At 67.8% G+C, this 54,040-nt stretch carries 47 protein-coding genes, 1 tRNA gene and 1 pseudogene; 41 read left to right on the top strand and 8 right to left on the bottom strand.

What is annotated here, in order from left to right; translation table 11 throughout:
• Positions 1-276: 276 nt before the first annotated feature.
• On the bottom strand, positions 277-1,920 hold the full coding sequence (gene ctaD, locus AX709_RS00405; protein ID WP_066480820.1) for a cytochrome c oxidase subunit I: 1,644 nt from the start codon (positions 1,918-1,920) through the stop codon (positions 277-279).
• Positions 1,921-1,922: 2 nt separating this feature from the next.
• Positions 1,923-3,056: a cytochrome c oxidase subunit II gene (gene coxB, locus AX709_RS00400; RefSeq protein ID WP_082731556.1), complete on the bottom strand. Its 1,134-nt coding sequence runs from the start codon at positions 3,054-3,056 to the stop codon at positions 1,923-1,925.
• A 198-nt stretch (positions 3,057-3,254) separates the two neighbouring features.
• Between coxB and pyrE the strand changes: the two genes are divergently transcribed.
• The 9 genes from pyrE (at position 3,255) to AX709_RS00355 (ending at position 11,080) form a co-directional block, all read left to right on the top strand.
• Positions 3,255-3,839 (top strand): orotate phosphoribosyltransferase, encoded by a 585-nt coding sequence (pyrE, locus tag AX709_RS00395; RefSeq protein WP_066545585.1) that lies wholly within the window; start codon positions 3,255-3,257, stop codon positions 3,837-3,839.
• Positions 3,836-4,567 (top strand): pyridoxine 5'-phosphate synthase, encoded by a 732-nt coding sequence (locus AX709_RS00390; protein ID WP_066480822.1) that lies wholly within the window; start codon positions 3,836-3,838, stop codon positions 4,565-4,567. The genes pyrE and AX709_RS00390 overlap by 4 nt, the downstream gene beginning before the upstream one ends.
• A 106-nt stretch (positions 4,568-4,673) precedes the next feature.
• Positions 4,674-5,090, top strand: coding sequence for a holo-ACP synthase (gene acpS, locus AX709_RS00385; protein ID WP_066545568.1), 417 nt, complete (start codon positions 4,674-4,676; stop codon positions 5,088-5,090).
• Complete coding sequence (lepB, locus tag AX709_RS00380) at positions 5,091-5,972, top strand: signal peptidase I (RefSeq protein WP_066545566.1); 882 nt, start codon at positions 5,091-5,093, stop codon at positions 5,970-5,972. It abuts the gene before it with no gap.
• 148 nt (positions 5,973-6,120) lie between these two features.
• Entirely contained in the window at positions 6,121-6,750 is a 630-nt protein-coding gene (maiA, locus tag AX709_RS00375) for a maleylacetoacetate isomerase (RefSeq protein WP_066545562.1), read from the top strand.
• Positions 6,751-6,769: 19 nt separating this feature from the next.
• Entirely contained in the window at positions 6,770-7,693 is a 924-nt protein-coding gene (locus AX709_RS00370) for a hypothetical protein (protein WP_066545561.1), read from the top strand.
• The gene (locus AX709_RS00365; protein WP_082731555.1) at positions 7,693-8,232 is read left to right on the top strand and encodes a DUF2141 domain-containing protein; all 540 of its coding nucleotides are present in this window, start codon (positions 7,693-7,695) and stop codon (positions 8,230-8,232) included. The genes AX709_RS00370 and AX709_RS00365 overlap by 1 nt, the downstream gene beginning before the upstream one ends.
• Positions 8,233-8,243: 11 nt before the next feature.
• The gene (locus AX709_RS00360) at positions 8,244-9,428 is read left to right on the top strand and encodes a glycosyltransferase (protein ID WP_066545580.1); all 1,185 of its coding nucleotides are present in this window, start codon (positions 8,244-8,246) and stop codon (positions 9,426-9,428) included.
• Between the two features lie 26 nt (positions 9,429-9,454).
• Positions 9,455-11,080 (top strand): alkaline phosphatase D family protein, encoded by a 1,626-nt coding sequence (locus AX709_RS00355; RefSeq protein ID WP_066545559.1) that lies wholly within the window; start codon positions 9,455-9,457, stop codon positions 11,078-11,080.
• A 24-nt stretch (positions 11,081-11,104) separates the two neighbouring features.
• Here AX709_RS00355 and AX709_RS00350 read toward each other — a convergent pair whose 3' ends face one another.
• Positions 11,105-12,229 carry a citrate synthase gene (locus tag AX709_RS00350; RefSeq protein WP_156454082.1) on the bottom strand — a complete coding sequence of 375 codons (1,125 nt, stop codon included), beginning with the start codon at positions 12,227-12,229 and terminating at the stop codon, positions 11,105-11,107.
• Positions 12,230-12,305: 76 nt separating this feature from the next.
• Here AX709_RS00350 and AX709_RS19285 point away from each other — a divergent pair, with 76 nt between their 5' ends.
• From AX709_RS19285 to fghA, 5 genes are all read left to right on the top strand, one after another.
• Positions 12,306-13,673, top strand: a complete 1,368-nt coding sequence (locus tag AX709_RS19285) for a CoA transferase (protein ID WP_066545578.1) — start codon at positions 12,306-12,308, stop codon at positions 13,671-13,673.
• Between the two features lie 143 nt (positions 13,674-13,816).
• Positions 13,817-14,929: an S-(hydroxymethyl)glutathione dehydrogenase/class III alcohol dehydrogenase gene (locus AX709_RS00340; protein WP_066545555.1), complete on the top strand. Its 1,113-nt coding sequence runs from the start codon at positions 13,817-13,819 to the stop codon at positions 14,927-14,929.
• Positions 14,930-14,984: 55 nt separating this feature from the next.
• Complete coding sequence (locus tag AX709_RS00335; protein WP_066545553.1) at positions 14,985-15,365, top strand: VOC family protein; 381 nt, start codon at positions 14,985-14,987, stop codon at positions 15,363-15,365.
• Positions 15,362-16,225, top strand: coding sequence for a formyltetrahydrofolate deformylase (purU, locus tag AX709_RS00330; RefSeq protein ID WP_066545552.1), 864 nt, complete (start codon positions 15,362-15,364; stop codon positions 16,223-16,225). Before AX709_RS00335 ends, purU begins: the two co-directional genes overlap by 4 nt.
• A complete protein-coding gene (gene fghA, locus AX709_RS00325) occupies positions 16,222-17,064 on the top strand; it encodes an S-formylglutathione hydrolase (RefSeq protein ID WP_066545550.1) in 843 nt (280 codons plus the stop codon). Before purU ends, fghA begins: the two co-directional genes overlap by 4 nt.
• Positions 17,065-17,077: 13 nt before the next feature.
• On the opposite strand, the gene AX709_RS00320 is transcribed toward fghA, so the two are convergent.
• The 4 genes from AX709_RS00320 to AX709_RS00305 form a co-directional block, all read right to left on the bottom strand.
• Entirely contained in the window at positions 17,078-17,899 is an 822-nt protein-coding gene (locus AX709_RS00320) for a protein phosphatase 2C domain-containing protein (RefSeq protein WP_066545549.1), read from the bottom strand.
• A 33-nt stretch (positions 17,900-17,932) separates the two neighbouring features.
• A complete protein-coding gene (locus AX709_RS00315) occupies positions 17,933-19,225 on the bottom strand; it encodes a dihydrolipoamide acetyltransferase family protein (protein ID WP_066545547.1) in 1,293 nt (430 codons plus the stop codon).
• Positions 19,226-19,227: 2 nt separating this feature from the next.
• Positions 19,228-20,232: an alpha-ketoacid dehydrogenase subunit beta gene (locus tag AX709_RS00310; RefSeq protein ID WP_066480868.1), complete on the bottom strand. Its 1,005-nt coding sequence runs from the start codon at positions 20,230-20,232 to the stop codon at positions 19,228-19,230.
• 153 nt (positions 20,233-20,385) lie between these two features.
• Positions 20,386-21,675, bottom strand: coding sequence for a 3-methyl-2-oxobutanoate dehydrogenase (2-methylpropanoyl-transferring) subunit alpha (locus AX709_RS00305; RefSeq protein ID WP_066545545.1), 1,290 nt, complete (start codon positions 21,673-21,675; stop codon positions 20,386-20,388).
• Between the two features lie 369 nt (positions 21,676-22,044).
• On the opposite strand from AX709_RS00305, the gene AX709_RS00300 reads away from it, so the two are divergent.
• From AX709_RS00300 to AX709_RS00215, 18 genes and pseudogenes are all read left to right on the top strand, one after another.
• Positions 22,045-24,291 (top strand): TonB-dependent receptor, encoded by a 2,247-nt coding sequence (locus AX709_RS00300; protein WP_066545543.1) that lies wholly within the window; start codon positions 22,045-22,047, stop codon positions 24,289-24,291.
• A gap of 19 nt (positions 24,292-24,310) precedes the next feature.
• Positions 24,311-24,859, top strand: coding sequence for a GNAT family N-acetyltransferase (locus AX709_RS00295; RefSeq protein WP_066545540.1), 549 nt, complete (start codon positions 24,311-24,313; stop codon positions 24,857-24,859).
• Between the two features lie 53 nt (positions 24,860-24,912).
• Positions 24,913-25,662, top strand: coding sequence for an ImuA family protein (locus AX709_RS00290; RefSeq protein WP_066545537.1), 750 nt, complete (start codon positions 24,913-24,915; stop codon positions 25,660-25,662).
• Positions 25,577-27,484, top strand: a complete 1,908-nt coding sequence (locus AX709_RS00285) for a DUF6504 family protein (RefSeq protein WP_066545535.1) — start codon at positions 25,577-25,579, stop codon at positions 27,482-27,484. Before AX709_RS00290 ends, AX709_RS00285 begins: the two co-directional genes overlap by 86 nt.
• 173 nt (positions 27,485-27,657) lie before the next feature.
• A pseudogene (locus AX709_RS00280) lies at positions 27,658-30,051 on the top strand (error-prone DNA polymerase); the annotation flags it as partial.
• An 88-nt stretch (positions 30,052-30,139) separates the two neighbouring features.
• Positions 30,140-32,422, top strand: a complete 2,283-nt coding sequence (gene scpA / locus AX709_RS00275; RefSeq protein WP_066545575.1) for a methylmalonyl-CoA mutase — start codon at positions 30,140-30,142, stop codon at positions 32,420-32,422.
• The gene (locus AX709_RS00270; protein WP_066545533.1) at positions 32,419-32,832 is read left to right on the top strand and encodes a hypothetical protein; all 414 of its coding nucleotides are present in this window, start codon (positions 32,419-32,421) and stop codon (positions 32,830-32,832) included. The genes scpA and AX709_RS00270 overlap by 4 nt, the downstream gene beginning before the upstream one ends.
• A gap of 3 nt (positions 32,833-32,835) precedes the next feature.
• Positions 32,836-33,846 carry a biotin synthase BioB gene (gene bioB / locus AX709_RS00265; RefSeq protein WP_066545530.1) on the top strand — a complete coding sequence of 337 codons (1,011 nt, stop codon included), beginning with the start codon at positions 32,836-32,838 and terminating at the stop codon, positions 33,844-33,846.
• Positions 33,834-34,067 (top strand): DUF4160 domain-containing protein, encoded by a 234-nt coding sequence (locus AX709_RS00260; protein WP_066545528.1) that lies wholly within the window; start codon positions 33,834-33,836, stop codon positions 34,065-34,067. Before bioB ends, AX709_RS00260 begins: the two co-directional genes overlap by 13 nt.
• Entirely contained in the window at positions 34,051-34,311 is a 261-nt protein-coding gene (locus AX709_RS00255) for a DUF2442 domain-containing protein (RefSeq protein ID WP_066545521.1), read from the top strand. The genes AX709_RS00260 and AX709_RS00255 overlap by 17 nt, the downstream gene beginning before the upstream one ends.
• A 262-nt stretch (positions 34,312-34,573) precedes the next feature.
• Positions 34,574-36,730, top strand: a complete 2,157-nt coding sequence (locus tag AX709_RS00250; RefSeq protein ID WP_066545518.1) for an acetyl-CoA carboxylase biotin carboxylase subunit — start codon at positions 34,574-34,576, stop codon at positions 36,728-36,730.
• Positions 36,731-36,931: 201 nt separating this feature from the next.
• Positions 36,932-39,001: a TonB-dependent receptor gene (locus AX709_RS00245; protein ID WP_066545517.1), complete on the top strand. Its 2,070-nt coding sequence runs from the start codon at positions 36,932-36,934 to the stop codon at positions 38,999-39,001.
• A gap of 410 nt (positions 39,002-39,411) precedes the next feature.
• Complete coding sequence (gene hisG / locus AX709_RS00240) at positions 39,412-40,080, top strand: ATP phosphoribosyltransferase (protein WP_066481847.1); 669 nt, start codon at positions 39,412-39,414, stop codon at positions 40,078-40,080.
• A complete protein-coding gene (gene hisD, locus AX709_RS00235; RefSeq protein WP_066545510.1) occupies positions 40,077-41,366 on the top strand; it encodes a histidinol dehydrogenase in 1,290 nt (429 codons plus the stop codon). The genes hisG and hisD overlap by 4 nt, the downstream gene beginning before the upstream one ends.
• 78 nt (positions 41,367-41,444) lie before the next feature.
• A complete protein-coding gene (gene nusB, locus AX709_RS00230) occupies positions 41,445-41,909 on the top strand; it encodes a transcription antitermination factor NusB (protein WP_066481892.1) in 465 nt (154 codons plus the stop codon).
• 16 nt (positions 41,910-41,925) lie between these two features.
• Entirely contained in the window at positions 41,926-42,819 is an 894-nt protein-coding gene (gene thiL / locus AX709_RS00225) for a thiamine-phosphate kinase (protein WP_066545572.1), read from the top strand.
• A gap of 136 nt (positions 42,820-42,955) precedes the next feature.
• Positions 42,956-45,124: a sodium-translocating pyrophosphatase gene (locus AX709_RS00220; RefSeq protein ID WP_066545506.1), complete on the top strand. Its 2,169-nt coding sequence runs from the start codon at positions 42,956-42,958 to the stop codon at positions 45,122-45,124.
• Between the two features lie 188 nt (positions 45,125-45,312).
• A complete protein-coding gene (locus AX709_RS00215) occupies positions 45,313-46,398 on the top strand; it encodes a type I restriction endonuclease (protein ID WP_066545502.1) in 1,086 nt (361 codons plus the stop codon).
• Here the strand turns inward: AX709_RS00215 and AX709_RS00210 are convergent.
• The gene (locus AX709_RS00210) at positions 46,395-47,288 is read right to left on the bottom strand and encodes a haloalkane dehalogenase (protein WP_066545500.1); all 894 of its coding nucleotides are present in this window, start codon (positions 47,286-47,288) and stop codon (positions 46,395-46,397) included. The two genes, AX709_RS00215 and AX709_RS00210, sit on opposite strands and share 4 nt — an antisense overlap.
• 73 nt (positions 47,289-47,361) lie before the next feature.
• On the opposite strand from AX709_RS00210, the gene AX709_RS00205 reads away from it, so the two are divergent.
• The 9 genes from AX709_RS00205 to AX709_RS00165 form a co-directional block, all read left to right on the top strand.
• Positions 47,362-47,979, top strand: coding sequence for a hypothetical protein (locus tag AX709_RS00205; RefSeq protein ID WP_156454081.1), 618 nt, complete (start codon positions 47,362-47,364; stop codon positions 47,977-47,979).
• Positions 47,980-48,094: 115 nt separating this feature from the next.
• Positions 48,095-48,313: a translation initiation factor IF-1 gene (infA, locus tag AX709_RS00200; RefSeq protein ID WP_010162480.1), complete on the top strand. Its 219-nt coding sequence runs from the start codon at positions 48,095-48,097 to the stop codon at positions 48,311-48,313.
• Between the two features lie 14 nt (positions 48,314-48,327).
• Positions 48,328-48,897 carry a Maf family protein gene (locus AX709_RS00195; protein WP_066481831.1) on the top strand — a complete coding sequence of 190 codons (570 nt, stop codon included), beginning with the start codon at positions 48,328-48,330 and terminating at the stop codon, positions 48,895-48,897.
• Entirely contained in the window at positions 48,881-49,870 is a 990-nt protein-coding gene (locus AX709_RS00190; protein ID WP_331709691.1) for a ribonuclease, read from the top strand. The genes AX709_RS00195 and AX709_RS00190 overlap by 17 nt, the downstream gene beginning before the upstream one ends.
• Positions 49,848-50,054 (top strand): DNA gyrase inhibitor YacG, encoded by a 207-nt coding sequence (locus AX709_RS00185; RefSeq protein ID WP_066476283.1) that lies wholly within the window; start codon positions 49,848-49,850, stop codon positions 50,052-50,054. The genes AX709_RS00190 and AX709_RS00185 overlap by 23 nt, the downstream gene beginning before the upstream one ends.
• A 32-nt stretch (positions 50,055-50,086) precedes the next feature.
• Positions 50,087-50,162: transfer RNA gene (locus AX709_RS00180), tRNA-Phe, on the top strand.
• A 175-nt stretch (positions 50,163-50,337) separates the two neighbouring features.
• Positions 50,338-50,976 (top strand): SRPBCC family protein, encoded by a 639-nt coding sequence (locus tag AX709_RS00175; RefSeq protein WP_066545496.1) that lies wholly within the window; start codon positions 50,338-50,340, stop codon positions 50,974-50,976.
• Complete coding sequence (locus AX709_RS00170) at positions 50,976-52,157, top strand: zinc-dependent alcohol dehydrogenase (RefSeq protein ID WP_066545493.1); 1,182 nt, start codon at positions 50,976-50,978, stop codon at positions 52,155-52,157. The genes AX709_RS00175 and AX709_RS00170 overlap by 1 nt, the downstream gene beginning before the upstream one ends.
• Before the next feature lie 141 nt (positions 52,158-52,298).
• Positions 52,299-54,040, top strand: a 1,742-nt coding sequence (locus tag AX709_RS00165; protein ID WP_156454080.1) for a CHASE3 domain-containing protein, incomplete at its 3' end; no start/stop codon positions are given.

Here is a 54,040-nt window from a genome sequence, read left to right as displayed (position 1 = left end):
ATCGGTGTCGATCCGCCCGGATCGACCCCGCCCGAGCAGGCGTTCAGCCACAGCAGCGTCATTACCGCGCCGGTCATCGTCCATCGCATCGGAACCCCCCGTCGAAGCCCCTGCCGTCCCCCCCGGCATGGTCACGGTCCGCCGCCGCGACGCCCTTTGGCAATCACCCGTGAACCCTGCGCCTTAGACATCGGGAATGTTGCGCGCATGTGAAACGACCCGGGTGACGGCGATCACCCGGGTCGTTCCTGTTTGCGAGGCGTTAGTGCCTGTCGATCAGTCGATCTTGGGCAGCGTTTCGAACTGGTGGAAGGGCGGCGGGCTGGGCAGCGTCCATTCGAGCGTGGTCGCGCCTTCGCCCCACGGATTGCCCTCCGCCTTCTTGCCCGCCAGCAGCGACTGGAGGACGTTCCAGAAGAAGAACACCATGCCGACGGCCATGATCGCGTAGCCGATGCTCGCGATCTCGTTCCAATAGCTATAGGCGTCGGGATAGTCGGGATAGCGGCGCGGCATGCCCTGGGTGCCGAGGAAGTGCATCGGGAAGAACAGCACGTTCACGCCGACGAAGAACACCCAGAAATGCAGCTGGCCCAGCAGCTCGCTGTACATCCGGCCCGACATTTTCGGGAACCAGTAGTAGAAGCCGGCGAACAGCGCGAACACCGCGCCGAGCGACAGCACATAGTGGAAGTGCGCCACGACGTAATAGGTGTCATGCATATAGTCGTCGACGCCGCCATTGGCGAGCACGACGCCGGTGACGCCGCCGACGGTGAACATGAAGATGAAGCCGATCGCCCACATCATCGGCGTCTTGAAGCTCAGCGAGCCGCCCCACATCGTCGCGATCCAGCTGAAGATCTTGATGCCGGTCGGCACCGCGATGATCATCGTTGCGGCGGTGAAGTACATCTTCGTGTTCACGCTCAGCCCGGTCGTGAACATGTGGTGCGCCCACACGACGAAGCCGACGACGCCGATCGCGACCATGGCATAGGCCATGCCGAGATAGCCGAACACCGGCTTGCGGCTGAACGTCGCGACGATGTGGCTGACGATGCCGAAGCCCGGCAGGATCATGATGTAGACTTCGGGGTGGCCGAAGAACCAGAACAGGTGCTGGTACAGCACCGGGTCGCCGCCGCCGGCCGGATCGAAGAAGGTCGTGCCGAAGTTGCGGTCGGTCAGCAGCATGGTGATGGCAGCCGCCAGCACGGGCAGCGCGAGCAGCAGCAGGAAGGCGGTGACCAGCACCGACCACACGAACAGCGGCATCTTGTGCAGCGTCATGCCCGGCGCGCGCATGTTGAAGATGGTCGTGATGAAGTTGATCGCGCCCAGGATCGAGCTCGCGCCCGCCAAGTGGAGCGACAGGATCGCCATGTCGACCGATGCGTCGGGCTGACCATAGGTCGACAGCGTTGGATAGACCGTCCAGCCGGTGCCCGCGCCGCCGAAGAAGGGCGAGGCGAGCAGCAGCGCGAAGGACGGGATGAGCAGCCAGAACGACACGTTGTTCATGCGCGGGAACGCCATGTCGGGCGCGCCGATCATGATCGGCACGAACCAGTTGCCGAAACCGCCGATCATTGCCGGCATCACCATGAAGAACACCATGATCAGCCCGTGGGCGGTGATCAGCACGTTCCAGAAATGGAGCGCGGCGTCGCCCTGCTGCCCCGACCAGGCTTCCAAGAACTGGATGCCGGGCTGGGCGAGCTCGGCGCGCATCATGCCCGAAATCGCGCCGCCGATAATGCCGGCGACGATCGCGAAGATCAGGTAGAGCGTGCCGATGTCCTTGTGGTTGGTCGACATGAACCAACGCGCGAAGAAGCCAGGCTTGTGGTCCGCATCATGGTGCGCGTGGTCGTCATGCGCGTGGAATGCGGAGGGGTTGAGTGCGGTGTCGGTCATGATCAGTTTTCCGTGTTCTCAATCGCCGCCGCTTCGGGAGCGATCGCATTGTCGGCCGGCGCGTCTTCGGTGGCGGCGGGCGTCGCCGCGGGGGCCGGTGTCGTGGCGGCGGCTGGCGCGGCCTCGCCCGGCATCTTGCCGCCCTTGGCGCGGACCCAGGCGGCGAACTGCGCGGCCGGCACCGCTTCGACTGCGATCGGCATATAGGCGTGACGCGCGCCGCAAAGTTCCGAACACTGGCCGAAATACAGGCCCGGCTTTTCGATGGTGAAGCTGGTTTCGTTGAGCCGGCCTGGAATGGCGTCCAGCTTGATCCAGAACGCCGGCATCGCCCAGCTGTGGATCACGTCGTTGGCGGTGGTGATCAGGCGAATGGGCGTGCCGACCGGCAGGACGATGCGATTGTCGACCGCCAGCAGGCGGGGCCCGTCGGCGTCGGTGCGGAACCGTTGGCCGGCCGCGACCTCGCCCTGTTCCTTCAGCAGGTTGGACGTGACCGAAAAGCCGCCATGGTCGGGATATTCATAGGTCCAGTACCACTGGTTGCCGATCGCCTTAAGCGTGACCGCATTGGCGGGGGCGGGCTTGAACTGGTTGGCGAGCAGCCGGATCGACGGCACCGCGATCACCACCAGGATGATCACCGGAACCAGCGTCCAGATGATCTCGATCATCGTGTTGTGCGACGTCTTGGACGGCGTCGGGTTGGCGGCGCGGCGATAGCGCACCATCACATAGAGCAGGAGCCCGAGCACCAGGATCGAGATGCCGGTGATGATCGGCATCAGCACCCAGTTGTGAAAGCCGAAGGCCTCGCGCCCGTTCGGCGTGACCTGGGTCTGCAGGCCCACCAGCCCGTCGGTCGGCTGGCCTTGGCCCGGAGTCGCGCGCAGGATCGGCGATCCGTCGGGATTGAGCGTGGGATCGGCAGGTTTGGCCGGCGTGGCCGCTGCCGTATCGGCCGGGGCCTGCGGCTGAGCGCCGGCGGTGACGACGGGGGTCGCCTGGGCAGGGGCGACGGGCGCCGCTTCCGCCGCGGCGGGCGGGGCTTCGGCCTGTTGCGCCGCAGCGCCGGTCGCGCCGGACAGGGCCAGCGCGGCGGCGATCAGGATCGGCTTCAATCCGGGTAGGTGCATGGGTTTGCTTCGTCCGTTTTCATCATGGCGCGGGTTGCGCAAGCGTGCCCGTAATTGCGCACGGGTCCTGTTTCACGTCGCGGCCTATATCGAGGGTTTACCGGCGTCTCAAGCATATGCAGCACGGTTTTTGGTCCAGCTTGCCCGGCCCGGGGGGCTGGCGTAGACATGAGCGCCGATGATCCCCGGAAATCCTGCATGACCGAAGACGAAGTTCTGGCCGAATTCCGCGCCGCCGACGCCTTGCTCGAGGGGCATTTCATTCTTTCCTCCGGTCTGCGCAGCAGCAGGTATCTGCAGTGCGCGCGCGTGCTGATGAACCCGATGCGCGGCGCGCGGCTGGCCGACTCGCTCGCCGCGCGGCTGCCCGATGCGGTGCGCGGCGCGATCCAGGCGGTGGTGTCGCCCGCGATGGGCGGGGTGATCGCGGGTCATGAAATGGGTCGGGCGCTCGGCGTCGACGCGATGTTCCTTGAACGGCCGACCGGCACGTTCGAACTGCGGCGCGGCTTCGCGCTCGCTCCCGGCACGCGCGTGCTGATGATGGAGGACGTCGTCACCACCGGGCTGTCCTCGCGCGAAGCGATCGCGGCGATCCGAACGGCGGGGGGCGAGGTAGTCGCAGCCGCCGCGCTGGTCGATCGATCGAACGGGACGGCGGATCTGGGCGTCCCGTTCTACCCGCTCATCCGGCTCGACGTGCCGACCTATGCCCCCGACGCACTCCCGCCCGAACTGGCGGCGATCCCCGCCGTCAAGCCCGGCAGCCGGGCGGTGGCATGAGCCCCCATCACCTGCGCCTGGGCGTCAATATCGACCATGTCGCCACCGTGCGGAATGCGCGCGGGTCGGGCTATCCCGATCCGGTGCGCGCGGCGTTGCTCGCGGCGGATGCGGGCGCGGACGGCATCACCGCGCATCTGCGCGAGGATCGCCGCCACATCACCGACGACGACATCGCGCGGCTGTCGGACGGGTTGCCGGTGCCGCTCAACCTGGAAATGGCGATGACGACGGAGATGCTCGACATCGCGCTGCGCCACCGCCCCCATGCCGCCTGCATCGTCCCGGAAAAGCGCGAGGAGCGCACGACCGAAGGGGGACTGGACGCGGCCGGCCTCCACAACCAGCTTGCGCCCTTCTGCTCCGCGCTGGGGGACGCGGGCGTGCGCGTCAGCCTGTTCATCGAACCCGATCCGCGCCAGATCGACGCGGCGCTGCGCCTGCGCGTGCCCGTCGTCGAACTGCACACCGGCCGCTATGCGGAGCTGGCGGGTGACGCGCAGGCCGACGAACTGCGCCGGATCGCCGATGCCGCCGCGCTGGCCGCCAAGAACGGGATCGAGGTCCATGCCGGCCACGGCCTGACCTTCGACAATGTCGTGCCGATCGCCGCGATCCCCCAGTTGCGCGAGTTGAATATCGGCCATTTCCTGATCGGCGAGGCGATTTTCGACGGGCTGGCCCCGGTGGTGAAGCGGATGCGCGACCTGATGGACAGCGCGCGGTGATGCGCACCCCTCGTCGCCCCGGCGCAGGCCGGGGCCGCTGGCCGGTGGGGCGCATCGTTCGGCTTGCGGCCCCGGCCTGCGCCGCGGCGGCGCTCGGGGGCGCGGCATGATCATCGGTATCGGTTCCGATCTGTGCAACATCGACCGCATCCAGAGTTCGATTGACCGTTTCGGCGACCGTTTCCTCCATCGCTGCTTCACCGATGTCGAGCGGGCGAAGGCGGCGCGGCGCCCGTTCACGATGGCGGGCACGCTGGCCAAGCGGTTCGCGGCCAAGGAGGCGTTCTCCAAGGCGGTGGGCACCGGGTTCCGGCGCGGCGTTTTCCTGCGCGACATCGGCGTGGTCAATGCACGGTCCGGCGCACCGACGCTGGCGCTGACCGGTGGCGCGCACGCGGCGCTTGACGCGATCACGCCGCCGGGTCACGTCGCGCGCATCCATTTGTCGCTGACCGACGATCACCCCTGGGCGCAGGCGTTCGTGGTGATCGAAGCGGTGCCGGCGATGCCAGGGGATAGGTGAATGACCTCGACTGACTCCGCCGCGACGATTCCCCTGCCGCGTGAGGATGCCGATACGCCGCCCGCGGCCCAGCGTCGCGGCGTCGACTGGAGCGCGGAGGCGCGCGGGCTGTTGTGGCTGGTGCTGGCCGTGCTCGGTTTTCACAGCTTCATCGCCAAGCCCTTCTATATCCCGTCCGAATCGATGGTGCCGGCGTTGCTGAAGGGCGACCGGCTGGTCGTCACCAAATACCCCTACGGCTTCTCGTTCGTGACCCCGACCTTTCACCTGCTGCCCTTTGTCGGCGGGCGGCTGTTCGGCCGCCTGCCCGCACGCGGCGACGTCGTCATCGTCACGCCGCGGGGGTCGCGGATCGATTACATCAAGCGCGTGATCGGCCTGCCCGGCGACCGGCTGGAGGTGCGCAACGGCGCTCTCATCCTGAACGGCGTGCCGGTCGAGCGCCGCATCGCCGCCCCCCGCGTGCTGCCGGTCGATCGCAATGCGCAGTGCGACGCCGCGCAATATCCCGGCGCGCGCTTCACCGGAACCGACGGGCGCGCCTATTGCCGGCTCCCGATCGTGCGCGAAACGCTGCCCAACGGCGTCAGCTACGACACCGTCGACATCGGTCTCAGCCTGGGCGACAATTATGGACCGATCACGGTGCCGCGCGATCATGTCTTCCTGATGGGCGACAATCGCGACAATTCCGCCGACAGCCGCTTTTCGATCGAGGATCGCGGTCTGGGCGGGCCGGTGCCGTGGGAGAATATCGGGGGCCGGGCGGAGTTCATCACCTTCTCGCTCAACGGCGAAATGACCATCGATCCGCGCAGCTGGCCGGGCGCGTTCCGGGCCGGCCGGGCGGGCAATTCGCTCCATCCCGACGCGGCGCGCTGAGCGTTTCCGCCGGCGCGTGCGGACAGGCCGGCCGATCGGCGGACGTCATGGTGCTGTCATTGCCGTGTCATAGGCATCGTCGCGAACCCACCGTCGCGGCCGGCCATTCGTGCGGGGCCGATCCGTCCGCGCGGCTCAAGGAACACCGATGCCGTCGATTCGACTGATGGACTATGCCCGCTCCTCCGCCGCCTATCGCGTGCGGATCGCGCTCAATCTGAAGGGCGTGGCGTGGGAACGCCATCCGGTGTCGCTGGTCGATGGCGATCAGCGCAGCGCCGCGTTTCTCGCCGCCAATCCCCAGGGCCTGGTTCCCGCGCTCGACATCGGCGACGGCACCATCCTGACACAGTCGCTGGCGATCATCGACTGGCTGGAGGCGACCTATCCCGAACCGCGGCTGATCCCGGCCGATCCGCTGGCCCGCGCCCGGGCGCTGTCGCTCGCGCTTGCCATCGCGTGCGACATCCATCCGCTCAACAACCTTCGCGTGCTCAAACGCCTGGAAACCCAGTTCGACGCCGACCGTGACGCCCGCATGGCTTGGTATGCGCACTGGATCGTCACCGGGCTGGCCGCAATCGAGGAAATGGCGGGCGACGGCCCGTATCTGGGTGGCGAGGCCCCCGACATCGCCGATGTCTTCCTGGTACCCCAGATCGCCAATGCCCGGCGCTTTTCGGTGCCGCTCGATGCGTTTCCCCGCCTGGTGGCGATCGACGCTGCCGCGACGGCATTGCCCGCATTCGCCGCGGCGCATCCCGATCATTTCGTCTGATCGGAGCCGCGATCACCCCGTGACTACGCCTGCCGCCACGCCCGAGTCCGAGGAGTTCGCCGCAATGGGCGGGCTGGAGCCGATCGAGCGGATCAAGCGGCGCTGGCCTGTGCTGCTGGGCGCGGCGCTGTCGGTGCTGATGGTCGTCGGACTGGCCCGCGAGCTCCTCGAGGCCGGGTTGACGGGCCTGTCGCGGACGGTTCCCGACAGCCCGCTCTTCTACCTCGCCTTCGCCGTCGCCTACCTTGCGTCGCCGGTCGGCGACTTCGTGATCTTCCGTCGGCTCTGGCAGCTGCCCGTCGCCGGGCTGGGCGCGCTGCTGCGCAAGCGGATCGCGAACGACGTGGTCATCGGCTATTCGGGCGACGTCTATTTCTACGTCTGGGCGCGCCAGCGCATGAAGATGGTCACGTCGCCATTCGGCGCGGTCAAGGACGTGACGATCCTGTCGGGGATCGCGGCCAATTCGCTGACGCTGCTGATGATCGCGCTGGTGCTGCCGATCGCGTCCGACCTGCTCAGCCGGTCCGACCTGCGCATGGTCGCGCTGTCGGCGGCGATCATCTTTGCCCTGTCCGCGCCGTTCGTGATCTTTTCCAAACGCGTCTTCTCGCTCGGCCGTCGTCAGCTTTGGCAGGTGTTCGGCATCCATGCGGTGCGCTTCGTCCTCGATTCCGCCGCGCTGGCGCTGGCGTGGCATTTCGCCATGCCCGACGTGTCGCTGGGCATGTGGTCGTTCCTGGTCGCGGGGCGGCTGCTGGTGTTCCGCATGCCGCTCATCCCCAACAAGGAACTGGTGTTCGCGACCTTCGCCATCCTGTTCATCGGCCAGAGCGAGGCGCTGGGCGATCTCGTTGCCTTCACCTCCGCGCTCAACCTGCTCTGCCATCTCGTCCTCATCGCACTGTTCGGCCTGTTCTCGCTCATCAAGACGAGGTTCTGATGCCAACGATCCTGAAAGTGTCGCGGGGCTTCGCGTTCGCGGCTGCCGCCGCCACCGGCGCCCCCGCAACGGCGCAGGCAATCCTGGGGGAGGACGCCGCGGTTTGCGCCGCGGATTCGGGGCCGGCCATCCGCGTCAACGTCACCGGGCTCAAGGACCGCGTCGGTCGCCTGAAGCTCGAGCTCTATCCCGCGAACGAACAGGATTTCCTGAAGGACGATCGCGACCTGCGCGCCGAGGGCAAGTTCTTCCGCCGCATCTGGGCGCCGATGCCGCCCAGCGGCCCCGTCGCCATCTGTATCAAGGCGCCGGCACCGGGCCGCTACGCGCTGTTGTTCACCCACGACCGCGACGGCAGGAACAAGTTCGATTTCTGGAAGGACGGCGCGGGGTTCCCGAGCAACGTCAAGCTGGGGCGCGCCCGGCCGAAGCTTCATCAAGCTGTCATCAACGTCGGCGATGGCGTCACGACCACCAACATCCGAGCCCAGTATCTGCGCGGCCTGTCCGGCTTCGGTCCGATCCGCGGCGGGAAGTGAAGGAGACGCCCGTGCGCGTCGTCGACGTCAACGAATATTATTCCCCCACCGGCGGCGGGGTGCGCACCTATCTCGATCGCAAGATGGAGATCATGGCCGAGCTGGGGCACGAGCTGATCGTGATCGCTCCCGGGCGCGCGGACGCGGTGGAGGAGCGGCCGGGCGGGGGCTGCATCCATTGGGTGAAGGCCCCGCGTCTGATCCTCGACACCAATTACGGCATCTTCGTCGATGGCGATCCGATCCGCCGGCTGCTCGACCGGCTGGATGCGGACGTGGTCGAAACCAGCTCGCCGTGGCGGCCGGGCTGGATCGTCGGCAACTGGCAGGGGGGCGCGCTCAAGGTCTTCTTCGCGCACAACGACAATGTCGCCGCCTATCCGATGCGCTGGTTCGAACGCTTTGCCGCGCCCGACCGCATCGAGCGCGCGTTCGGCTGGTACACGCGATACATGGCGCGTTTCCTGGCCAAGTTCGATGTCTTCGTGACCAATGGCCCCTCGCTGGCCAAGCGTCATGCACGGCGCGGGCTGACCGTTCACGCCGCGATGCCGCTGGGCATTCAGCGCGGGATCTTCTCGCCCGAACACCGCGACGAGGGCCTGCGCCGGGCGCTGCTGGCCCAGTGCGACCTGCCGCCCGACGCGCACCTGCTGCTCGGGATTGGCCGGCATCATCCCGAAAAGCGATGGCCGATGATCTTCGACGCCGTCGAGCGCGCGGGCGCGCAGATGCCGGTCGGCCTGATCCAGATCGGCGCGGGCGTCGACAGCCGCGTCGTGCAGCGCCGTGTCGCGGGCAGCCCGCACATCAAGCTGTTCCGCCCGGTCTATGACCGTCAGCGGCTGGCGCGGATCATGGCGAGTTGCGATGCGCTCATCCACGGTTCCGACGCCGAGCCGTTCGGGCTGGTCGGGCTGGAGGCGATCGCGTCGGGATTGCCGCTGATCGCGCCCGACGAGGGCGGCTTTGCCGAACTGGCGGATCCACTGTTCGCCGAGACCTATCGCGCCCGCGACGCGCGTTCGGCAGCCGCGGCGATCCGCCGCCTGTTCACGCGCGAACCGCGCATCCTGCGCGCCGCCGCGCGCCATGCCGCAGGCCAGGTGCGCACCGACCGCGATCATGCGATCGCGCTGATCGATTATTATCAGTCGCTGCTCGACGCGCGCCGCCGCCCGCGTCTGGCGGCGTGACGACGGGTACCAGGGGGAGACGCCACATGACCATCCGTATCGACCGCCGATCGTTCGTCGCCACCGGCGCACTGGGGCTCGGCGCGTTTGCCATCCCCGGTTTCGCCTGGGCGCAAAGCGTCGGCGCGGGTCGGGGTTTCACGCACAACGTCGCCAGCGGCGAGCCCGCCGCGACGTCGGTGCTGCTGTGGACGCGCTATGTCCCCGCGGACGGCGCGGCCGCGAAGCTGCGCGTCGAACTTTCCGAAAGCGCCGATTTCGCGCGCGTCGCGGGCGGTGGCGAAATGATCACCGGGCCGTGGCGCGATCACACGGTCAAGCTCACCGTCGACGGGTTGAAGCCCGACACGCGCTATCATTACCGCTTCATCGCGCCCGACGGCACCCTGTCGCCCGTGGGGCGTACGCGCACGCTGCCCGATGCGCTGGTCGACCGGTTCAACATCGCGGTCTTTTCCTGCTCGAACATCGGCTTCGGCTATTTCAACGCCTATGCCCATGCCGCCCGGCGCGGCGACATCGACCTGACGGTGCATCTGGGCGATTATATCTATGAATATGCGGCCGGAAACTATCCGTCGGCCGAGCAGGCAATCGCCGCCCGGGTGCCGCAGCCGCAGGGCGAGATCCTCGCGCTCGCCGATTACCGGCTGCGCTATGCCAGCTACCGGGCCGATCCCGATCTTCAGGCGCTGCACGCCGCCGCGCCGATGATCCTGTCATGGGACGACCACGAATCGGCCAATGACAGCTGGGAAGGCGGCGCGCAGAACCACGACAAGGACGAGGGCGACTGGTCGACACGCAAGATGGCTGCGATCCAGGCCTATCGCGAATGGATGCCGGTGTCGGACGAGCCGTGGAAGGCCTATCCGATCGGCGCGCTTGCGACGCTTTACCGCACCGACACGCGGCTGAGCGCACGCAGCGCGCCGCCGAGCCTCGCGCCGCTGTTCCTGTCCGCCGATCCGGCGCGTGCGCTCGTCGAATTTCGCGACGGCGCGTGGCGTGATCCCGCCGCGACGATGCTGGGGACGACGCAGGAAGCCTGGCTGGCGGATGCCATGCGCGCGTCGGTGCGCGCCGGGACGCGCTGGCAGGTCGTCGGCTTCGGCACGATCATGGGCGAAACGCGCGCACCGGCCAACGCGCTCGACTTCCTCGCACCCGATGCCGCCGATCGCGCCAAGGCGTTCGTGCGCGCCGGGGTGCTGGCGGGCAAGGTCGGGCTGCCGTCCAATCTCGACAATTGGGGCGGTTACCCGGCGGCGCGGGCGCGCTTCCTCAAATCGGTGCAGGCGATGGGCGCCGACACGATCGTCATCGCCGGCGACAGCCACAACGCCTGGGCCTATGACCTGGCGCAGGACGGGCGGCCGGCAGCGGTCGAGTTCGCCGGCCAGGGCGTGACCTCGCCCGGCTACGAAAGCGCGCTCGCCGCCGATCCCAAGGCGGTCGCCGCCGCGATGATCGCCGCCAATCCCGAACTCAAATGGTGCGACACGTCGCGACGGGGCTACATGATGCTCTCGCTCACCCCGGATCAGGCGGTCAACGAATGGGTGTTCGCCGATACCATCCGCGAACGCTCGACGCGCACCGGGCCGGGCCATCGCGCTACCGTGAAGCGTGGAGCGCACAGAATGGCGTGACGCGCCGCGGGGCCTGTCGTGTGGTCAATCGGGCAACGCGCCATCGAAGCGGCCGCGCGGCCGGATCAGCGTGCCATCGCGACTCTGTTCGATCACATGCGCGCACCAGCCGACGGCGCGGCCCAGCAGAAAGATCTTGAACGGCGCATCGGGGGGCAGGCGCAGCACGCGGGTGATCGCCGCGAGCGCATAGTCGCAATTGGGCAATGCCCCGGTCTGCTCGCGCACGTCGGCGGCCAATTCCGCCAGGTCTTCGGGCGGCGTGAGCCCCGCCAGCATCAGTGCCGCGCGCGGATCGCCCTGGGGATAGAGCGGGTGGCCGAAGCCGGGGAGCATCGCGTCGCGTTCGCGCCAGTGCCGCACGGCATGTTCTGCGCCCGATCGGCGCGCCTCCTCCACCAGCGCGGCCAGCGCCGCACCTGCGCCGCCATGGCGCGGGCCGGAAAGCGTGCACAGCGCGGCGAGCAGGCAGGCGGGCAGCGACGCGCCCGTCGACGCGGCGACCCGGGCGGCAAAGGTCGATGCGTTGAGATCATGGTCCGCCATCGCGACCAGCGCGCGGCGCAACCGGTCGGCGGTCCCGTCGTCGCCATTCCAGCCGCGCGCCAGCCGGTGGTGAAGCGGGCCGGGGACATCCGCCGCGCCGCAGATCGACGCCAGCCCGCCGATGATCTGCGCGGCTTCGCGGGCAAGGTGGTCGCCGCTGCGGCCGATGGTCGACGCGCCGGTCGATATCCGCGCCGCCAGGAACGAGAACGCATCGGCGTGAGGCCCGGCGGCGGCAGAGAAATCCGGTTGCCAGTCAACCGCCCAGAGATGCCGGGCGACCTCCTCCAGCATTGCGGTCGACGCCAGCGTCAGCGCATCGACGTCGCGGTAGTAGAGCTTGCCGCGATGGATCGTGGAGAGCCGGGTCGGGATTGACGGTTCGCCCCATGCCATCGAACTCGACGCGATCGCGGCGGGCTTGCGGCCGCGCGCCTTGCGCACCCCGGCCTCGGCGACATCGTCGACGCTGTACAGGCTGCGGCGGGCGTCCGCCGGGTCTGGCCGCATGCGGATGCGGCCCCGGCTGGCATAGGCATAAAGCGTCTGCGCCTTGATCCCCAGGCGCTTCAACGCGGTATCGCGGTCGATCCATTCGGTCATATTGATTATATGTATCAAGATTGATCGGCGCGGCAATCAGGCGCTAGCCCACATGCTCCGGATGAGGGAGCATGGGATGTCCGACACGATTTCGCACGCGTTGCTCGGCGCGATCCTGGATGCGCTGGCCGTGCCGCGCACGGCGTCGGGCCGGGTCACGTTTTCGGATGAAGATCGGCTGCCGTCGTGTTTCGCGGTATCGGAGCTGGCGGCGGCATCGATCGCGGCGGCGTGCCTGTCGGTGTCCGAGCTGGTCGGCGTGCATGATGTCGCGCCGCCGGTAGCCGTCTCGCACCGGCTCACGTCGCTGTGGTTCGGCTGGTCGATCCGGCCACTCGGCTGGGAGATGCCGACGCCGTGGGACGCGATCGCCGGCGACTATCAAGTGCGCGACGGGTGGATCAAGCTCCATACCAACGCGCCGCACCATCGGGCCGCGGCGCTCGGGGTGCTCGGCTGTGCGCCCGATCGCGCGGCCGTGGCCGCATGCGTGGCGCAATGGCAAGGCGACGCGCTGGAGTCCGCAATCATCGCCGCCGGCGGTTGCGCGGCGCGGCTACGGACCATCGAGCAATGGTCGGACCATCCCCAGGGCATCGCGGCGGCGCACGAGCCGCTGATCCTGTGGGATACACCGGCGGCGCCTGGCGATGGCGCCTGGCGGCCGACGCCCGGCCGTCCGCTTGCCGGGCTGCGGGTGCTCGACCTTACCCGGGTGCTGGCCGGCCCGGTCGCCACCCGCTTCCTTGCCGGGTTCGGTGCCGATGTCCTGCGGATCGACCCACCGGATTGGGACGAACCCGCGGTCGCGCCGGAAGTGACGCTGGGCAAACGCTGCGCACGGCTCGACCTCAGGACCGCTGCGGGTCGGGCATCCCTCGCGGCGTTGCTCGGCCGCGCCGACATCCTGGTCCATGGCTATCGCAGCGATGCGCTCGACCGGCTGGGGTTTGGCGCGGCCGAGCGTCAGGCCATCCGTCCGGGTCTGATCGACATCTCGCTCGACGCCTATGGGCACAGCGGCCCGTGGTCCCGGCGGCGGGGCTTTGACAGCCTGGTCCAGTTCTCCTGCGGCATCGCCGCGTCCGGCCAGGTCTGGCGCGGGGCCGACCGGCCCGTCTCGCTGCCCGTTCAGGCGCTCGATCATGCCACCGGATATCTGTTGGCGGCCGCGGCGGTGCGCGCGCTCATCGCGCGGACCACCGGTGCGGGCGCGACGGCCGCGCGCCTTTCGCTCGCGCGCACTGCAAAGCTGCTCGTCGATCACCCGGGGGAGCCAATGACCGGCGACATGCCGCCGCCCGACGATGCGGACTATGCGCCCGACGTCGAACCAACCGCCTGGGGGCCGGCGCAGCGGCTGCGGCCACCGGCCGTGATCGCAGGCCATCCGATGCGCTGGGACCGGCCGGCGGTGAGGCTCGGCTCCGATAGCGCCGAATGAAGGCGTCGATGGTCGCGGTGCGAGCGGTCCCGCCGGGCCGGACAGGATCGGTCGCAAAGCGCAACGTTTCGACACCAGGCACTTGCGCGCGCGTCGCGCCCGGCTAGGGGAGAAGGAGCGAGACCCGCCGAGGATATTTCCGCATGAAAACGCGCGCCGCCGTCGCCTTTGCGCCCAAGCAACCGCTCGAGATCGTCGAGCTCGACCTCGACGGTCCGCGCGCCGGCGAGGTGCTGGTCGAAATCATGGCGACGGGCATCTGCCACACCGACGCCTATACGCTTGACGGGCTGGACAGCGAGGGGCTGTTTCCCTCGGTGCTGGGCCATGAAGGCGCGGGCGTGGTGCGTGAGGTCGGCGCCGGCGTGACCAGCGTGGTGCCGGGCGACCACGTCATCCCGCTCTACACGCCCGAATGCCGCCAGTGTAAGTCGTGCCTGTCCGGCAAGACCAATTTGTGCACCGCGATCCGCGCGACGCAAGGCAAGGGGCTGATGCCCGACGGCACCACGCGCTTTTCGTACAAAGGCGAGCCGATCTTTCATTACATGGGCTGTTCGACCTTCGCGAACTTCACGGTGCTGCCCGAAATCGCGGTCGCGAAGATCCGCCCCGACGCGCCGTTTCAGACCAGCTGCTACATCGGTTGCGGCGTGACGACGGGCGTCGGCGCGGTGGTCAACACCGCCAAGGTGCAGGTCGGCGAGACGGTGGTCGTGTTCGGGCTGGGCGGTATCGGCCTCAATGTCATCCAGGGCGCACGGCTGGCGGGCGCGGGCATGATCGTCGGCATCGACATCAACCCCGACCGCGAGGAGTGGGGCCGGCGCTTCGGCATGACCCATTTCCTCAATACGCGCGGCATGAGCCGGGATGAGATCGTTGCAAAGGTGGTCGAGCTGACCGGCGGCGGCGCGGATTACAGCTTCGATTGCACCGGCAATACTGACGTCATGCGCACCGCGCTGGAATGCTGTCATCGCGGCTGGGGCACCAGCATCATCATCGGCGTGGCGGAGGCCGGCAAGGAAATCGCGACGCGCCCCTTCCAGCTCGTGACCGGGCGCAACTGGCGCGGCACCGCGTTCGGCGGCGCAAAGGGGCGCACCGACGTGCCGAAGATCGTCGACTGGTACATGAACGGCAAGATCGAGATCGACCCGATGATCACGCACGTGCTGAGCCTGGACGACATCAACAAGGGCTTCGACCTGATGCATGCGGGCGAATCGATCCGCAGCGTCGTCGTCTATTGAACCGTCTATCGAGACCCTGACCCCTTCAACCGATCAACCACCAAGGAGCCGTTCAATGTTCAGTCACATCATGCTGGGCGCCAATGACATGGATGCGTCCAAGGCCTTTTACGATTCGACGCTGGGTGCGCTGGGCGCGAAGCCTGGCATGACCGACGCGAGCGGCCGTGTGATCTATCTTCACAATGGCGGCCTGTTCCTGCTGACCAAGCCGCTGAACGGCGAACCCGCCTGTCACGCCAATGGCGGCACCGTCGGTTTCGCCGCCGCCTCCCCCGAACAGGCGGATGCGTGGCATGCGGCGGGCATCGCGGCGGGTGGCACGCCGTGCGAGGATCCGCCGGGCGTGCGTGAAGCCGCGTTTGGCAAGCTCTACCTCGCCTATCTGCGCGATCCGGCAGGCAACAAGATCTGCGCGATGCACCGTCTGGGATGACGCCGGCCCCACGCTGGATCCTGACGCTCGCCTGCACCGACCGCGTCGGCATCGTCGCCGCGGTCGCCGGCTTCCTGGCCGAGCGTGACGGGTTCATCGTCGACAGCCAGCAATATGCCGATCTGGACACCGGGCGCTTCTTCATGCGCGTGGTGTTCACCGGCGGCGGTGATCGCTTCATCGGCGACACCGCCGCACTTCGCGATGCGTTCGCGCCCGTGGCAGATCGGCTGGCGCTCGACTGGGCGCTGGCCGATGCCGACGATCGCCCGCGCGCGGTGATCGCGGTGTCGCGCGGGTCGCATTGCCTGAACGACCTGCTCCACCGTCGCCAGACCCGGTCGCTCGCGGTCGACATCGCCGCCATCGTGTCCAACCATGACAGCCTGCGCGACTTGGTCGAATGGCATGGCGTCCCCTTTCACCATCTGCCGGTGGGCGAGGATCGCGATGCTCAGGAGTGCGCGATCGAGGGCGTGATGGCGGAGGCGGGCGCGCCGTGGCTGATCCTGGCGCGCTACATGCAGGTGCTGTCAGCCGACTTTGCCGGGCGGCTGGCGGGGCAGTGCATCAACATCCATCATAGTTTCCTGCCCGGCTTCAAGGGCGCGAAGCCCTATCACCGGGCGCATGCGCGCGGCGTCAAGCTGATCGGCGCGACCGCGCATTTCGTCACCGCCGACCTGGACGAAGGGCCGATCATCGAACAGGCGGTCGAGCGCGTCGATCATCGCGCGACCGTCGACGACCTGGTCCGTATCGGCCGCGATATCGAGGCGCAGGTGCTGGCGCGCGCGGTCAACGCGGTCGGCGAACGGCGCGTGTTCCTGAACGGCGGCAAGACGGTGGTGTTTCGATGAGCATCGAGCGGGTTTCGGCCAACCGCGCGCATGGCGGGATGCAGGAGGTGCATCGCCATGCGTCGACCGCGACCGGCACCGACATGGTGTTCTCCATCTATATCCCGCCGCACGCCGCGGGGGCGCGGCTGCCGGTGTTGTGGTATCTCTCCGGCCTGACCTGCACCCACGCCAATGTCACTGACAAGGGCGAGTATCGCCGGGCGTGCGCCGAACACAGCATCATCCTGATCGCGCCCGACACCAGCCCGCGCGGCGACGGCGTGCCCGACGATCCGGCCTATGATTTCGGCCAGGGCGCGGGCTTCTACGTCGATGCGACCCAGGCCCCCTGGGCGACGCATTTCCGGATGCGAAGCTATGTCGAGGACGAGCTGCCCGCGCTGGTCGCCGCCGCGTTTCCGATGGCCGACATGACGCGCCAGGGCATTACCGGGCACAGCATGGGCGGGCACGGCGCGCTCACGGTCGCGCTGCGCGATCCCGCTCGGTTCCGCAGCGTGTCCGCCTTTGCCCCGATCAGTTCGCCGCTGGCCTGCCCGTGGGGGGAAAAGGCGCTGGGCGGCTATCTCGGCCCAGACCGGGCGGCGTGGCGTGCCTATGACGCCTGCGCGCTGATCGATGACGGCGCGGTCGTGCCCGAAATCCTGGTCGATCAGGGCGCGGCGGACGATTTCCTGAGCGAACAGCTGAAGCCCGAACTGCTCGAACAGGCATGCGCACGGGCCGGCATCGACCTTACGCTGCGGCTCCAGCCGGGCTATGATCACAGCTACTATTTCATCTCGACCTTCATGGCGGATCACGTCGCCTGGCATGCCGCGCGGTTGAAGGCCTGATCGCCGGACGCGTTCAGTCGGCGACGCGCAGCCAGATCGCGGTTGCGTCGTCCGAGCGTTTGAAGCGCGGATAACGCGTGCACGCGGCATCCTCCGCCTCGATCGTGCGCAGGCGTGCGGCGATGGCGAGCAGGCCGCCCTGGTCGAGCAGCGTCATCATCGCCGCCGCGTCGAGCGCGGCATAGGCGTCGGTCAGCACGCTGACGCCATCTGTCATCAGCAGCAGGTCGTCGCCCGCCACCGCCGTGACCGATCCGGTGCGCACCGCGTGCGCCGCCGCCTCCACCCCGAGCACGTGATTTTCCGACCGGTCGCGCGCGGCGCGCAGGCTGTCCAGCACCGGCCCGGCGCGCGGCTTGTCGCCCAGGCCATGTTCGGCCAGACTCGCGGCATGCGCGGTTTCGCGGTCGCGGCGATCGATCGGCTCGCCGATCCGCACCACCTCGCCCCCCGACCGCAGCAGCCCCACGCAATCGCCCAGCCAGCCGTAATCGACGGTGTCCTCGCCCGCCCGCGCAATCAGGAAGGAAGCGCGCGGCAACTCCCAGCGACCGAGCGGAATGCGCGTGCGCTGCGCTTCATAACGCTGCGCGATCCGGGCGAATGCCGCCGCGCAAACCTGGGCGACCGGTGCGTCACCCGCGGCGGCGAAGGCGGCGTCCGCCTCGATTGCCAGCCAGGCCGCGCCCCCACGCGGGCCGAGCAGCCCCGGCGGGCCGAGATCGGTCGCGCCGTCGATCACCCAGGCGAGGCGGTCGCCGCTGCCCATGCGGTCGTCGTTGGGCGTGGCGGCATCGCCGGCAAGGGAGAGGGACTGAATGAGATCGAAACGCATCCCGCCCGCCTAACCCCGCTTGATGACGCTTTTTCAGTCGGCGAAGAGCAGGACCGGCGTTTCCAGCAATTTCTTCAGCGCCTGGACGAAGCTCGCTGCATCCCAGCCGTCGACGACGCGGTGGTCGCAGCTGATCGACAGGTTCATCAGCTTGGCGCGGACGATGTCGTCGCCGACAAACACGGGCCGCTCGACGATCTTGTTCGGCCCGATGATCGCCACTTCGGGCCGGTTGATCACGGGCGTAGTGGCGACCCCGCCCAGCGGCCCGAGCGAGGTGACCGTCAGCGTGCCGCCCGACAGCTCCTCCGACTTCGCCTTGCCGGTGCGTGCAGCCTCGGCCAACCGCGTGATTTCGGCGGCGAGCTGCCACACATTCTTGTCCTGCGCGTCGCGAATCACCGGCACCATCAGCCCGGCGTCGGTCTGGGTCGCCATGCCCAGATGGACGCGGCCATGGCGCGTCACCACGCCCGCTTCGTCGTCATAGCGCGCGTTGATCATCGGAAAGTCGGGGACGGTGCGACAGATGGCGACGATCAGCAGCGGCAGCATGGTCAGCTTGGGCCGCGCGCCGCGATTGGCGTTCAGGTCGCCGCGCAGCGTCTCCAGCGCGGTGACGTCGATTTCCTCGACATAGGTGAAGTGCGGGATGTGGCGCTTGGCCGCCGCCATGTTCTCGGCGATGCGGCGTCGCATCCCGATGACCTTGACCGGCTGGTCGTCGCGCGCGCGGCTGGCATGGGGGGCGTGATAGCCCTGGGCGGTGCCGTAACGCAGATAGGCGTCGAGATCGGCGTGGCGGATGCGGTCGCCCTCCGCCGGCTTCACCTCGTGCAGGTCGATGCCCAGCGTGCGGGCACGGTCGCGCACGGCGGGGGAGGCGAGAATCGGCTTCTCCCTCTCCCCTTCAGGGGAGGGGGTCGGGGAGACGGGCTGTTCGGGCGCGATGGTGTCTGAAGCAGGGGGCGGGCTTGGTTCGGCTGCGGGTTCGGCCGCTTTCGGCACCTGCGCGATCCCCTCTCCCAACCCTCTCCCCTCAAGGGGAGAGGGCTTTTCGGCAGCCACTTCACCTTCGACCTCGGCATCCGTCTCGATCACGACCAGGGTCGATCCGATCGGGATCTGGTCGCCGACCTCGCCGGCCAGTTCGACCACGATGCCAGCGACGGGCGATTCCATCTCGACCGTCGCCTTGTCGGTCATCATGTCGGCGAGCTGCTGGTCCTCCTCGACCCGGTCGCCGATCTTGATATGCCAGGCGACGATCTCGGCCTCGGAAATCCCTTCGCCGATATCGGGCAGGCGGAACGAAAAGCGGGCCATCCTCAGTCCTTCATGATCTTCTTGAGTGCCTGGCCGATGCGGACGGGGCCGGGGAAATAGGCCCATTCCAGGCTGTGGGGATAGGGCGTGTCGAAGCCGGTCACGCGTTCGACCGGGGCTTCGAGATGATAGAAGCAGCGTTCGGTGACCAGTGCCGAGAGTTCCGCGCCAAAGCCGCCGGTGCGGGTCGCTTCGTGGACGATCATGCAGCGTCCGGTTTTCCGAACCGATGCCTCGATCGCGTCGATGTCGAGGGGGACGAGCGTGCGCAGGTCGAGGATCTCGGCGTCGACGCCGGCTTCCTCGACCACCGCCTGACAGACATGAACCATCGTGCCATAGGCCAGGATGGTGAGGTCGCTGCCCGCGCGCGCCACCGCCGCCTTGCCCAGATCGACGCGGTAATAGCCGGTCGGCACCTCGCCCGCCGGGTGCTGCGACCAGTTCTTGGCCGGGCGGTCCCAATGGCCGTCGAACGGGCCGTTATAGATGCGCTTGGGCTCGAAGAAGATGACCGGGTCGTTGTCCTCGATCGCGGCGATCAGCAGCCCCTTGGCATCATAGGGGGTCGACGGGATCACGGTCTTCAGGCCCGAGACATGGGTGAAGATGCCTTCGGGGCTCTGGCTGTGCGTCTGGCCGCCGAAGATGCCACCGCCAAACGGCGACCGCACCGTGATCGGGGCGGTGAACTCGCCCGCCGAACGATAGCGCAGCCGCGCGGCTTCGGAGACAAGCTGGTCGAGCGCGGGATAGATGTAATCGGCGAACTGAATCTCCGGCACCGGCCGCAGGCCATAGGCCCCCATGCCGATCGCCACGCCGACAATGCCGATCTCGGTGATCGGCGTGTCGAACACGCGCGTCTTGCCATATTTCTTTTGCAGGCCGGCCGTCGCGCGGAACACGCCGCCGAAATAGCCGACATCTTCGCCCATCACGATGACGTCCGGGTCGCGCGCCATCATCACGTCCATGGCGGAGTTGATCGCCTGGATCATGTTCATCCGCGTGGTGGCGGGGGTTTCGGTGAGGTCTTGGTCAGTCACGGACTAAAACTCCGTCGCCCCGGCGGAGGCCGGGGCCGCTGGCAGGTGAAGGCGCGACATTCGGTGAGCGGTCCCGGCCTGCGCCGGGACGACGTACAAGATTTCGCCCCCTCATTTCGCGTTCGCCCAGGGGCGGCCCGAGGCGCTTTCCTCGGCCAGCATCTGTGCCTGCTGTTCCTTGAGGTGCCAGGGCATCTCCTCGAACACGCCTTCGAACATCGTGTCGAGCGGCTGGTGCAGGCCGTGGCCGAGGATGCCGTTCTTTTCGGCTTCCTTCTGCGCGGTCTTGACCTGTTCGGCCAGTTCCAGATCCATCGCCGCCTGGCGGTCCTCGTCCCATTCGCCGATCGCGATCAGGTGCTGTTTCAGCCGGGTGACTGGGTCGCCCAGCGGCCATTCGGCGGCTTCCTGGGCCGAGCGATATTGCGAGGGATCGTCCGAGGTCGAATGCCCTTCCGCGCGATAGGTGAAGTGTTCGATCAGCGTCGCGCCCTGATTGGTTCGCGCGCGCTCGGCCGCCCAGGCGGTCGCGGCATAGACGGCGAGCGCGTCATTGCCGTCGACGCGCAGCCCGGCGATCCCGTAGCCGACCGCGCGCGCCGCAAAAGTCGTCGCTTCCGCGCCCGCAAAGCCCGAAAAGCTGCTGATCGCCCATTGGTTGTTGACGACGTTCAGGATCACCGGTGCGCGATAGACCGCCGCGAAGGTGCACGCGGAATGAAAGTCGCCCTCCGCCGTCGACCCTTCGCCGCACCAGGTCGCGGCGATGCGCGTGTCGCCCTTGGCCGCGCTCGCCATCGCCCAGCCGACCGCCTGGGGATATTGGGTGGCGAGGTTGCCGGAGATCGAGAAGAACCCGTAATCCCGCGCCGAATACATGATCGGCAGCTGCTTGCCCTGCAGCTTGTCGCCCTTGTTCGAGTAGATCTGGTTCATCATCTCGACCAGGCTGTAGCCGCGGGTGATGAGCACGCCCTGCTGGCGATAGCTGGGAAAGCACATGTCGTCGGGGGCGAGCGCCAGCGCGGCGGCGACCGACACCGCCTCCTCGCCCATGCTCTTCATGTAGAAGCTGGTCTTGCCTTGGCGCTGGGCGCGGAACATGCGTTCGTCGAACGCGCGGGTCAGCGCCATCATCCGGAGCATCCGGCGCAGCTGATCGCCGTCGAGCCGCGGGTTCCAGTCGCCGACCGCCTGGCCCGAATCGTCGAGCACGCGGACCAGGCCGTAAGCCAGTTCGCGGAAACGGTCGGCGGGTTCGGCGGTGTCGGGGCGGCGAGTCGCGCCCGCCGCCGGCACGTCGATGTCGCTGAAATCGACCGGATCGCCCGGCCGGAACTTGGGTTCCGGCACGTGCAGGCTGAGCGGCGGCAGGTTGGCGCGGTCGCGGGTCTGCGTCATGGGTGCTGCAGCCTCATACACTCTCCGAACGGTCGCCGCGGCTTGAACATGGCCGTGGCGTTTGATTGCGCCAGCCTGTTATAAAGTTTCAAGCGAGCTGTCGAGCCGACCGCCGCATCGGGCGCATCGGGACGCCGTCGACAATCTGCACGCTGGCGGCGCGGACGGCCAGAGCGTGCTGTGGCATTCTTGCTGCTGTAGTGACGAAAAGCTCGTCGCGGTAAGATCACGCCTCGTTTTTGCTTCAATTTTTTGACAATGGGATGGGCCAAGCGACGGCGGCACCCGCTCGCGCGATGTTTCACGGGTTTGACAGCGACGGATTCCGGCTTGGGAGAGGCCGGTCGCCGCGCTTATCGGGGGATCGAAATGAACGAATCGAACGGTCGTATGCGGCGTCGCTGGCACCAGGGTGTGGCATTGGGCATCGTGGCGCTACTGGGTGCGGGGACCGCCCAGGCGCAGAGCACTTCCGCCGACCCTGCTCAGGAAACCGTCGACGACGGCCAGCTCGCGGACATCGTGGTGACCGCCCAGCGCCGTTCGGAGAACATCCAGGAAGTGCCGCTGTCGGTCGCCATCCTGCCGTCGGAGCGGCTGCAGACCATTTTCGATTCGGGCAACGACATCACCGCGCTCGCGACTCGGGTCCCCGGCCTGTATGCCGAAAGCTCCAACGGCCGCGTCGCCCCGCGCTTCTACATTCGCGGCCTCGGCAACACCGACTTCGATCTCGCCGCGTCGCAGCCGGTGTCGGTGATCGTCGACGAAGTCGTGCTGGAGAACGTCTCGCTCAAGAGCTTTCCGCTGTTCGACATCGAGCGTGTCGAAGTGCTGCGCGGTCCGCAGGGCACGCTGTTCGGGCGCAACACGCCGGCCGGCATCATCAAGTTCGATACGGTCAAGCCGTCGAACGATTTCAGCGCGCAGGGCTCGCTTTCCTTCGGCACCTTTGGCTCGCTCAACTTCGACGGTGGCGTCGGCGCACCGATCGTCAAGGACGTGCTCGCGGCACGCGTGTCGTTCCTGATCCAGCGGCGCGAGAACTGGATCGACAACGGCTTCCGGCGCCAGGACGATGTCTATGGCGCCTATGAGGAGCGCGCGGTGCGCGGCCAGCTGCTGTTCACCCCGATCGAGCGGCTGAGCATCCTGGGCAACCTGCACTATCGCAATCTCGAATCCTTCGGCGGCTCGGCGATCTTTCGCGCCAACATCCTGGGGCCCGGCAATAACGAGCTGAACCAGAATTACGACCGCGACCGCGTCTTCCTCGACGCCGGCGGCGGCAATCGCCAGGCCTATCGCGGCACCGGCGGGTCGCTGCGCGTCGATTACGAAGCCGATTTCGCGACGATCACCTCGATCAGCGCCTATGAATCGAGCGAAGGCAGCAGCCGTGCCGACGTGGACGGCGGTTTCGGCGCGGCGTTCCTGCCGGTGTCGGGGCCGGGCTTCATCCCGTTCCCGTCGGACACCCAGGATTCGATCGACCTGGAACAGCGCACGCAGGAAGTCCGCCTCGCCAGCAACGGCACCGGCCGGCTGGGCTGGCAGGTCGGCGCATTCTTCTTCGATAGCGATTTCACCGTGCTGACCCAGGGCTTCGATTTCCCCCCGCCGACGCTGGTGCGCCACCGCAACGAAAGCTGGGCGGTGTTCGGTCAGGCGAGCTACAAGCTGACGGAAGCGCTGAAGCTGACGGGCGGCGCGCGCTACACCGACGATCGCAAGCTGTTCAACGTGATCGGTGGTTCGCCGCTCGACAACCGCGAGGTGTCGGACGAGCGCGTCAGCTGGGACGTCAGTGCCTTTTATGAAGTGACGCCCGAATTCAGCATCTATGGCCGTGTGGCCGACGGTTTCCGTGCGCCGTCGATCCAGGGCCGTGACGTCGCCTTCTTCGCACCGCCGTCGGTCGCCGCGTCGGAGACGATCCTGTCATGGGAAGGTGGCTTCAAGAGCGAGCTGTTCAACCGCCGCGTGCGCCTGAACGGTGCCGCGTTCACCTACAGCGTCAACAACCCGCAGTTCACCGCAGTCGGCGGCGGCGGCAACCTCGTCCAGCTGCTCAACGCCAACGAGGCCAATGCCTGGGGGTTCGAGCTCGACGGCGAGTTCCGCGTGACCGAGCGGTTCACGCTGACCGCCGGCTTCAGCTATAACGACACCGAGATCAACGACGACACGCTCGCGGTCGGCATCTGTGCCCAGTGCACCGTCACCGATCCGACCGTGACGATCGCGGGCACGCGGCGCGCGCTGGTCGACGGCAACCCGTTCCCCAACGCGCCGGAATGGATCGGCGATTTCACCGCCCGCTATGCCGTGCCGGTGAAGGGCGATGCGGAATTGTTCGTTTTCACCGACTGGGCGTTCCAGGGACCGACCAACTTCTTCCTCTATGAATCGCGCGAGTTCAATTCGGACACCCAGTTCGAAGGCGGCCTGCGCATCGGCTATGCCAAGCAGGACGGCAGCCTGGAAATCGCGGCGTTCGCGCGCAACATTACCGACGAGGACAATGTGAAGGGCGGCATCGACTTCAACAACAACACCGCCTTCGTCAACGAACCGCGCATCATCGGCCTGTCGGTTCGCACGCGGATCAACTGATCGGGCGCGGGGCGGCGGCATGACCCGGTCCGCCGCCCCGCCTGATCCCGCACTGGTCATCCGCGCGGCCGGTGAGAGTGATGCCGCGGCGATCGCGGCGATCTATGCGCACCACGTCGCGCACGGCACCGCGACGTTCGATACCGCCGCCCCCGATGCGGTGGCGACACGTGAAAAGATCCTGATGGTCGCGGCGCGCGGCTGGCCGTGGCTGGTCGCGTGCCGTGACGGTCGCGTGGTCGGCTATGCCTATGCCACGCAGTTCCGCGATCGCCCGGCCTATGCCCATGCCTGCGAGGACAGCATCTACCTGGCCCCCGACATGATCGGGCGCGGGATTGGCCGCGTGCTGCTGAGCGCGCTGATCGACGCGGCCGAAGCGGCCGGGTTCCGCCAGATGCTGGCGGTGGTCGGCGGGCCGGAACCTGCCTCGATCGCGCTTCATGCCGCACTTGGCTTTACCCATGCCGGGCGGATGCGATCGGTCGGGCGCAAGTTCGACCGCTGGCTCGACACCGTCTACCTGCAGCGTGCACTGGGGCAGGGGGATTCCACTGCGCCCGATTGACTCACGGCACGATAGGAACAAAATAGGAACATAACTCCGAGTCGAGTCGTGCCGTGTCCAATGCCACTGCCCTGGTTGAGCTGCGCGAACAGCTTCGCGCGATCGAAGGCGCGTCGCTGCGCCGTCGTGACGTGCTGCCGTTCGGCATCGCTGCGGTGGACCGGCGGCTGGGCGATGGCGGCCTCAGGCTCGATGCGCTGCACGAAGTCGCGGGCGGTGGGCCGTCGCTGGCCGATGATGCCGCCGCCACATTGTTCCTGGCGGGCATCGCCGCGCGCGCGTGGGGCGAGGTGCTGTGGGTGGTGCGCCGCCGCGACCTGTTCGCGCCGGGGCTGAGCCAGGTCGGGCTGGGCGCGCACCGCGTCATCTATGCCGAGGCGGCCGACGATGCCGAACTGCTCGCGTTGATGGAGGAGGGGCTGCGCCATCGCGGGCTGGGCGCGGTGATCGGCGAGGTGAAGCGCGCGGCGATGCCCGCTACCCGCCGGTTGCAGCTCGCGGCCGAAGGCGGCCGCACCGTCGCGCTGCTGCTGCGCCGCCACGACCGCGCCGGGGGCGATCCGCTCGCCATTCCGTCGGCCGCGGTGACGCGCTGGCGGATCGGGTGCGCGCCGTCGGCAGCGCTGCCGGTCGCCGGCGTCGGCCGGTCGCGCTGGCACGTCGACCTTGTCCGCCAGCGCGGCGGCGAGCCTCATCACTGGTTGCTGGAGGGATGCGATGAAACGGGTCGCTGCGCTCTACCTGCCCGACTGGTCGATCGACCGGCTGCGGCGGGCAGGGCGGATCGCCGCGCCGCCGCCTGAACCGGTCGCCGCTGATCCCGCGCCGCTGGGCGAAATCGCGCATCGCGAGCGCGCGACGCAATGTTCGGTGCCTAACACGCCCGGCTGGCGCCCCGGCGCGCGCTGGGCCCGCGCCGAGATGGCAGCGCAGATTGAAAGGCTCCCCGCACATCAGCGTCCGCCGCTGCGCGAGCTTGGCCGGCGCAGCGAAGCCGCCGATCACCCGTTCAAGTCGATGCCCTGCGATGAAGCGCGCGGCCATTCGCCGGTGTCGCTGCGCAGTCCTGCGACACCCGAATTTTCCTCCCGGCGGCAGGTCAAGGCCAGGCAATCCCCGGTCTTACCCATCGCCCACGCGACCACCCACCGTGCCGGCAGCCGCATCGTCATCGCCGCTGCCTGTCCGGTCGCGCGCGCGCTGGGCATCGTGCCCGGCATGGCGGTGACCCAGGCGCGCGCCCAGTCGCCAGAATTGCGGCTCTATCCCGCCGATCCGGCGGGCGATCGCGCCGACCTGAACCGGCTGGCGCTGCTGCTCGCGCGGCGCTGGTCGCCGGTGGTGGCGATCGAGGACGGCGACCTGTTGTTCGTCGAGGTGACCGGCGTCGCGCATCTGTTCGGCGGCGAGGGCGCGATGGCGCGGCGGCTGGTGCGGCTGCTCGCCCGGCTGGGGATCAGCGCGCGCGTCGCCATCGCCGACACGCCCGGTGCCGCCTGGGCGCTGGCGCGCTGGGGCTGCGATCCCGTGACCTTGTGCCCGCCGGGGGGACAGGCGGATGCGCTCGCCCCCCTGCCGCCCGCCGCGCTGCGCATCGCGCCCGACCAGGTCGAATTGCTCCGGAGGCTGGGCGTCGACCGCATCGCGGCGTTGATCGCCCTGCCGCGCGCGCCGCTCGTGCGCCGTTTCGGTCGCGCCCTGAGCGACCGGATCGACCAGGCGACGGGACGGCTGCCCGAGCCGCTCGTCCCGGTGATCGCGCGCGACGCGATCGCGGTCGCACAGCGTTTCGCCGAGCCGATCCTGACGGCGGAGGTGATCGCCCACTGGCTAGGCGTGCTCGTCACCCGGCTGGTCGCGGCGCTGACCGCGGCGGGCGAGGGCGCACGCGCGGTCGAGCTGATCGCCGACCGGGTCGACCATGTGCCCCAGCGCATCCGCATCGGCCTGGCGCAGGCCAGCCGCGATCCCGCGCACCTGCTGCGCCTGCTCGCCCGGCGGATCGAGACGATCGAGCCGGGGTACGGCATCGATGCGATGACGCTCCACCTGCGCCGCAGTGAGCCGCTGGCACCCCAACCGGTCGCCGCCGGGTTGGAGCATGACGCCACGCCCGATCTCGCCCCGCTGATCGATGCGATCGCCAACCGCATCGGCATGGCGCGGCTGTGGCGTGCCGAGCCCGTCGAAAGCGACGTGCCCGAACGCGCTGTCGGGCGCGTTGGCCCGCTCACGCCGCCGCCGGAATCCGGGGAGCGGCTGCGCCCCGACGATGTCCGCCGCCTCGACCGCACTGGCAAATCGCCGATCTGGCACCCCGCCTGGCCGCGCCCGGTGCGGCTGTTGCGCCGGCCCGAAATGCTCGATCACGTGCTTGCCGAATTGCCCGATCGTCCGCCGCTGCGCTTCACCTGGCGCGGGCGCACCCACCGCGTGGTCCGCGCCGACGGGCCGGAGCGCATTCATGGCGAATGGTGGCGACGTTCCGCCGAACGCCACGCCACCCGCGACTATTTCCGGGTGGAGGACGACGCCGGCCAGCGTTTCTGGCTGTTCCGCCGCGGCGACGGCGAACGCCCCGCCACCGGCGACCTGAGCTGGTATCTCCATGGCCTGTTCGGGTGAATGGGCACTGACCTCTCTTCACCCATCCCCTTCAGGGGAGGGGCCGGGGGTGGGGGCTGTCCACCAGCGCCGCGCCCGACGGCCCCCAACCCAACCCCTCCCCTGAAGGGGAGGGGCTTGAGCAGTTCAGTTTCTGGACTGTTAGCCCCATTCCAACCGCTGTTGCCCGGCCAATGACCTATGCCGAGCTTCAGGTCACGACGCATTTCTCGTTTCTGCGCGGCGCGTCGTCGGCGGAGGAGTTGTTCACCGCCGCCGCGATGATGGGGATGCCCGCCCTCGGTATTACCGATCGCAATTCGGTGGGCGGCATCGTCCGGTCGCTGATCGCGGCCGAGCAGGTCAGCGAACAGGGCCATCCGATCCGCCTGGTCGCCGGCTGCCGGCTCGACCTGGTCTGCGGCGCGTCGCTGCTGGTGTGGCCACAGGATGTCGGCGGCTGGCGCGCGCTCACCCGGCTGCTGACGCTGGGCAAGGGGCGCGCCGACCCCAAACGCGGCGAAAAGGGGCAGTGCTTCCTGCATTGGGAGGATGTCGCGGCGCATGCCGACGGGCTGGTCGCGGCGCTGGTGCCGGGCCTTGCCGATCGCGGCGACCCGCTGGCGATGCGCTGGATGGCGGATATCTTTCCCGGGCGCGGCCATGTCGCGCTGACCTGGCACCGCCGGCCCGACGACGCGCTGCGCCTCCACGCGCTCGACCGGGCGGCGCGTGCGCACGGCCTGGTGCCGCTCGCGACCGGGGACGTGCTCTATCACCATCCCGACCGGCGGATGCTGCAGGATGTCGTCACCGCCATCCGAAACAAATGCACGGTCGACGATCTGGGCTTTCGGCGCGAGCGCCATGCCGATCGCCACCTGCATCCGCCGCAGGAGATGGCGCGCCGCTTCGCCGATCACCCCGATGCGCTCAACGCCATCGACGCGATCCTAGAACGCTGCACCTTCAGCCCGCGCGACCTGCGCTATCAATATCCCGACGAGATCGTGATGAGCGGCCGCAGCCCGCAGGACGCGCTGGCGCACATGGCCCGCCAAGCGCTCGACCGGCGCTTCGGGGGCGCGCCGCCCGCCGACTATCGCAACCTGCTCGACTACGAACTCGGGCTGGTCGAACAGATGGGCTATGCCCCCTATTTCCTGACCGTCCATTCGATCGTGCAATATGCCCGCGCGCAGAACATCCTGTGCCAGGGGCGCGGATCGGCGGCCAATTCGATGATCTGCTTCGTGCTCGGCATCACGTCGATCGACCCGATCAAGCACAAGCTGCTGTTCGAACGCTTCATCTCGACCAGCCGCAACGAGCCCCCCGACATCGACGTCGATTTCGAGCATGAGCGGCGCGAGGAGGTGATCCAGTGGATCTATGACAGCTATGGCCATGACCATGCCGCGCTGACCGCCGTGGTTAGCCGGTTTCGAGCCAGGGGCAGCGTGCGCGAGGTCGGCAAGGCGCTGGGGCTGAGCGAGGATTTGACCGCGGGGCTGGCGGGCCAGGTCTGGGGCTGGTCAGCCGAAGGGGTGGAGGAGCGGCATGTCGAGGCGCTCAACCTGGACGCGACCGACCCGCGCATCGCGCTGACGCTGGAGCTGGCGCGCGAGCTGATCGGCACGCCGCGCCATTTGTCGCAGCACCCCGGCGGCTTCGTGCTGACCCGCGATCCGCTCCACGATCTGGTGCCGGTCGAACCCGCCGCGATGCCCGACCGCTGGGTGATCGAATTGGAAAAGGAGGATATCGAGGCGCTGGGTTTCATGAAGGTCGATGTGCTGGGGCTGGGGATGCTCGGCTGCATGCGCCGCGCGTTCGAACTGCTCGAAGCGCACAAGGGCGTGGCGATCGACATGGCGAGCGACGAGATGCAGACCGATTGCCCGGATACCTTCGGGATGATCCAGCGCGCCGACACGCTGGGCGTGTTCCAGATCGAAAGCCGCGCGCAGATGTCGATGCTGCCGCGCATGAAGCCGCGCGAATTCTATGACCTGGTGATCGAGGTCGCGATCGTGCGCCCCGGCCCGATCCAGGGCGACATGGTTCATCCCTATCTGAAGCGGCGCGAGGGGCGCGAGGCGGTCGTCTATCCCAATGATGCGCTGCGCGACGTGCTGGAAAAGACGCTGGGCGTGCCGCTGTTCCAGGAACAGGCGATGAAGGTCGCGATCGTCGGCGCGGGCTTTACGCCGGCGGAGGCCGACCGGCTGCGCCGCGCGATGGCGACGTTCAAGTTCACCGGCGGGGTCGGCGAGTTCCGCGACAAGCTGATCGCGGGCATGCGCGCGAACGGCATCGCCCAGGACTTTGCCGAGCGGCTGGTCAAGCAGATCGAGGGCTTCGGCAGCTATGGCTTTCCCGAAAGCCACGCCGCCAGCTTTGCCAAGATCGCCTATGCGTCGTGCTGGATGAAGCATCATCACCCCGACATCTTCTGCGCCGCTTTGCTCAACGCCCAGCCGATGGGCTTCTATGCCCCCGCCCAGATCGTCCGCGACGCGCGCGAACACGGCGTCGAGGTGCGGCCGCTGTGCATCAACGCCAGCCGCTGGGACGTGATGGTGGAGGGGTGGGATTTGGGGGACGGCTCCCCCCTCCCGTTGAGCTTCGCTCGCCTGCAGCCCAGGGGAGGGGGCGAGAGTGGGGGCTATCCACCTGGCGCGGTGCTGGTGGCTCCCCCCCACCCCCGCCGACTGGGCCGCACTCGCTGCAAAGGAAGTGAAGGGTCGCGACCTGACCTGGCACACGCCGGAGGGGATTGTGGTCAAGCCGCTCTACACCGCCGAGGACGTGGCCGGGATCGACCCTGGCCTGCCCGGCTTCGCGCCCTATACGCGCGGGGTGAAGGCGACGATGTATGCCGGCCGCCCCTGGACGATCCGGCAATATGCGGGCTTTTCGACCGCCGAGGAATCCAATGCTTTCTACCGCCGCAACCTGGCGGCCGGGCAGAAGGGGCTGAGCGTTGCCTTCGACCTCGCCACCCATCGCGGCTATGACAGCGATCATCCCCGCGTCACCGGCGATGTCGGCAAGGCGGGCGTAGCGATCGACACGGTCGAGGACATGAAGATCCTGTTCGACGGCATCCCGCTCGACCAGATGTCGGTCAGCATGACGATGAACGGCGCGGTGATCCCCGTCCTCGCTTTCTTCATCGTCGCGGCGCAGGAACAGGGCGTCGATCAGGCGCTGCTGGAAGGCACCATCCAGAACGACATCCTCAAGGAGTTCATGGTCCGCAACACCTATATCTACCCGCCCGAGCCATCGATGCGGATCATCGCGGACATCTTTGCCTATACCTCGGCCAACATGCCGAAATTCAACTCGATCTCGATCAGCGGCTATCACATGCATGAGGCCGGGGCGACGCAGGTGCAGGAGCTGGCCTTCACCATCGCCGACGGTATCGAATATGTCCGGCGCGGGGTGGAGAGCGGACTCGATATCGACAAGTTCGCAGGCCGCCTGTCGTTCTTTTTCGCGATCGGCATGAACTTCTTCATGGAAGTCGCCAAGCTGCGCGCCGCGCGGCTCTTGTGGCACCGGGCGATGACGATGCTGGGGGCACAGGACGAACGGTCGAAGGTGCTCCGCACCCATTGCCAGACATCGGGCGTGTCGCTGACCGAGCAGGACCCCTACAACAACGTCATCCGCACCACCGTGGAGGCGATGGCGGCGATGCTGGGCGGCACCCAGTCGCTCCACACCAACGCGCTCGACGAAGCGATCGCGCTGCCCACCGACTTCTCCGCCCGCATCGCGCGCAACACCCAGATCGTGCTGCAGGAAGAAACGGGGATGACCAAGGTCGTCGATCCGCTGGGCGGCAGTTACTATGTCGAGGCGCTGACCAGGGAACTGGCCGACAAGGCGTGGGAGATCGTCGAGCGGGTCGAGGCCGAAGGCGGCATGGCGAAGGCAGTCGCGGCCGGCTGGCCCAAGGCGATGATCGAGGAAGCCGCCGCCGCCCGGCAAGCGCGGGTCGACCGGGCGGAGGACGTGATCGTCGGCGTCAACAAATACCGGCTGGCGAACGAGGACCTGCTGGAGACGCTGGAAGTCGACAACGCCGCGGTGCGCGAATCGCAGATCGCGCGGATCAACGCGGTCAAGGCCGGACGAGACGAAGCGGCGGTGCAGGCTGCGCTGGAGGCGTTGCGGGAAGCGGCGAAAGCTCCTCCCCGAGCTCGCCTCGGGGAGGGGGACCATCGCGAAGCGATGGTGGAGGGGCAATTGCCGGCCCAGACCCCTCCACCACCGCCGTTGGCGGCGGTCCCCCTCCCCGAGCAAGCTCGGGGAGGAACTGAAACCAACCTCCTGGCCCTTGCCGTCACCGCGGCGCGCGCCCGCGCCACGCTGGGGGAAATCTCGGCGGCGATGGAGGACGTGTTCGGCCGTCACGCCACCGTCCCCACTCCGGTCAGGGGCGTCTATGCCGCCCCCTATGCCGAGGATGATCGCTGGGCGCAGGTCACCGCCGGCGTCGACGCGGTCACTCGCCGGCTGGGTCGGAAACCCAAACTCCTCGTCGCGAAAATGGGCCAGGACGGGCATGATCGCGGTGCCAATGTCATCGCCAGCGCCTTTGCCGACATGGGCTTTGACGTGGTGAGCAGCCCATTGTTCCAAACGCCGGAGGAGACCGTCGTGCTGGCGCTGGACTCCGGCGCGGACATTGTCGGCGCGTCGTCGCTGGCAGCGGGGCACAAGACGCTGATCCCGGCGCTGATCGCCGGGCTGCGTGCCGCCGGCCGTCCAGACATCAAGGTGATCGCCGGCGGCGTGATCCCGCCCCAGGATTATGATGTCCTGCGCGATGCGGGCGTTCAGGGGATTTACGGGCCCGGATCGAACGTGGTCGAATGCGCCGCCGACGTGCTGCGCCTGCTGGGCCACAACATGCCCCCGGTGGGGGAGGATGCGCGGTGACGGCCACGGCGATCCTGCTCGGCAAGGCGGGGTTCGTGCTGTTCGCGCTCGGGCTGCTCATCGGGATCGCCATCCCTAAACTGCGCAACCCGCGCATGGGCCTGTCCGCGCACCTGACCGCGGTGCAGACCGGGCCGGCACTGATCGCGCTTGCGCTGTTCTGGCCCTATCTGACCGTGCCGGAGGCGTGGGCAGCCGGGGTGATCCACGCGCTGTGGCTGTCTTCCTACCTGCTGGTCGCAGGCATCTTGCTCGCCGCGCTGGTCGGGGCGAGCCGGAGCTTGCCGATCGCCGGCCAGGGCCATAGGGCGAGCCAGACCATGGAAACCGTCGTCACCGTGCTGGTCAAAGGCAGTTCGCTGGTGATGGCGGTCGCCGCAGTCGCCATTTGCTTTTTCGCGCTGACCTGATCGATGGAAATACCCGTGACCGCCGAATCCCGTACCGACTGGACGCGCGACGAAATCGCCGCGTTGTTCGACCTGCCCTTCACCGAGCTCGTGTTCCGCGCCGCTGAAGTGCACCGCGCGCATCATGATCCGGTCGCGGTGCAGCGATCGACGCTGCTCAGCATCAAGACCGGCGGCTGCCCGGAGGATTGCGGCTATTGCTCGCAATCGGTCCATGCGGAAACCGGGCTCAAGGCGACGCGGCTGATGGACGTGCGTGCGGTGCTGCAATCCGCCGCGCAGGCACGGGACAATGGCTCGACCCGCTTCTGCATGGGCGCGGCGTGGCGCAACCCCAAGGACCGCGACATGCCCGCGATCGTCGAGATGGTGAAGGGCGTGCGTCAGATGGGCATGGAGACCTGCATGACCCTGGGGATGCTGACCCCGGGGCAGGCGGCGATGCTCGCCGACGCGGGCCTCGATTACTACAACCACAATATTGACACCTCGCCCGAGCGCTATGGCGACGTCATCACCACGCGGACCTTCGCGGACCGGCTGGAGACGCTGGATCATGTCCGCTCCGCCGGCATCAATGTGTGCAGCGGCGGCATCGTCGGCATGGGCGAGACGCGCGAGGACCGGGTCGGGTTCATCCATGCGCTCGCCACCCTGCCCCAGCATCCCGAAAGCGTGCCGGTCAACGCGCTGGTGCCGGTCAAGGGCACAGTGCTGGGCGACATGCTGGCCAACACGCCGCTCGCCAAGATCGACGATATCGAGTTCGTCCGCACCGTCGCGGTCGCCCGCATCACCATGCCGGAAAGCATGGTGCGGCTGAGCGCAGGCCGCGAGAGCATGAGCGAGGCGACGCAGGCGCTATGTTTCCTGGCGGGAGCGAACAGCATCTTCACCGGCGACAAGCTGCTGACCGCCGGCAATGCGGGGGATGACGCGGACGCCGCGCTGTTCGAGCGGCTGGGGGTGAAGGCGATGGCGTTGGACAGCGAAGGCGCGCAATGCCCACCGTAAAGCGGATCGGCGCGTTCAGGTTTTACTTCTACAGCCACGAGCCGAACGAGCCGCCGCACATTCACGTCGATCGAGGTGATGCGACCATGAAGGTCTGGCTGGAAACGATCGAAGTGGCGAAAAGTCGAGGCTTTCGAGCGCATGAGATCAGTGGCATTGTCGAGATGGTCGACGCCCATCGCGCGGAGTTTCTGGAGGCATGGCATGAACATTTCGGCTAAGCTCACCGACGAGCGCGTGCTGGACGTCCGTTGCGACGAGCACAGCTTGATCGTCGACCTGATGGACGGCCGCTCGATCTCTGCGCCCCTGGCCTGGTATCCGCGCCTCCTGCACGCCACGCCACAGCAACGCGCGAACTGGGAGCGGGCGGGGGCAGGCTATGGCATCCACTGGCCGGAAATCGACGAGGATTTGAGTACCGACGGGCTACTGCGCGGTGCGCGGGCACCGAATGCGGCGTAATGGGCAACTGTCGATGATCTCCGCGCCCCTCTTTGTCACAAAGAATGGGGATCGCAGGCTTTGGGGAACGTTCAGGTTCGATCAGCTGCCTGCTCCTGGTGACCGAATTAGTATCACAGATCATAACGAGCGAGTGCAACGGCTGACTGTTCTGTATGTGAATCACGAACCTTTACGCGATGATCAACCTAATGATCCCGATCGGTGCACATCCTGGATAAACGCGGAATGGGTCGATGAATTTTATTGATTTGGAACTCTGATGTTCAACAAAATCCTGGTCGCCAATCGCGGCGAAATCGCGTGTCGCGTGTTCCGCACCGCCAAGCGCATGGGGCTGGCGACCGTCGCGGTCTATTCGGATGCGGATGCGCGCTCGCCACACGTCCTGACGGCGGATGAGGCGGTGCGGCTAGGGCCGGCGCCGGCGGCGGAGAGCTACCTGCGTGCCGACCTGATCCTGGAAGCGGCGAAGGCGACGGGCGCGGATTGCATCCACCCCGGCTATGGCTTCCTGTCGGAGCGCGAGAGTTTCGCAAAGGCGTGCGCGGAGGCGGGAATCGCGTTCGTCGGTCCACCGCCCAACGCCATCGCGGCGATGGGCGACAAGATCGAATCGAAGAAGCTCGCCAAGGCCGCGGGCGTCAACGTCGTCCCCGGCTATCTGGGCGAGATCGCCGATACCGACGAGGCGGTGCGGATCGCCAGCGACATCGGCTTTCCGGTGATGATGAAGGCGTCGGCGGGTGGCGGCGGCAAGGGGATGCGGCTCGCCTGGTCCGAACAGGATGTCCGCGAAGGGTTCGAGGCGACCAAGCGCGAGGGGCTGGCGAGCTTCGGCGACGATCGCGTATTCATCGAGAAGTTCATCGAAAGCCCGCGCCACATCGAGATCCAGGTGCTGGGCGACCAGCATGGCAACATCGTCTATCTGGGCGAGCGCGAATGTTCGATCCAGCGCCGCCACCAGAAGGTGGTGGAGGAAGCCCCCTCCCCCTTCGTCACGCCCGCGATGCGGCGCGCGATGGGCGAACAGGCGGTCGCGCTGGCCCGCGCGGTCGGCTATTTCAGCGCGGGCACCGTCGAGCTGATCGTCAGTGGCGCGGACCCGACCGGCGAGAGCTTCTACTTCCTGGAGATGAACACGCGGCTGCAGGTCGAGCATCCGGTGACCGAGGCGGTGACGGGCATTGATCTGGTCGAGCAGATGATCCGCGTGGCGGCGGGCGAACCGCTGGGCTTCGGGCAGGGCGACATTCGCCTGAACGGCTGGGCGATCGAGAACCGTGTCTATGCCGAGGACCCCTATCGCGGCTTTCTGCCGAGCACCGGCCGGCTCGTGCGCTATGCGCCGCCGCCGGCGGAGGAGACGCCATATGTGACCTGGTCGTCCCCGCTCGCGAGCGAGAGAGATGCGCATAGCGAGGGCGAACGTATCTCGACTTCGCTCGATACGAACGGAATCACGCTCGATACCAACGGAGCGAATGCCGCTCCACCGCCGTTCGCTTCGAGCGAAGCCGAGAAGCGCGATGCAGCCTATATCCGCGTCGACGATGGCGTCACCGAAGGCGGCGAGGTCAGCATCTTCTATGACCCGATGATCGCCAAGCTGATCACCTGGGCACCGACGCGCGATGAAGCCGCCGACCTGCAGGTGCAGGCGCTCGACCGCTTCGTGGTCGAGGGCGTCGGCAACAATGTCGATTTCCTGTCGGCGCTGATGCAGCATCCCCGCTTCCGTTCGGGCAACCTCACCACCGGCTTCATCGCCGAGGAATATCCCGACGGATTCCATGGCGCGGCGATGGCCGACGATCTGCCCGCGCAGCTGGCGGCGGTGGCGGCGGCGCTGACCCGTGCCGACCGCCTGCGTGCCGGCGCGATCAGCGGGCGGCTGAATGGCGCGCCCGACCCCGGCGTTGCGTGGACCGTGACGCGCGACGGCACGACGTACGAGGTCGCGCTGACCGAAGGCGGCGCAATCGTCGACGGCGTGGCAATGACGCTCGACCTGCACCATGGTCCCGGCATGCGGATGGCCGAAGCGGTCATCGACGGCGCGCCGCTGGCGCTGCGCGTCGAAAGGCGTCGCGGCGGCGGCTGGGTGCTGCAGACACGCGGCGCCCGCCATGTGGTGCGCGCCGAACGCCCGGAAGTGGCGGCGCTGGCCCGCCACATGATCGAAAAGCTGCCGCCCGACACGAGCAAGTTCCTGCTGTGCCCGATGCCGGGACTGCTCACCCGGCTGCACGTCGCGCCGGGCGACCGGGTCGAGGCGGGACAGCCGCTGGCGGTGGTGGAAGCCATGAAGATGGAGAATATCCTGCGCGCCGAGCGTGCCGGGGTGGTCAAGGCCGCCAACGCCGCACCGGGCGACAGCCTGATGGTCGACGCCGCGATCCTCGAGTTCGAATAGATCACGATCAGGATGGGCTCGCCTCTTAAGCCCCTCCCCTTCACGGGAGGGGTAGGGGGTGCGGCTTGTCCGTTCGGATCGGCAAATAGATAGTTCCCAACCCCCCTCTGAAGGGGAGGGACTTAGATCGCTTCGTGCGCATTTCTGCTATTGCAAATGACACGCATTAAGCTAATCGCCTCTCGCACAGGGAGACGATGAATGACGTTGCTGAGTTCCGCGCTGCTGCTTTCCACCGCATTGAGCGCCGCCACTGACGCACCCGTCGCGCCGGTGCCTGAGACGCCCGAGCAGGAAATCATCGTCATCGGCCAGGCCGACGGCTATCTGGCGACCGACGGCACGACCGCGCTCAAGACGCGCACGCCACTGAAGGACACGCCGCAGACGATCACGGTCCTGACCCGCGAGCAGCTGGACGATCAGGCGATCCTGAGCATCGGCGAGGCACTGCGCTACGTCCCCGGCACCACCGTCGGCCAGGGCGAGGGCAATCGCGATCAGGTGACGATCCGCGGCCAGAACACCACCGCCGACTTCTTCCTGGATGGCGTGCGCGACGACGTGCAGTATTTCCGCCCGCTCTATAACCTGGAGCGGGTCGAGGTGCTGAAGGGGCCCGCGGCGCTCACCTTTGGCCGCGGCGGCGGCGGCGGCGTGATCAACCGCGTCCAGAAGACGCCGCTCGCCGACCAGTTCGCCTTCGGTGCCGACGCCAGCGTCAACAGCTTCGGCGCGACGCTGGTCAGCGCCGACCTGAACGCCCCGATCGCGCCCGGCGCGGCGTTGCGCGTCAACGCGATGGCGGAGGGGCTGGAGAGCTTTCGCGATTTCGTCGACGGCGAACGGTTCGCGATCAATCCCTATGCCGCCGCCGAACTGGGCCGCACGTGGCGTGTCGGGCTGTCCTACGAATATCTGGACGACGATCGCGTGACCGATCGCGGCGTCCCGTCGCTCGACAATCGCCCGATCACCAACGCGCGCGACACATTCTTCGGCGTGCCCGGCGTCAATCGGACGACGTTGCAGGCACATGTCGCCAAGCTCCGCGTCGAGGGCGAGATCGCGCCCGGCCTGACGCTCGACACGACCCTGCTCTACGGCAATTACGACAAGCTCTATACCAACGTCTTTCCCAACGGCGCGGTACGCGCCAGCGACGGCACCTTCGCGCTTGGAGCCTATACCGACACGACGACGCGCGAGAATCTGATCGGCCAGGGCAATCTGATCTGGACGGCCGATCTGGGCGGGGCGCGGAGCACGCTGCTGATCGGGGTCGAGGTCGCCGACCAGTCGAGCCGCAACGCGCGGCTCAACGGCACGCTGTCGTCGGCGCGGATCAGCGTCGTCGACCCCGTCTATCCGACCGTCCGCTTCGACATCCCGGCCAACGACCGCCGGTCGGATGTCGACGTGTTCTCCGTTTATGCCCAGGACCAGTTTCAGATCGGCACGCTTGTCGAGATCGTCGTAGGCCTGCGTTACGACCGGTTCGAAATTGCGGGCGTCGACTTCGCGGCCACCCCCGACCGGCCGTTCGGGCGCACCGACGACAAGGTGTCGCCGCGGTTCGGCCTGATCCTGAAGCCGACGACCGCGCTGTCGCTCTATGGCAGCTACAGCCGGTCCTTCCTGCCGCGTTCGGGCGATCAGTTCCTGGCGCTTTCGACGACTCAGCAGAACCTGGCGCCCGAAGCCTTCACCAATTACGAGGTCGGCGCGAAATGGGCGATCCGGCCCGACCTGACCGCCACGGTCGCGCTGTTCCGGCTCGACCGGACCAATGCGACGACGCCCGACCCGCTCAACCCCGCGCTGTCGATCAATATCGGCGCGACGCGGACGGAGGGCGTCGAGGTCGGGCTCGCCGGGCGGATCACGCCTGAATGGCAGGTCAGCGGCGGCTACAGCTATCAGGACGCAGTGCTGCGCGGCAACGACGCGGTGCGGCTGGGCCAGGTGCCGCGGCATCAGGCGTCGCTGTGGAACCGTTATCAGGTCGCCCCGGCGATCGGCATCGGGCTGGGCGTGGTGCATCAGGGCAGCCAGTTCGCGGCGATCCGCACGTCGCCGGCGACGACGCGCCTGCCCGCGTTCACGCGCGTCGATGCGGCATTGTTCTACACCATCGATCCGCGCTTCGACATCCAGGTCAATGTCGAGAACCTGTTCGACACCGATTACTTCAGCGACGCGCACAATAACAACAACGTGACGCCCGGCGCGCCGATCAACGCCCGCGTGACGCTGCGCGCGCGGTTATAGGGTCCAGCCCGAAACACGGGTCGCCAGAGCATCCTCGCTTTCGCGTCACCCCGGTCTGCACTGGGGTGAATAAGGCGGAGAGACGTCCGCCCGGCTGCTGGAAATGCGTTTGATCGCCCGTCACCCCGGCCCCCGTACCGGGGTCCACCGTGCGGCAGGCGCAGTGCACGGCGATCATGGGCGGCGCTGGCGGCAGGGGAAAGCTTCACGCCCGCGCTCAACCCGATTTCCAGCAGGTCGAGCGCGTCGGCGATTCCCGCGCGCGCCCGCGCGGTCATTGGCGCGCCCATCACGGTGCAGCTGCCAAGCTGGACGCGGAACGCTTCGCGACCGGCCGCTTGATCGGTCATTACCGCCTCCGGGGCAGCTTGTTGCATGGCGGCGATACCCCAGATAAGGCCGCGCCACCAATGACCCAACCGTTGATCCTTGCCGTGCCGAAGGGGCGCATCCTCGATGAGGCGCTGCCGCTGCTCGCGCAGGTCGGCATCGTGCCCGAACCCGCATTCGCCGATCCCGACAGCCGCGCGCTGCGCTTTGCCACCAATACGCCCGCGATCGACCTGATCCGGGTGCGCGCGTTCGACGTCGCGACCTTTGTCGCGCATGGCGCGGCGCAGCTGGGCATCGTCGGTTCCGACGTGCTGGCCGAATTCGATTATTCGGAGCTGTACGCCCCCGTCGACCTGGGCATCGGGCATTGCCGCATCTCGGTCGCCGAACCGGCGGACCTGGCCGCGGGCGACGATCCGCGCGGATGGAGCCATGTGCGCATCGCCACCAAATATCCCCACATCACGCGGCGCCATTTCGAGGCGCGCGGGGTGCAGGCCGAATGCGTCAAGCTCAACGGCGCGATGGAGCTGGCCCCGGTGCTGGGGCTGGCCCCGCGCATCGTCGACCTCGTCTCCTCGGGGCGCACGCTCAAAGAGAACGGGCTGGTCGAGGTCGAGGTGATCGCACAGGTCACGAGCCGGCTGATCGTCAACCGCGCCGCGTTCAAGATGCGCGCGGACACCATCGTGCCGCTGGTCGATCGTTTTCGCCGCGCGGTGGCCCAGCAGGACGCGGCCGCATGATCCGCCTGGACGCCAGCGCCCCCGGCTTTGCCGCGCAGTTCGACGCGCTGGTCAATGCCCGCCGCGAGTCCGACGCCGACGTCGCGCGCGACGTCGCGACGATCGTGCGCGCGGTGAAGGACGAGGGCGACGCCGCGCTCCACGCCTTCACGCTCAAATTCGACCGCCATGACCTCAACGACACGGGCTGGCGGATCGAGCGCAGCGCGTGCGCGGCGGCGCTGGCGGGTATCGCGCCCGAATTGCGCGCGGCGCTCGAGCTCGCGCGCGACCGGATCATGGCGTATCACGCGCGCCAGAAGCCGCAGGACAGCGAGACGACCGACGCGCACGGCATCCGCACCGGGGCACGGTGGCGCGCGGTCGACGCGGCGGGCGTCTATGTGCCGGGCGGGCGGGCCGCCTATCCCTCATCGGTGCTGATGAATGCCATTCCCGCCAGGGTCGCGGGGGTCGAGCGGCTGGTGATGGTGACGCCGACGCCCGACGGTGAGGTCAATCCGTTGGTGCTCGCCGCCGCCGAGCTGGCAGGGGTCGACGAGGTGTGGCGGGTCGGCGGCGCGCAGGCGATCGCCGCGCTTGCCTATGGCACCGATCGCATCACCCCGGTCGATGTCATCACCGGCCCCGGCAATGCCTGGGTCGCGGAGGCGAAGCGCCAGCTTTATGGCGTGGTCGGCATCGATATGGTCGCGGGGCCGAGCGAGATCGTCGTCGTCGCGGACGGCGCGAACGACCCCGAATGGACCGCCGCCGACCTGTTGAGCCAGGCCGAGCACGACCCGACCAGCCAGTCGATCCTGTTCACCGACGACGCGGCCTTTGCCGATCGGGTGGCGGACGCGGTCGACCGCCAGATCGGCGCGCTCACCACCGCGAACGTCGCGCGGGCGAGCTGGGACGCCAATGGCGCGATCATCCTGGTCCCGGAGCTGATGGCGGCGGTGCCGCTGGTCGACCGGCTGGCGCCCGAGCATCTGGAGCTGGCGGTTGCCGATCCCGCGCCACTGTTCGCTGCCGTGCGCCACGCCGGCTCGATCTTCCTCGGCCGGCACACGCCGGAAGCGGTCGGCGATTATGTCGCGGGGCCGAACCATGTGCTGCCGACCGGGCGCCGCGCGCGCTTTGCCAGCGGATTGTCGGTGCTCGACTTCATGAAGCGGACGAGCTTCCTGGAGCTGGGGCCACAGGGGCTGGCGGCGATCGGCCCGGCAGCGGTCGCGCTCGCCAATGCGGAGGGGCTGCCGGCGCATGCCAAGTCGGTGGCGCTGCGGCTGGCCGACTGAGCCTATTCTGCCAATCCTCCCCGTCCCCGTTCGTTTCTCGACTTCGCTCGAAACGAGCGGATCGCTATGCAGGTAAACATGACAGCTAATTCCCGACCCAAGCCACGATCGCAGGCGCGCGCCGCCGCGCGTCTCGCCGCCGTCCAGGCGCTGTACCAGCAGGAAATGGAGGGCACGCCGGTGCCGCGCCTGCTGGCTGAGTTCCACCAGCACCGGCTGGGCGCGACGATCGAGGATGTCGAATATGCCGACGCGGACGCGATGTTCTTCGACGACATCGTCAAGGGCGTCGACGCGCGCCGCGACGAGATCGACGCACTGATTTCGGGCAAGCTGTCGGCAGGCTGGACGCTGGAGCGGCTCGACAAGCCGATGCGCCAGATCCTGCGCTGCGGCACCTATGAACTGATCGCACGCGCCGACGTGCCGACCGCGACGGTCATCAGCGAATATCTCGACGTCGCCGACGCGTTCTATGACAAGCGCGAAAAGAGCTTTGCCAACGGCCTGCTCGACGCCGTCGCGAAGGATGTGCGGCGCTGACCCGCTTCGGGAGCCCATGAACGAAGCCGACTTCATCGCCGCGCTGCGTGCGCTGCCGCTCCATGCGGGGGCGGAGGCGCTGGCGGACGATGCCGCGTTCCTGCCGCCCGACCTTGTGCTGACCACCGACAGCATTGCCGAGGGGGTGCATTACCTGCCCGGCACGACGCCGCAGGATGTCGCGTGGCGGCTGGTGGCGACCAACCTGTCGGACCTGGCGGCGAAGGGCGCGCGGCCTGACGGCGTGCTGCTCAACTATCCGCTCGGCGACAACGCGTGGGACCGCGCGTTCGTGGCGGGGCTGCGCGAGGTGCTGGCGCGGTTCGATTGCGCGTTGCTGGGTGGTGATACCGTGCGGCTGATCGCCGGCGCACCGCGGACGATCAGCCTGACCGCGATCGGGCGCGCCAGCCACTTGCCGATCCCGCGCCGGTCGGGCGCGCGCGCCGGCGACAGCATCTGGGTCGCGGGCGCGATCGGCGATGCGATGCTGGGCCACCGGCTGGTCGCGGCGGGCGACTTGCAGCCGGGTGCGCTGGTCGCCGCCTATCTGCGCCCGCAGCCGCTGGTCGCGCAGGGGATCGCACTGGCCCCCTTGGTCAGCGCGATGATGGACGTGTCCGACGGGCTGCTGATCGATGCGGCGCGGATCGCGACCGCGTCAGGCGTGACAATGGCGATCGAGCGGGCGCGCGTGCCGCTGAGCCCGACATTCCGTCGCGTGGCGCAAGGCGACGACGCGGAGGCGGCGCTGCGCTGGGGCGATGACTATGCGCTGTTGTTCACCCTGCCCGCCGATCGCCACCCGCCGGTGCCCGCGACGATGATCGGCCGGGTTGAGGCGAGCGGTAGGTTCCCGGTCACGCTGGACGGTGAAGCACCCGCCGGGGCGCTCGGCTACCAGCACTGACCGGCATCGGGATTGCTGCAGTGCACGCCCGCTTGCGCTGCCTCGAACGCCATCTATACCTCTCAACCGACGCGGAACCCGGCCCATTCCTACGAGGCCAGCCGCGCAGGGAAATCAGGGGAAGGATGCCCATCGAATGAACATCGTTTACATCGCCATGCTGTGCGGCGTGATCGCCGTGCTCTATGGCATCTTGACCAGTCAGCAGGTGCTGCGCGCCCCGGCGGGCAACGAGAAGATGCAGGACATCGCCGCCGCCATCCAGGAAGGCGCCAAGGCGTATCTGGGCCGGCAATACCGTACCATCGCCATCGTCGGCGTGATCGTCACCGTGGTGCTCGCCGCGACGCTGGGCTTTCTGTCGACGGTCGGCTTCGTGATCGGCGCGGTGCTGTCGGGCATCGCCGGCTATATCGGCATGAACATTTCGGTGCGCGCCAATGTGCGCACGGCGGAAGCGGCGCGGACCAGCCTGCAGGGCGGGCTCACCCTGGCCTTTCGGTCGGGTGCGATCACCGGGATGCTGGTCGCGGGCCTCGGCCTGCTGTCGATCGCGGTGCTGTTCTGGTACCTCGTCGCGGTCGACGGCCATGCGCCGAATGACCGCGAGATCATCGAGGCGCTGACCGCGCTGGCGTTCGGCGCGTCGCTGATCTCGATCTTCGCGCGGCTGGGCGGCGGCATCTTCACCAAGGCGGCGGACGTCGGCGCCGACCTGGTCGGCAAGGTCGAGGCAGGGATTCCCGAGGACGATCCCCGCAACCCCGCCGTCATCGCCGACAATGTCGGCGACAATGTCGGCGACTGCGCGGGCATGGCGGCCGACCTGTTCGAAACCTATGTCGTCACGCTGGGCCTGACGATGGTGTCGATCGCGCTGCTGATCACGGCATCGCCGGCCGATCTGCTGGCGCTGATGGCGCTGCCGCTGATCGTCGGCGGCGTGTGCATCATCACGTCGATCATCGGCACCTACATGGTCCGGCTGGGCAGCAGCGGATCGATCATGGGGGCGCTGTACAAGGGCTTCTGGACGACCGCGATCCTGGCGATCCCGGCGATCTATTTCGCCACCGCCTATACGCTGGGCGACCTGAACGCGGTGATCGGCAGCTCGGGATTCCTTGATCCCGCCACCGACACGCTTTCGTCCCAGCCGCTGGGAACCAGCGTCGCGGACGGCGGGCTGAGCTTCACCGGCATGGACCTGTTCTGGTGCATGATGATCGGGCTGGGCGTCACCGGGCTGCTCGTCTGGATCACCGAATATTATACCGGCACCCAGTTCCGCCCGGTGCGGTCGATCGCGAAAGCCTCCGAGACCGGACACGGCACCAACGTCATCCAGGGGCTGGCGATCAGCCTGGAATCGACCGCGCTGCCCACCCTCGTCATCGTCGTCGCGGTGATCGCCGCATATCAGCTGGCCGGCATCATCGGCGTGGCGTTTGCCGCGACCTCGCTGCTGGCGCTTGCGGGCATGGTCGTCGCGCTCGACGCCTATGGCCCGGTCACCGACAATGCCGGCGGCATCGCCGAGATGGCGGGGCTGCCCGATGATGTGCGCGTGCGCACCGATGCGCTCGACGCGGTCGGCAACACGACGAAGGCGGTGACCAAGGGCTATGCGATCGGATCGGCGGCGCTGGCGGCGCTCGTGCTGTTTGGCGCCTATACCGAGGATCTGAAGCGTTATTTCGGCGGCATCACCGTCGATTTCTCCTTGAGCAACCCGTACGTCATCGTCGGGTTGCTGCTCGGCGCGCTGCTGCCCTATCTGTTCGGCGCGTTCGGCATGACTGCGGTCGGCCGCGCGGCGGGCAGCGTGGTGCAGGACGTGCGCGACCAGTTCCGCGACAATCCCGGCATCATGGCGGGCACCAGCCGCCCCGACTACGCGCGCACCGTCGACATCGTCACCCGCGCCGCGATCAAGGAGATGATCGTGCCGTCGCTGCTGCCGGTGCTGTCGCCGGTCGCGGTCTATTTCATCATCACCGGCGTGGCGGGGCAGGCCCAGGGCTTTGCGGCGCTGGGCGCGATGCTGCTGGGCGTGATCGTCTCGGGCCTGTTCGTCGCCATCTCGATGACGTCGGGCGGCGGTGCGTGGGACAATGCCAAGAAGTACATCGAGGACGGCAATCACGGCGGCAAGGGCAGCGATGCCCACAAGGCGGCGGTGACCGGCGACACGGTCGGCGACCCGTACAAGGACACCGCCGGCCCGGCGGTCAACCCGATGATCAAGATCACCAACATCGTCGCCCTGCTGCTGCTCGCCGCGCTGGCGGGCGGTGGCGCATAGGCCGATCGTAAAGCGTCGTCCCGGCGCAGGCCGGGACCGCGATCCGCTGGCACAAGCGCGAGATTGGAAAGCGGCCCCGGCCTGTGCCGGGGCGACGACCGGTTCGCTCACTCCGCTTCGGAGCAGTCTCGATTGGACACGGCCAGCCGTATCCGCTCCCCCTCTCCCGATCGAAGCGGGGGCGAGGCATGGATCTGGCGACGAAACTGATCGAACTCGAAAAGCGCACGGCGCAGCATCGCGAGTTCCTGTTGACCGAGGAGGCGGCAAAGACCGCGCTGGTCATGCCCTTCCTTCAGGCGCTGGGCTATGATGTGTTCAATCCAGCGGAGGTAATTCCCGAGTACACCGCCGATGTCGGGACCAAGAAGGGCGAAAAGGTCGACTATGCGCTGGCAATCGACGGCAGATTGTCGATCCTGATCGAATGCAAGCCGTCGTCGGTCGACCTCGACCTGAAGCATGCCAGTCAGCTGTTCCGGTACTTCACCACCACCGATGCGCGCGTCGCCATCCTGACCAACGGCGTCGTCTATCACTTCTATTCCGATATTGATCAGCCCAACCGCATGGACGAAAAGCCGTTCTTCGTCTTTTCAATGGATGCGATCCGTCGCACCGACCCGGCGACACTCGAACGCTTTTCGCGCAGCCAATTCGACATTTCGGCGATCATCGCCGAGGCGGGTCGGCTGAAACTGCAGTCGCAGGTGCGCATCGAGCTGGAGCGCGAATTCGCCAACCCGTCGGACGAGTTCGTCCGCATGATTGCCGGAAAGGTCCAGAACGGGCGGATGACCGCAGCTGCGCGCGAGCAGTTCCAGCCGCTGCTCGCCGCGACGATCGCTGCGATCATCCGCGACCGGGTCAACGACCGCCTGACCTCCGCGCTCAACGTCGCCAACCCGGCCGGCGAGGTTATCGCCGAGGGCATATCCGACGATATGTCGGAGGGCGATGGCGTCATCACGACCGATGACGAGATCAGCGGCTTTCGCATCGTCCAGGCGATCGCGATGCGCCATGTCGACCCCAAGCGGGTCGTCATCCGCGATTCAAAGAGCTATTGCGCGATCCTGCTCGACGACAACAACCGCAAGACGATTGCACGGCTGCATTTCAACAGCCCGACGACGCGCTATGTCGGTACGTTCGTCGGCAAGACGGAAACGCGACACGCCGTCGCCGCGCTCACCGACATCTATCAGCTCGAACCCTATATCGCGGCCCGCCTGAAGGAACTGGACGGCAGCGACGGCGAAGCCTCGCTTTAGCCCAGCACCTTGATCGCTTCGACGAACACTTCCGGGCGGTCCTCCTGACAGAAGTGCGCGGCGCGCTCGACGATGGCGTGGGGCTGGCCCCGGGTGCCCGGCACCATTGCCTGGAAATAGGCGTCGCCGCCCGCGGTGATCGGGTCGCTGTCGCCGAACAGGGTCAGGAACGGCCGCTCGAACCGCTCGAGCCCCGCCCAGGCGGCAGCGTTGTCGATCGCGCCGGGGTCATCGCGGCTGATCGGGACGAGCAGAGGAAATGCGCGCGCCGCCGCCTTGTAGCTTTCGTCGGGAAAGGGTGCGTCATAGGCGGCGACTTCGGCGTCGCTGAGCGTGCGCACCGTCGCGCGCTGAAGGATCGGGCCGATCGCAAAGCTGTCGCTGGTCGCAGCAAATTCGCGCCACGCGAGAAACGCGGGCGCCGGCGTCCCGCCCAGCGGCAGGAAGGTGTTGCTGGCGATCACCCAGCGGAAGCGGTCCGGGTCGAGCCCGACGACGCGCAGGCTGAGCAATCCGCCCCAGTCCTGGCAAAACAAGCCGATGTCGCGCAGCTCCAACCGGTCAAGGAACTGGGTGAGCCACGCGACGTGGCGCGCATAGCTGAACACATCGCGGTCGACGGGCTTGTCCGATTTGCCGAAGCCGATCAGGTCGGGGACGACGACGCGGAAACCCGCCGCCGCGACGGGACCGATCATGTGGCGATAGAGATAGGACCAGCTGGGTTCGCCGTGCATCATCAGCACGACCGGCCCGTCGCGTGGCCCCTCATCGACATAGTGCTGGCGGACCATGCCCAGCGGCCCCGCGTCGATGTCGATGTAGTGCGGGGCGAACGGATAGTCGGGCAGACCGGCAAAGCGGTCCTCGGGTGTGCGCAGGATGGTCATCGGTGTCCTCTCGATCGTTAATGCATTTTCTTGCTGGTCTTAATGCGTCGCACGACAGCGACCTTGCGCAAAGTTGCCCTTCCTGTTTGCTATCATGCCAAATCGTTTTGGGAGGAGGGACCTCTCCATGTTCATTGCTCTTTTCCTCATGTCGATCCAGGCCACTACGCAAGCGCCAGACATGTCCGCCGCGGCATGTAGCGCGGCGGAATGGCGGCTGATGTTCGTGAACGGCCCGCGCGGCGAGGAGATTGCCGGCAGCCGAGAGGCATTGCTTCGCGCCCTGCGTCGCGGCAGCCCGGTACGCGTCAGCTGGGGCGAAGCGGATGCCGAGGGGAAATGGTCGGTTGAGGAATTCGCCAACACCACCTTCGTCAACATCATGGGCGGCCGAGATGTGGTGGCGCAGATCGAGCCTGCGCTGATCCAATCGCACTATACCGAAGTTGCCAAAGCGGGGCTCAAGACTCCACTTGTGCTGTGGCGCAGCATCATCGCAACCGACGGGCGGTTCGAGGCGGTCACCACCAATGCACAGAGCGGCAAGCAGCTGCGGGTATTGGTCCAGCGCACGACCGTGCACTGGTATGCCCTGGCACCGGATCCACGCTGTGACGCACGTCCGCTGCCTGACCTCGCGCCACGCGGCCGACTGAACATCATCGAGCGCGACGAACGCGCTGATCCCTAGCCCTGGGGGCGGCTGATCGCGGCAGTCACATTAGCGCAGGATCGGCGATCCCTTTCCTTTTGGCGCGGCTTGGCGTAAAGGCCCGCGACTTAATCCCATTTGCCACGAGGTTTGTTTGGCCAAGGAAGAACTGCTGGAAATGCGCGGACAGGTTGTGGAGTTGCTTCCCAACGCCATGTTCCGCGTCAAGCTTGAGAATGATCACGAGATTCTGGGCCACACCGCGGGCAAGATGCGCAAGAACCGCATCCGCGTGCTGGTCGGCGACGAGGTCCTCGTCGAACTGACGCCCTATGACCTGACCAAGGGCCGCATCACCTATCGCTTCAAGTAAGGCGCGAGCCCGACATGCGGCTCGTCCTCGCCTCCACCAGCCCGCGCCGCCGCGACCTGCTGGGTCGCCTCGGCGTCGCACCTGATCGCCAGGCCGCCCCCGACATCGACGAAAGCCCGCTGAAGGGCGAGTTGCCGCGCCCCTATGCGCTGCGGCTGGCCGAGGCGAAGGCGCGCGCGATCGATCGCGCACCCGACGAAATCGTCGTCGCCGGCGACACCACCATCGCGGTCGGCCGCCGCATCCTGCCCCCCGCCGAAACGGAAGCGGTGCAGCGCGAATTGCTGTCGCTGCTGTCCGGGCGACGCCACCATGCACTGTCGGCGGTGTGCGTGATCGACGCGGCGGGCCGCGCCCGGCTGAGGCTGGCGGACACCATCGTCGCGTTCAAGCGGCTGACCGCGGCCGAGATCGACGCCTATGTCGCGTGCGGCGAGGGGCTGGGCAAGGCCGGCGGCTATGCGATCCAGGGGCGCGCCGAGGCGTTCGTCCGCTATCTGGCCGGCAGCCATTCGGGCGTCATCGGGCTGCCGCTGTTCGAGACGCGCGCGCTGCTGGCTGCGGCAGGTGTTCCGCTTGGCTGAGTGGCGGGTCGAGCGCGGGATCGGCGAGACCCGCGCGATCCGCGTCGTCGACGGGCGCATCATCGAAGCACGCATCGAGCCTGAAGACGGGCTGCGCGCCGGGGCGGTGATCGCCGCGCGACTGGTCAAGCGCATCCCCGCGCGCAACCAGGCTATCGCCACATGGGACGGGGGCGAGGCGCTGGTGACGCCGCTGCCCGCCGGGGTCACCGAGGGAGCCGCCTGCCGGATCGAGATCACCCGCCCGCCCCTGCCCGAACCCGGCAAGCCCAAGCGCGCCCGCGCCCGCCCGGCCGCGCCCGATGCGGTGCCCGGCCCCGGCCTGACGCTGGCCGAACTGCTGAATGCGCCCGCGACCGTGCCGACTCGCGCCGACGATTTCGAGGCGCTCGGCTGGTCCGAACTGCTCGAGGAGGCGGCGAGCGGCCGCGTGCGCTTTGCCGGCGGGGAGCTGACGATCAGCCTGACGCCGGCGATGACGCTGATCGACGTCGATGGCGAGGCCGCTCCGGCCGAGCTGGCGATCATCGGCGCGCGCGCCGCCGCCGAAGCCATCGTCCGGCTCGACCTCGCGGGATCGATCGGCATCGATTTGCCGACGACGCCCGACCGGTCCGCGCGGCTGGCCGCGGCGGCAGCGATCGACGCGGCAATCCCCCAGCCGTTCGAGCGGACCGCGGTCAACGGTTTCGGCTTTATCCAGATCGTGCGGCGCAGGTCGCGACTCTCGCTGCCCGAGCTGGCGGCGAGCGATCCGGTCGGATGGCATGCGCGCGCCGCGTTGCGGATCGCCGAACATACGCCCGGCGCGGGGCCACGCACGCTGACCGCGCACCCCGATCTGGTCGCGCGGCTGGCGGCGCATCCCGACTGGCTGGCGGCGCTGGAACGGCGGATCGGTGCGGCCGTGATCTTGCAGGGCGACGCGCGCCGCGCCATATCCGCCGCGCATGTCCAGGCGCGCCACCCCTGAAAGCTGCCCGCGATGCGGCAAACCGGTTTCCGTCGATTTCCGGCCGTTTTGCGGGCGCGGATGCAAGGATCGCGACCTGCTCGCCTGGCTGGACGAGGGCTATCGCCTGCCCGGTGCGCGCATCGATCCGGATGATGCAGCAAATGCAAATGTCGGGCTGGACAGCGACGCCGACGCTGACTAAGAGGCCGCTCTTTCCCGGCTACTGCCGGTGATGCCCAGGTAGCTCAGTTGGTAGAGCATGCGACTGAAAATCGCAGTGTCGGCGGTTCGATCCCGTCCCTGGGCACCATTTCCCCACTGAACGCCGTTTCTGCTGAACGACTTTTTCCGGTTGAACGACGTCGCCGCCCGCCGACGCCGACCGCGTCCGTCCGCGCCCATCCGCATCGCCTAAGCCGCTTTCCTTCGGAACAACCGGGGACGGCGACGGGTTAGGTTCGGGACGGGCCAGAACGGAGCAGCATATGTCGACCAACCGAAGCATCTTTCCCTGGGCGGCATTGGGCGCGGGGGCCGTTGCCGGCGCGGCATTGCTGCTGCAGCGCGACAGCGCGCGACCCGGATCGGGCGGGCAAGGCGATTCCGCGCCGGGCCGGACGGCGCGGCGGCGGTGGTTCGGCGACTATGCGGTGACGGGCAAGACCGTCACGATCGCCAAGCCGGGCCGCGCCGAGCTGTATCGCTTCTGGCGCGACTTCACCAACCTGCCGGCATTCATGGAAAATCTGGAAGCGGTCGAGATGCTCGGTGAGGGCCGCTCGCGCTGGCACATTCGCGGTCCGCTGGGCACCGTGACGGTCGAGAGCGAGATTGTCGCGGCGCGCGAGGGCGAACTGATCGCGTGGCGATCGGTCGCGGGGTCGGAAATCGACACCGAGGGTCGCGTGGCATTTCGCGACGCGCCGGGCGACCGTGGTACACAAGTCGAGCTGGTCGTCGCGTACAAGCCGCCGATGGGCAGCGCCGGCCGGGCCGTCGCGACGCTGCTGCAACGCGAACCCGAAATCCAGGCGCGACGCGACCTGAGGCGTTTCAAGATGCTGATGGAAACCGGCGAGATCGCGACGTCGACCCGTCAACTGAAGCTGGAGGAGACCGCCTGATGCGCGCGCTTTGCTATCACGGCACCCATGACGTCCGCGTCGATACCGTGCCCGACCCCGACATCGTCAATCCGCGCGACGCGATCATCAAGGTGACGTCGACCGCGATCTGCGGCTCCGACCTGCATCTTTATGACGGCGTCATCCCCGCGGTGATGCCGGGCGACGTGCTGGGCCACGAATTCATGGGCGAGGTCGTCGAAACGGGGCCGGAATCGACATTGGTCAAGGGCCAGCGGGTCGTCGTCCCCTTCACCATCGCGTGCGGCAGCTGTTTCTTCTGCGGGCAGCAGCAATACAGCGCCTGCGACAATTCCAACCCCGTGGACAAGCGCGAGATGTCCGAAACGCTGTACGGCACGCCGATGAGCGGGCTGTTCGGCTATTCGCACCTGACCGGCGGCTATTCGGGCGGTCAGGCCGAATTCGTGCGCGTGCCGTTCAGCGATGTCGGGCCGATCGTGATCGACGACGACACGCTGGAGGACGAACAGGTGCTGTTCCTGTCCGACATCCTGCCGACGGGTTGGATGGCGGCCGAAAACGCCGCGATCGAGGGTGGCGATACGGTCGCGATCTGGGGCGCCGGGCCGGTCGGGTTGTTCGCGGCACAGAGCGCGGTGCTGATGGGCGCGGCGCGCGTGATCGTGATCGACCATTATCCCCATCGCCTCGAACTCGCGCGGCAGATCGGCGCGGACACGATCAACTTCCGCGAGACCAACGTCCGCGAGGCGCTGATGGAAATGACCGGCGGCATCGGCCCCGATGCGGTGATCGATGCGGTCGGCATGGAAGCGCACGGCTTTGCGATCGACAACATGATCGACGTCGCCAAGCAGACGATCGGCATCGGCGCGGATCGGGCGGCGGCGCTCAAACAGGCGATCCTGGCATGCCGCAAGGGCGGACGGGTGTCGGTGCCCGGCGTTTATGGCGGGATGACCGACAAATTTCCGATCGGCGCGCTGATGGAAAAAGGTCTGACGCTGAGAACCGGCCAGACCCATGTGCAGAAATACAGCCGGATGCTGCTCGACATGATCATGGCGGGCAAGATCGACACGACGTTCCTGATCTCGCACCGCTTGCCGCTCGAACAGGCGGCCGAGGGCTATCGCAACTTCAAGTCGAAGCAGGACGACTATACCAAGGTCGTGCTGAAACCCGGCATCGCATAGGGCCGATCGCCGGTCAGCCTGCGCTTCGGCCGGGGATGGGCTGGCGGGTCAGCAAGGGGGCGCGCATTCGGGCTTGCACAAGACGACACGCCGTGGAAGCGGGACGCCGAACCGATTGGATCAACAAGGGCAAGGACGGCAATGCCGCAAAGCGTTTCGCGAACGGGATCCCAGGCGACATTCAGCGCGAGTTTCGGAACACTCGCCGGGGTCTGCGCGGCGCTCCTCTTCTTCCTGATCACCGGCGCGCTTTCTTACACCAATGTCCGCGAGCTTCGTGCCGATACCGCGCGCGTTGTGCACACGCACAAGGTGATGACCGAATTCGGCAACTTGTTGTCAGCCGTGCAGGACGCGGAGACCGGACAGCGCGGGTTCCTGCTCACCGGTGACGAACGTTACCTTGATCCATATCGCGCGGCGATCGCGCGGGTTGCTTCCAGCGTTGAAAGGATCGACCTGCTGACGCGGGACAATGCGCAGCAGCAGGCAAGCCTGCGCGCGCTGACCCCGCGCGTCGCGGCAAAGCTCGCGGAGCTGCGCGAGACCATCAACTTGCGACGCGTGCGTGGACCCGATGCCGCTCTTTCGCTTGTCAGCACCGATCGCGGCAAGGTCGAAATGGACGCGATCCGCGCGCAACTGGCCCGGATGCGCGCCGACGAGCAACGCCTGCGCGAGAGCCGGCTGGCCCAGATGGACGCCGGTTTCTGGACCTTGACGCTCAGCGGGTTGCTGACCACGCTGCTCGGCATCGGCCTTACGTTGACGGTGGGCCTGCTCGTCCACCGCGCCGAACGCACGCGCCAGCGCCTGGCGTGGCTGCAGGCGGGCGAGGTCGGGCTGAGCCAGGCGATGCTGGGTGATCGCAGCGTGGCCGAACTGGGTGACAGCATCCTCGATTTCCTGACCAGCTATCTCGGCGCGCAGGCGAGCGCGCTGTTCAAGGGCGAGGACGGCGTGTTCCAGCGCACCGCGATGCTGGGCGTCGCCGGCGACGCCCCGGTGCCCCAGCTGTTCAGGGAGCGCGAGGGACTGCTGGGCCGCGTGGCCGCCGAAGGGCGGCCGACCGTCATTTCCGACGTGCCCGACGGCTATCTGAAGCTGGGTTCGGCCCTGGGCCACGATCGGCCACGCCACCTCGTCATCGCGCCGTTCAGCGCCGACGGGGTCGTCAACGCGGTGGTCGAGTTCGGTTTCCTGCACCCCGTTGAGGACCGCACCCTGGAGCTTCTGGCGCGCGTCGAGCCGACCGCCGGCGTGGCGCTGCGATCGGCGCGCTACCGGACCGAATTGCGCAACCTGCTGGAGGAAACCCAGCGCCAGTCGGAAGAGCTTCAGGTCCAGAGCGAGGAATTGCGGGTTTCCAACGAAGAGCTGGAGGAACAGGGTCGCGCGCTCAAGGAAACCGCGGTGCGGCTCGAACAGCAGCAGGTCGAGCTCGAACAGACCAATTCGCAGCTGGAGGAACAGGCGCAGCTGCTGGAAACCCAGCGCGACGACCTCGCCCGGTCGAGCGCAGCGATCGAGGCCAAGGCGCGCGAGCTGGAGCAGGCCAGCCAGTACAAGTCCGATTTCCTGGCCAATATGAGCCATGAGCTGCGCACCCCGCTCAACTCGCTGCTGATCCTGTCGCGGCTGCTCGGCGACAATCCCGACGGCAACCTGACCGATGAACAGGCGAAATACGCGCGCACGATCGAAGCGTCGGGCAACGACCTGCTCAACCTGATCAATGACATCCTGGATCTGTCGAAGATCGAGGCGGGGCATATCGAGATGCGCGCGGAGCCGGTCGCGACCCGAAGGCTGGTCGCCGACCTGCGGCAGACATTCGACCCGGTCGCGAACGACCGCGCGATCGATTTCGTGGTCGAGGTCGC

Source organism: Sphingomonas sp. CCH15-F11, from assembly GCF_001557005.1.
Lineage (GTDB): Bacteria > Pseudomonadota > Alphaproteobacteria > Sphingomonadales > Sphingomonadaceae > Sphingomonas.
This window is presented reverse-complemented; position numbering and strand designations above follow the sequence as displayed.

Coding starts and splice junctions, on each gene's coding strand:
- ctaD (WP_066480820.1), bottom strand. CDS start 1,920: ATGACCGACACCGCACTCAACCCCTCCGCATTCCACGCGCATGACGAC.
- coxB (WP_082731556.1), bottom strand. CDS start 3,056: ATGCACCTACCCGGATTGAAGCCGATCCTGATCGCCGCCGCGCTGGCC.
- pyrE (WP_066545585.1), top strand. CDS start 3,255: ATGACCGAAGACGAAGTTCTGGCCGAATTCCGCGCCGCCGACGCCTTG.
- AX709_RS00390 (WP_066480822.1), top strand. CDS start 3,836: ATGAGCCCCCATCACCTGCGCCTGGGCGTCAATATCGACCATGTCGCC.
- acpS (WP_066545568.1), top strand. CDS start 4,674: ATGATCATCGGTATCGGTTCCGATCTGTGCAACATCGACCGCATCCAG.
- lepB (WP_066545566.1), top strand. CDS start 5,091: ATGACCTCGACTGACTCCGCCGCGACGATTCCCCTGCCGCGTGAGGAT.
- maiA (WP_066545562.1), top strand. CDS start 6,121: ATGCCGTCGATTCGACTGATGGACTATGCCCGCTCCTCCGCCGCCTAT.
- AX709_RS00365 (WP_082731555.1), top strand. CDS start 7,693: ATGCCAACGATCCTGAAAGTGTCGCGGGGCTTCGCGTTCGCGGCTGCC.
- AX709_RS00355 (WP_066545559.1), top strand. CDS start 9,455: ATGACCATCCGTATCGACCGCCGATCGTTCGTCGCCACCGGCGCACTG.
- AX709_RS00350 (WP_156454082.1), bottom strand. CDS start 12,229: ATGACCGAATGGATCGACCGCGATACCGCGTTGAAGCGCCTGGGGATC.
- AX709_RS19285 (WP_066545578.1), top strand. CDS start 12,306: ATGTCCGACACGATTTCGCACGCGTTGCTCGGCGCGATCCTGGATGCG.
- AX709_RS00340 (WP_066545555.1), top strand. CDS start 13,817: ATGAAAACGCGCGCCGCCGTCGCCTTTGCGCCCAAGCAACCGCTCGAG.
- AX709_RS00335 (WP_066545553.1), top strand. CDS start 14,985: ATGTTCAGTCACATCATGCTGGGCGCCAATGACATGGATGCGTCCAAG.
- purU (WP_066545552.1), top strand. CDS start 15,362: ATGACGCCGGCCCCACGCTGGATCCTGACGCTCGCCTGCACCGACCGC.
- fghA (WP_066545550.1), top strand. CDS start 16,222: ATGAGCATCGAGCGGGTTTCGGCCAACCGCGCGCATGGCGGGATGCAG.
- AX709_RS00320 (WP_066545549.1), bottom strand. CDS start 17,899: ATGCGTTTCGATCTCATTCAGTCCCTCTCCCTTGCCGGCGATGCCGCC.
- AX709_RS00315 (WP_066545547.1), bottom strand. CDS start 19,225: ATGGCCCGCTTTTCGTTCCGCCTGCCCGATATCGGCGAAGGGATTTCC.
- AX709_RS00310 (WP_066480868.1), bottom strand. CDS start 20,232: ATGAACATGATCCAGGCGATCAACTCCGCCATGGACGTGATGATGGCG.
- AX709_RS00305 (WP_066545545.1), bottom strand. CDS start 21,675: ATGACGCAGACCCGCGACCGCGCCAACCTGCCGCCGCTCAGCCTGCAC.
- AX709_RS00300 (WP_066545543.1), top strand. CDS start 22,045: ATGAACGAATCGAACGGTCGTATGCGGCGTCGCTGGCACCAGGGTGTG.
- AX709_RS00295 (WP_066545540.1), top strand. CDS start 24,311: ATGACCCGGTCCGCCGCCCCGCCTGATCCCGCACTGGTCATCCGCGCG.
- AX709_RS00285 (WP_066545535.1), top strand. CDS start 25,577: ATGAAACGGGTCGCTGCGCTCTACCTGCCCGACTGGTCGATCGACCGG.
- bioB (WP_066545530.1), top strand. CDS start 32,836: ATGGAAATACCCGTGACCGCCGAATCCCGTACCGACTGGACGCGCGAC.
- AX709_RS00260 (WP_066545528.1), top strand. CDS start 33,834: ATGCCCACCGTAAAGCGGATCGGCGCGTTCAGGTTTTACTTCTACAGC.
- AX709_RS00255 (WP_066545521.1), top strand. CDS start 34,051: ATGAACATTTCGGCTAAGCTCACCGACGAGCGCGTGCTGGACGTCCGT.
- AX709_RS00250 (WP_066545518.1), top strand. CDS start 34,574: ATGTTCAACAAAATCCTGGTCGCCAATCGCGGCGAAATCGCGTGTCGC.
- AX709_RS00245 (WP_066545517.1), top strand. CDS start 36,932: ATGACGTTGCTGAGTTCCGCGCTGCTGCTTTCCACCGCATTGAGCGCC.
- hisG (WP_066481847.1), top strand. CDS start 39,412: ATGACCCAACCGTTGATCCTTGCCGTGCCGAAGGGGCGCATCCTCGAT.
- hisD (WP_066545510.1), top strand. CDS start 40,077: ATGATCCGCCTGGACGCCAGCGCCCCCGGCTTTGCCGCGCAGTTCGAC.
- nusB (WP_066481892.1), top strand. CDS start 41,445: ATGACAGCTAATTCCCGACCCAAGCCACGATCGCAGGCGCGCGCCGCC.
- thiL (WP_066545572.1), top strand. CDS start 41,926: ATGAACGAAGCCGACTTCATCGCCGCGCTGCGTGCGCTGCCGCTCCAT.
- AX709_RS00220 (WP_066545506.1), top strand. CDS start 42,956: ATGAACATCGTTTACATCGCCATGCTGTGCGGCGTGATCGCCGTGCTC.
- AX709_RS00215 (WP_066545502.1), top strand. CDS start 45,313: ATGGATCTGGCGACGAAACTGATCGAACTCGAAAAGCGCACGGCGCAG.
- AX709_RS00210 (WP_066545500.1), bottom strand. CDS start 47,288: ATGACCATCCTGCGCACACCCGAGGACCGCTTTGCCGGTCTGCCCGAC.
- AX709_RS00195 (WP_066481831.1), top strand. CDS start 48,328: ATGCGGCTCGTCCTCGCCTCCACCAGCCCGCGCCGCCGCGACCTGCTG.
- AX709_RS00185 (WP_066476283.1), top strand. CDS start 49,848: ATGTCCAGGCGCGCCACCCCTGAAAGCTGCCCGCGATGCGGCAAACCG.
- AX709_RS00175 (WP_066545496.1), top strand. CDS start 50,338: ATGTCGACCAACCGAAGCATCTTTCCCTGGGCGGCATTGGGCGCGGGG.
- AX709_RS00170 (WP_066545493.1), top strand. CDS start 50,976: ATGCGCGCGCTTTGCTATCACGGCACCCATGACGTCCGCGTCGATACC.